The 54,301-nt window shown below is 58.6% G+C and carries 58 protein-coding genes, 1 tRNA gene and 5 pseudogenes (2 of these 64 only partly in view); 41 read left to right on the forward strand and 23 right to left on the reverse strand.

The window, feature by feature from the left end; all coding sequences use genetic code 11:
* From AKJ29_RS01235 to AKJ29_RS01245, 3 genes are all read left to right on the forward strand, one after another.
* Positions 1–636, forward strand: partial view of a 4-hydroxyproline epimerase gene (locus AKJ29_RS01235; RefSeq protein ID WP_055187361.1) — the 3' portion only. The gene continues 297 nt to the left of window position 1, outside the view; 636 of the gene's 933 nt are visible here — the last part of the coding sequence; the start codon falls outside the window, past its left edge; it ends in the stop codon at positions 634–636.
* Positions 637–719: 83 nt separating this feature from the next.
* A complete protein-coding gene (locus tag AKJ29_RS01240; protein ID WP_055187362.1) occupies positions 720–1,964 on the forward strand; it encodes an NAD(P)/FAD-dependent oxidoreductase in 1,245 nt (414 codons plus the stop codon).
* A 35-nt stretch (positions 1,965–1,999) separates the two neighbouring features.
* Entirely contained in the window at positions 2,000–3,025 is a 1,026-nt protein-coding gene (locus AKJ29_RS01245) for a trans-3-hydroxy-L-proline dehydratase (protein WP_055187363.1), read from the forward strand.
* A 36-nt stretch (positions 3,026–3,061) separates the two neighbouring features.
* Here the strand turns inward: AKJ29_RS01245 and AKJ29_RS01250 are convergent, their stop codons facing one another.
* Positions 3,062–4,066, reverse strand: coding sequence for an Ldh family oxidoreductase (locus tag AKJ29_RS01250; RefSeq protein ID WP_055187364.1), 1,005 nt, complete (start codon positions 4,064–4,066; stop codon positions 3,062–3,064).
* 170 nt (positions 4,067–4,236) lie between these two features.
* Here AKJ29_RS01250 and AKJ29_RS01255 point away from each other — a divergent pair, with 170 nt between their 5' ends.
* Together AKJ29_RS01255 and AKJ29_RS01260 are read left to right on the forward strand one after the other, a co-directional pair.
* Positions 4,237–4,917: a GntR family transcriptional regulator gene (locus AKJ29_RS01255; protein ID WP_055187365.1), complete on the forward strand. Its 681-nt coding sequence runs from the start codon at positions 4,237–4,239 to the stop codon at positions 4,915–4,917.
* Between the two features lie 129 nt (positions 4,918–5,046).
* Positions 5,047–6,564 carry an aldehyde dehydrogenase (NADP(+)) gene (locus AKJ29_RS01260; protein WP_055187366.1) on the forward strand — a complete coding sequence of 506 codons (1,518 nt, stop codon included), beginning with the start codon at positions 5,047–5,049 and terminating at the stop codon, positions 6,562–6,564.
* A gap of 219 nt (positions 6,565–6,783) precedes the next feature.
* On the opposite strand, the pseudogene AKJ29_RS01265 reads toward AKJ29_RS01260, so the two are convergent.
* Positions 6,784–7,104 (reverse strand): annotated as a pseudogene (locus AKJ29_RS01265) (integrase core domain-containing protein); the annotation flags it as partial.
* A 68-nt stretch (positions 7,105–7,172) separates the two neighbouring features.
* Positions 7,173–7,404, reverse strand: a pseudogene (locus AKJ29_RS20650) (hypothetical protein); the annotation flags it as partial.
* A gap of 178 nt (positions 7,405–7,582) precedes the next feature.
* Between AKJ29_RS20650 and AKJ29_RS01275 the strand changes: the two are divergent.
* The 3 genes and pseudogenes from AKJ29_RS01275 to AKJ29_RS18530 all read left to right on the forward strand — a co-directional run.
* On the forward strand, positions 7,583–9,538 hold the full coding sequence (locus tag AKJ29_RS01275) for a glycosyltransferase family 2 protein (RefSeq protein ID WP_055187368.1): 1,956 nt from the start codon (positions 7,583–7,585) through the stop codon (positions 9,536–9,538).
* A 24-nt stretch (positions 9,539–9,562) separates the two neighbouring features.
* A complete protein-coding gene (locus AKJ29_RS01280) occupies positions 9,563–10,240 on the forward strand; it encodes a COG3904 family protein (RefSeq protein WP_152972421.1) in 678 nt (225 codons plus the stop codon).
* 120 nt (positions 10,241–10,360) lie between these two features.
* Positions 10,361–11,256 (forward strand): annotated as a pseudogene (locus AKJ29_RS18530) (IS3 family transposase); the annotation flags it as partial.
* Here AKJ29_RS18530 and AKJ29_RS01295 read toward each other — a convergent pair.
* Entirely contained in the window at positions 11,252–12,055 is an 804-nt protein-coding gene (locus AKJ29_RS01295) for a zinc-ribbon domain-containing protein (RefSeq protein ID WP_055187370.1), read from the reverse strand. The pseudogene AKJ29_RS18530 and the gene AKJ29_RS01295 overlap by 5 nt on opposite strands.
* A gap of 157 nt (positions 12,056–12,212) precedes the next feature.
* Between AKJ29_RS01295 and AKJ29_RS01300 the strand changes: the two genes are divergently transcribed.
* The 4 genes from AKJ29_RS01300 to AKJ29_RS01315 are packed head-to-tail and all read left to right on the forward strand — an operon-like array spanning position 12,213 to position 15,180.
* The gene (locus AKJ29_RS01300; RefSeq protein ID WP_055187371.1) at positions 12,213–12,887 is read left to right on the forward strand and encodes a cell division ATP-binding protein FtsE; all 675 of its coding nucleotides are present in this window, start codon (positions 12,213–12,215) and stop codon (positions 12,885–12,887) included.
* Positions 12,884–13,789, forward strand: a complete 906-nt coding sequence (locus AKJ29_RS01305; RefSeq protein WP_055187372.1) for a cell division protein FtsX — start codon at positions 12,884–12,886, stop codon at positions 13,787–13,789. The genes AKJ29_RS01300 and AKJ29_RS01305 overlap by 4 nt, the downstream gene beginning before the upstream one ends.
* Positions 13,789–14,538 (forward strand): lysophospholipid acyltransferase family protein, encoded by a 750-nt coding sequence (locus tag AKJ29_RS01310; protein ID WP_055187373.1) that lies wholly within the window; start codon positions 13,789–13,791, stop codon positions 14,536–14,538. The genes AKJ29_RS01305 and AKJ29_RS01310 overlap by 1 nt, the downstream gene beginning before the upstream one ends.
* 30 nt (positions 14,539–14,568) lie before the next feature.
* Positions 14,569–15,180 (forward strand): pyridoxamine 5'-phosphate oxidase family protein, encoded by a 612-nt coding sequence (locus tag AKJ29_RS01315; RefSeq protein ID WP_055187374.1) that lies wholly within the window; start codon positions 14,569–14,571, stop codon positions 15,178–15,180.
* Between the two features lie 55 nt (positions 15,181–15,235).
* Here the strand turns inward: AKJ29_RS01315 and AKJ29_RS01320 are convergent, their stop codons facing one another.
* Positions 15,236–16,201 (reverse strand): acetyl-CoA carboxylase carboxyltransferase subunit alpha, encoded by a 966-nt coding sequence (locus AKJ29_RS01320; RefSeq protein ID WP_055187375.1) that lies wholly within the window; start codon positions 16,199–16,201, stop codon positions 15,236–15,238.
* Positions 16,202–16,374: 173 nt separating this feature from the next.
* Between AKJ29_RS01320 and AKJ29_RS18535 the strand changes: the two are divergent.
* Positions 16,375–16,530, forward strand: a pseudogene (locus AKJ29_RS18535) (AraC family transcriptional regulator); the annotation flags it as partial.
* An 81-nt stretch (positions 16,531–16,611) separates the two neighbouring features.
* On the opposite strand, the gene AKJ29_RS01325 reads toward AKJ29_RS18535, so the two are convergent.
* Positions 16,612–17,571, reverse strand: a complete 960-nt coding sequence (locus AKJ29_RS01325) for an L-malyl-CoA/beta-methylmalyl-CoA lyase (protein ID WP_055187376.1) — start codon at positions 17,569–17,571, stop codon at positions 16,612–16,614.
* A 47-nt stretch (positions 17,572–17,618) separates the two neighbouring features.
* On the opposite strand from AKJ29_RS01325, the gene AKJ29_RS19130 reads away from it, so the two are divergent.
* From AKJ29_RS19130 to dgcA, 3 genes are all read left to right on the forward strand, one after another.
* Entirely contained in the window at positions 17,619–17,804 is a 186-nt protein-coding gene (locus tag AKJ29_RS19130; protein ID WP_139231374.1) for a hypothetical protein, read from the forward strand.
* A 51-nt stretch (positions 17,805–17,855) separates the two neighbouring features.
* Complete coding sequence (dgcN, locus tag AKJ29_RS01330; protein WP_055187377.1) at positions 17,856–18,857, forward strand: N-acetyltransferase DgcN; 1,002 nt, start codon at positions 17,856–17,858, stop codon at positions 18,855–18,857.
* An 80-nt stretch (positions 18,858–18,937) separates the two neighbouring features.
* Positions 18,938–19,903 carry an N-acetyl-D-Glu racemase DgcA gene (dgcA, locus tag AKJ29_RS01335; RefSeq protein WP_055187378.1) on the forward strand — a complete coding sequence of 322 codons (966 nt, stop codon included), beginning with the start codon at positions 18,938–18,940 and terminating at the stop codon, positions 19,901–19,903.
* A gap of 2 nt (positions 19,904–19,905) precedes the next feature.
* On the opposite strand, the gene AKJ29_RS01340 is transcribed toward dgcA, so the two are convergent.
* The gene (locus AKJ29_RS01340; protein ID WP_055187379.1) at positions 19,906–20,352 is read right to left on the reverse strand and encodes a DMT family transporter; all 447 of its coding nucleotides are present in this window, start codon (positions 20,350–20,352) and stop codon (positions 19,906–19,908) included.
* Positions 20,353–20,486: 134 nt separating this feature from the next.
* Between AKJ29_RS01340 and AKJ29_RS01345 the strand changes: the two genes are divergently transcribed.
* The gene (locus AKJ29_RS01345; RefSeq protein WP_055187380.1) at positions 20,487–21,341 is read left to right on the forward strand and encodes a D-amino-acid transaminase; all 855 of its coding nucleotides are present in this window, start codon (positions 20,487–20,489) and stop codon (positions 21,339–21,341) included.
* Positions 21,342–21,537: 196 nt separating this feature from the next.
* Here AKJ29_RS01345 and AKJ29_RS01350 read toward each other — a convergent pair whose 3' ends face one another.
* The 5 genes from AKJ29_RS01350 to AKJ29_RS01370 all read right to left on the reverse strand — a co-directional run bounded on the left by AKJ29_RS01350 (position 21,538) and on the right by AKJ29_RS01370 (position 24,344).
* Entirely contained in the window at positions 21,538–22,329 is a 792-nt protein-coding gene (locus AKJ29_RS01350; RefSeq protein ID WP_055187381.1) for a DODA-type extradiol aromatic ring-opening family dioxygenase, read from the reverse strand.
* Between the two features lie 57 nt (positions 22,330–22,386).
* The gene (locus AKJ29_RS01355; RefSeq protein ID WP_055187382.1) at positions 22,387–22,854 is read right to left on the reverse strand and encodes a hypothetical protein; all 468 of its coding nucleotides are present in this window, start codon (positions 22,852–22,854) and stop codon (positions 22,387–22,389) included.
* Positions 22,851–23,168 (reverse strand): DUF1244 domain-containing protein, encoded by a 318-nt coding sequence (locus tag AKJ29_RS01360; protein ID WP_055187493.1) that lies wholly within the window; start codon positions 23,166–23,168, stop codon positions 22,851–22,853. Before AKJ29_RS01360 ends, AKJ29_RS01355 begins: the two co-directional genes overlap by 4 nt.
* Before the next feature lie 12 nt (positions 23,169–23,180).
* A complete protein-coding gene (locus AKJ29_RS01365; RefSeq protein ID WP_074963675.1) occupies positions 23,181–23,513 on the reverse strand; it encodes a 5-carboxymethyl-2-hydroxymuconate Delta-isomerase in 333 nt (110 codons plus the stop codon).
* Between the two features lie 78 nt (positions 23,514–23,591).
* Positions 23,592–24,344 carry an N-formylglutamate amidohydrolase gene (locus AKJ29_RS01370; protein ID WP_055187384.1) on the reverse strand — a complete coding sequence of 251 codons (753 nt, stop codon included), beginning with the start codon at positions 24,342–24,344 and terminating at the stop codon, positions 23,592–23,594.
* A 191-nt stretch (positions 24,345–24,535) separates the two neighbouring features.
* Here AKJ29_RS01370 and pyk point away from each other — a divergent pair, with 191 nt between their 5' ends.
* The 15 genes from pyk to AKJ29_RS01440 all read left to right on the forward strand — a co-directional run bounded on the left by pyk (position 24,536) and on the right by AKJ29_RS01440 (position 35,641).
* Positions 24,536–25,984 carry a pyruvate kinase gene (gene pyk, locus AKJ29_RS01375; RefSeq protein ID WP_055187385.1) on the forward strand — a complete coding sequence of 483 codons (1,449 nt, stop codon included), beginning with the start codon at positions 24,536–24,538 and terminating at the stop codon, positions 25,982–25,984.
* Between the two features lie 28 nt (positions 25,985–26,012).
* Positions 26,013–26,237: a hypothetical protein gene (locus tag AKJ29_RS01380; protein ID WP_055187386.1), complete on the forward strand. Its 225-nt coding sequence runs from the start codon at positions 26,013–26,015 to the stop codon at positions 26,235–26,237.
* Positions 26,238–26,391: 154 nt separating this feature from the next.
* Entirely contained in the window at positions 26,392–26,592 is a 201-nt protein-coding gene (gene rpmI / locus AKJ29_RS01385) for a 50S ribosomal protein L35 (protein ID WP_055187494.1), read from the forward strand.
* A 14-nt stretch (positions 26,593–26,606) separates the two neighbouring features.
* The gene (gene rplT / locus AKJ29_RS01390) at positions 26,607–26,969 is read left to right on the forward strand and encodes a 50S ribosomal protein L20 (RefSeq protein ID WP_055187387.1); all 363 of its coding nucleotides are present in this window, start codon (positions 26,607–26,609) and stop codon (positions 26,967–26,969) included.
* A 330-nt stretch (positions 26,970–27,299) separates the two neighbouring features.
* Positions 27,300–27,566, forward strand: a complete 267-nt coding sequence (locus tag AKJ29_RS01395; protein WP_055187388.1) for a hypothetical protein — start codon at positions 27,300–27,302, stop codon at positions 27,564–27,566.
* A gap of 109 nt (positions 27,567–27,675) precedes the next feature.
* A complete protein-coding gene (locus tag AKJ29_RS01400; protein WP_055187389.1) occupies positions 27,676–28,026 on the forward strand; it encodes a YciI family protein in 351 nt (116 codons plus the stop codon).
* A gap of 6 nt (positions 28,027–28,032) precedes the next feature.
* Positions 28,033–29,268 (forward strand): RNA polymerase sigma factor, encoded by a 1,236-nt coding sequence (locus tag AKJ29_RS01405; protein WP_055187390.1) that lies wholly within the window; start codon positions 28,033–28,035, stop codon positions 29,266–29,268.
* A 117-nt stretch (positions 29,269–29,385) separates the two neighbouring features.
* Entirely contained in the window at positions 29,386–30,459 is a 1,074-nt protein-coding gene (gene pheS, locus AKJ29_RS01410; protein ID WP_055187391.1) for a phenylalanine--tRNA ligase subunit alpha, read from the forward strand.
* On the forward strand, positions 30,459–30,620 hold the full coding sequence (locus AKJ29_RS19580; protein WP_161805359.1) for a hypothetical protein: 162 nt from the start codon (positions 30,459–30,461) through the stop codon (positions 30,618–30,620). Before pheS ends, AKJ29_RS19580 begins: the two co-directional genes overlap by 1 nt.
* Positions 30,617–31,039 carry an ASCH domain-containing protein gene (locus AKJ29_RS01415; RefSeq protein ID WP_055187392.1) on the forward strand — a complete coding sequence of 141 codons (423 nt, stop codon included), beginning with the start codon at positions 30,617–30,619 and terminating at the stop codon, positions 31,037–31,039. The genes AKJ29_RS19580 and AKJ29_RS01415 overlap by 4 nt, the downstream gene beginning before the upstream one ends.
* Before the next feature lie 50 nt (positions 31,040–31,089).
* Positions 31,090–33,486 (forward strand): phenylalanine--tRNA ligase subunit beta, encoded by a 2,397-nt coding sequence (gene pheT / locus AKJ29_RS01420; protein ID WP_055187393.1) that lies wholly within the window; start codon positions 31,090–31,092, stop codon positions 33,484–33,486.
* 88 nt (positions 33,487–33,574) lie between these two features.
* Positions 33,575–34,024 (forward strand): YtoQ family protein, encoded by a 450-nt coding sequence (locus AKJ29_RS01425; RefSeq protein ID WP_055187394.1) that lies wholly within the window; start codon positions 33,575–33,577, stop codon positions 34,022–34,024.
* Between the two features lie 105 nt (positions 34,025–34,129).
* Positions 34,130–34,564, forward strand: coding sequence for a large conductance mechanosensitive channel protein MscL (mscL, locus tag AKJ29_RS01430; protein WP_055187395.1), 435 nt, complete (start codon positions 34,130–34,132; stop codon positions 34,562–34,564).
* Positions 34,565–34,672: 108 nt separating this feature from the next.
* The gene (locus tag AKJ29_RS01435; protein WP_055187396.1) at positions 34,673–35,473 is read left to right on the forward strand and encodes a mechanosensitive ion channel family protein; all 801 of its coding nucleotides are present in this window, start codon (positions 34,673–34,675) and stop codon (positions 35,471–35,473) included.
* A 91-nt stretch (positions 35,474–35,564) separates the two neighbouring features.
* A tRNA-Met gene (locus AKJ29_RS01440) sits at positions 35,565–35,641 on the forward strand.
* Positions 35,642–35,792: 151 nt separating this feature from the next.
* On the opposite strand, the gene ald is transcribed toward AKJ29_RS01440, so the two are convergent.
* Entirely contained in the window at positions 35,793–36,911 is a 1,119-nt protein-coding gene (ald, locus tag AKJ29_RS01445; protein WP_055187397.1) for an alanine dehydrogenase, read from the reverse strand.
* A gap of 156 nt (positions 36,912–37,067) precedes the next feature.
* Between ald and AKJ29_RS01450 the strand changes: the two genes are divergently transcribed.
* Positions 37,068–37,526 carry an Lrp/AsnC family transcriptional regulator gene (locus AKJ29_RS01450; protein WP_055187398.1) on the forward strand — a complete coding sequence of 153 codons (459 nt, stop codon included), beginning with the start codon at positions 37,068–37,070 and terminating at the stop codon, positions 37,524–37,526.
* Positions 37,527–37,643: 117 nt separating this feature from the next.
* Here the strand turns inward: AKJ29_RS01450 and AKJ29_RS01455 are convergent.
* Positions 37,644–38,768 (reverse strand): annotated as a pseudogene (locus AKJ29_RS01455) (MFS transporter).
* Positions 38,769–38,865: 97 nt separating this feature from the next.
* Between AKJ29_RS01455 and zapE the strand changes: the two are divergent.
* Positions 38,866–39,942, forward strand: a complete 1,077-nt coding sequence (gene zapE / locus AKJ29_RS01460; RefSeq protein WP_055187495.1) for a cell division protein ZapE — start codon at positions 38,866–38,868, stop codon at positions 39,940–39,942.
* 99 nt (positions 39,943–40,041) lie between these two features.
* Here the strand turns inward: zapE and AKJ29_RS19805 are convergent, their stop codons facing one another.
* The 5 genes from AKJ29_RS19805 to AKJ29_RS01485 all read right to left on the reverse strand — a co-directional run bounded on the left by AKJ29_RS19805 (position 40,042) and on the right by AKJ29_RS01485 (position 45,107).
* The gene (locus AKJ29_RS19805) at positions 40,042–40,845 is read right to left on the reverse strand and encodes a LysM peptidoglycan-binding domain-containing protein (protein ID WP_200909134.1); all 804 of its coding nucleotides are present in this window, start codon (positions 40,843–40,845) and stop codon (positions 40,042–40,044) included.
* Between the two features lie 8 nt (positions 40,846–40,853).
* Entirely contained in the window at positions 40,854–41,483 is a 630-nt protein-coding gene (locus AKJ29_RS01470) for a rhodanese-like domain-containing protein (RefSeq protein WP_055187399.1), read from the reverse strand.
* Between the two features lie 276 nt (positions 41,484–41,759).
* Positions 41,760–43,037 carry a bifunctional folylpolyglutamate synthase/dihydrofolate synthase gene (locus AKJ29_RS01475; protein ID WP_055187400.1) on the reverse strand — a complete coding sequence of 426 codons (1,278 nt, stop codon included), beginning with the start codon at positions 43,035–43,037 and terminating at the stop codon, positions 41,760–41,762.
* A 113-nt stretch (positions 43,038–43,150) separates the two neighbouring features.
* Entirely contained in the window at positions 43,151–44,113 is a 963-nt protein-coding gene (gene accD, locus AKJ29_RS01480; RefSeq protein WP_055187497.1) for an acetyl-CoA carboxylase, carboxyltransferase subunit beta, read from the reverse strand.
* A gap of 28 nt (positions 44,114–44,141) precedes the next feature.
* A complete protein-coding gene (locus AKJ29_RS01485) occupies positions 44,142–45,107 on the reverse strand; it encodes a CPBP family intramembrane glutamic endopeptidase (protein ID WP_055187401.1) in 966 nt (321 codons plus the stop codon).
* Positions 45,108–45,236: 129 nt separating this feature from the next.
* Here AKJ29_RS01485 and AKJ29_RS01490 point away from each other — a divergent pair, with 129 nt between their 5' ends.
* The 7 genes from AKJ29_RS01490 (at position 45,237) to AKJ29_RS01520 (ending at position 51,894) form a co-directional block, all read left to right on the forward strand.
* Positions 45,237–45,893: a hypothetical protein gene (locus tag AKJ29_RS01490; RefSeq protein WP_139231375.1), complete on the forward strand. Its 657-nt coding sequence runs from the start codon at positions 45,237–45,239 to the stop codon at positions 45,891–45,893.
* 112 nt (positions 45,894–46,005) lie between these two features.
* Positions 46,006–46,797, forward strand: coding sequence for a DUF6478 family protein (locus AKJ29_RS01495; protein WP_055187403.1), 792 nt, complete (start codon positions 46,006–46,008; stop codon positions 46,795–46,797).
* A 21-nt stretch (positions 46,798–46,818) separates the two neighbouring features.
* A complete protein-coding gene (locus AKJ29_RS01500; protein WP_055187404.1) occupies positions 46,819–47,196 on the forward strand; it encodes a hypothetical protein in 378 nt (125 codons plus the stop codon).
* Between the two features lie 4 nt (positions 47,197–47,200).
* On the forward strand, positions 47,201–47,698 hold the full coding sequence (locus tag AKJ29_RS01505; protein ID WP_055187405.1) for a 2-thiouracil desulfurase family protein: 498 nt from the start codon (positions 47,201–47,203) through the stop codon (positions 47,696–47,698).
* Positions 47,699–47,790: 92 nt separating this feature from the next.
* Positions 47,791–49,818 (forward strand): FAD-dependent oxidoreductase, encoded by a 2,028-nt coding sequence (locus AKJ29_RS01510; protein ID WP_055187406.1) that lies wholly within the window; start codon positions 47,791–47,793, stop codon positions 49,816–49,818.
* Positions 49,819–49,871: 53 nt separating this feature from the next.
* Positions 49,872–50,783, forward strand: a complete 912-nt coding sequence (locus AKJ29_RS01515; RefSeq protein WP_055187407.1) for an AEC family transporter — start codon at positions 49,872–49,874, stop codon at positions 50,781–50,783.
* Positions 50,784–50,988: 205 nt separating this feature from the next.
* Complete coding sequence (locus tag AKJ29_RS01520; RefSeq protein WP_055187408.1) at positions 50,989–51,894, forward strand: LysR family transcriptional regulator; 906 nt, start codon at positions 50,989–50,991, stop codon at positions 51,892–51,894.
* 100 nt (positions 51,895–51,994) lie between these two features.
* On the opposite strand, the gene AKJ29_RS01525 is transcribed toward AKJ29_RS01520, so the two are convergent.
* The 4 genes in view from AKJ29_RS01525 to AKJ29_RS01540 are tightly spaced (at most 10 nt apart) and all read right to left on the reverse strand, a layout consistent with a single transcriptional unit that may run on beyond the window.
* Positions 51,995–52,939, reverse strand: a complete 945-nt coding sequence (locus tag AKJ29_RS01525; protein ID WP_082392473.1) for an OmpA family protein — start codon at positions 52,937–52,939, stop codon at positions 51,995–51,997.
* Positions 52,911–53,486 (reverse strand): peroxidase-related enzyme, encoded by a 576-nt coding sequence (locus tag AKJ29_RS01530; RefSeq protein WP_055187409.1) that lies wholly within the window; start codon positions 53,484–53,486, stop codon positions 52,911–52,913. Before AKJ29_RS01530 ends, AKJ29_RS01525 begins: the two co-directional genes overlap by 29 nt.
* 10 nt (positions 53,487–53,496) lie before the next feature.
* Positions 53,497–54,246, reverse strand: coding sequence for a GNAT family N-acetyltransferase (locus AKJ29_RS01535; protein ID WP_082392474.1), 750 nt, complete (start codon positions 54,244–54,246; stop codon positions 53,497–53,499).
* Positions 54,243–54,301 carry the end of a competence/damage-inducible protein A gene (locus AKJ29_RS01540; RefSeq protein ID WP_055187410.1) on the reverse strand. Its footprint extends 670 nt past the window's final position, so only the last 59 of its 729 coding nucleotides appear in the window; its start codon lies off the right edge, out of view; it ends in the stop codon at positions 54,243–54,245. Before AKJ29_RS01540 ends, AKJ29_RS01535 begins: the two co-directional genes overlap by 4 nt.

Below are 54,301 nucleotides of genomic sequence, written 5' to 3' on the forward strand. Positions count from 1 at the left end.
GGACGTATCGGCATCGGCACACATCGGATAGAGACGCCCGTCGGTGTGATTTCGATTGACGTGCTGGACCCCAATACCGTGCGCGTTACGAATGTGGAAAGTCGCCGGGTCAAGGCGGGGATCACGCTCGATGTTCCGGAATATGGGCCGGTGACAGGTGACCTTGCCTATGGCGGCAACTGGTTTTTCATCGTTGACCCCAGCCCCTTGCCGGTGGACAGCGGTCATATCCGCGCGCTCACCGACATGACGATTGCGGTGCGCGAAACCTGCATCTCGCAGGGGGTATGTGGCGAAAATGGCGAGCTGGTAGACCATGTGATTTTCCAGGGCTCCTCGCCGCGGGACGGGGTGCACAGCCGCAATTTCGTGCTGTGCCCGGATGATGAGTATGACCGGTCGCCCTGCGGCACGGGCAGCTCCGCCCGCCTTGCCTGTCTCGCAGCAGACGGTCGACTGGCGCCCGGTGATGAGATCGTGCAGGAAAGCGTGATCGGTAGCCCCTACCGGCTTTCCTATCAATCCGGGCCCAACGGGGGGGTCATCCCCACACTCACCGGTCAGGCATTTGTGATGGCCGAAGGGACACTCCTCTTTGATGGGCAGGATCCCTTTAAGGCAGGTATTTACCTGTGACCCTGCCGGGCGGTTTTGCCGCCCGGACACCCCAATTGACACAGGACCATACCGGGCCGTCCCGGATCATCTGAGAGGCAGAGATGGATAACACACGTGACATTGTGGTCATTGGCGCCGGGATCATCGGGATCAGCACCGCGTTGGAGTTGCTGAACCGCGGGCAGAACGTCACGGTGATAGATCGTGACGGCGTGGCAGAAGGGGCGTCAAAGGGCAATGCGGGTGCATTTGCCTTTACCGAGATCGTGCCGCTGGCCACGCCGGGGATCATGCGCAAGGCGCCCAAGTGGTTGCTTGACCCGCTTGGCCCGCTGTCGGTTCCTCCGTCATACGCGTTGAAAATCGCCCCGTGGATGTTGCGGTTCTGGCGGGCGAGCTGGCAGGACCGCTATCTTGCCTCGCTCTCGGCGCAATCAAAGTTGATGGATCTCAGTCGGGCCGCCCTTGAACGCCAGATCAAGGATGTTGATGGTGAGGGGTTGATGCAGCGCGAGGGGCAAATCACGCTTTACGAAACGGCGGCCGAGTTTCAGGCAAGCCTGCCTCAATGGGAGCTGCGCAAGGCCAATGGTATCCCGTTTGAGCTTTTGGAAAGCCCTGAGGCGATTGCCGAGATTCAACCCGGTCTGAGCCGCCAATTTACCCATGCGGGCTACACCCCCACCTGGATGAACACGGTGGATCCCGCCGGTTGGACCCGGCATCTGGCCGCACAATTCGTGGCGCGCGGGGGTGAGATTCGTGTGGCAGAGGTGACCGATCTGGTGTCCTCGGAAAGCGGTGTGAAACTGACCCTGCCCGACGGGCCGCTGGTTGCACAGAAACTGGTGGTGAGTGCGGGGGCCTATTCGCATCAGCTTGCCGCCCGGCTGGGGGATCGTATCCCGCTTGAAACCGAACGCGGTTACAACACGACCCTGCCCGAAGGGGCATTTGATTTGCGCACCCATGTCACCTTTGGCAGCCATGGCTTTGTGTTGTCGCGGATCAATGGAGGGGTGCGTGTTGGCGGTGCGGTGGAGCTTGGCGGGCTCAAGCTCAAACCCAATTACAAGCGGGCTGACACCCTGCTGGCCAAGGCCAAACGCTTTGCGCCGGGGCTCAACACCGAAGGGGGCACGCAATGGATGGGGTTCCGCCCGTCTTTGCCTGATAGCCTGCCTGTCATTGACCGCGCCCCCGGTGCGCCCCGCGTCATCTATGCCTTTGGGCATGGGCATCTGGGCCTGACACAATCCGCCGGCACCGCCGAACTGGTGGCGGATCTGGTCATGGATCACCCCAGTGAATTTGACTTGCGCCCATTCCGGGCTGCGCGGTTCTGATCGAAGCGCCGAACGATTTAGAAAAGGGAAATCCCATGCGCAGCAGCAAAACCATCCATGTCATTTCGGCTCATGCCGAGGGGGAGGTCGGGGACGTGATTGTCGGTGGTGTTCTGCCCCCTCCGGGAGAGACGCTCTGGGATCAGCGCCGCTTTATTGCCGAAGACCAGACCCTGCGCAATTTCGTGTTGAATGAACCGCGCGGCGGGGTGTTTCGCCATGTGAACCTGTTGGTGCCGCCCAAACACCCTGAGGCCGATGCCGCCTGGATCATCATGGAGCCGGAAGACACACCGCCCATGTCCGGGTCAAACTCGATCTGCGTGTCGACCGTGCTTCTGGACGGAGGGTTGATCCCGATGCAGGAGCCGGTGACACATATGGTGCTGGAAGCGCCGGGTGGTCTGGTGCGGGTGCGTGCGGACTGCAAAGATGGAAAGGCCGAGCGGATCTATGTGCAAAACCTGCCAAGCTTTGCTGACAAAATGGATGTGCAGCTTGAGGTTGAGGGGCTGGGCACACTGACCGTGGACACTGCCTATGGTGGCGACAGTTTTGTGGTGGTGGACGCTGCCGCACTTGGCTTTGATATTGTCGAAGAGGAAGCCAAGGAGATTGCGCAGCTCGGGGTGAAAATCACCAATGCTGCCAATGAACAGCTGGGGCTTCATCACCCGGAAAACCCCGATTGGTCACATATTTCGTTCTGTGCCTTTTGCGGGCCGCTGAGTGAGACCGAAACCGGCCTGACCGGAAAGTCTGCCGTGGCGATCCAGCCCGGCAAGGTGGATCGCTCACCCACCGGCACGGCGGTGTCTGCCCGAATGGCGCTGATGGCGGCGCGTGGTCAGATGACAAAAGGGCAAAGTTTTGAGGCCGTTTCAATCATCGGCTCGCGGTTCACCGGGCAGATCGTTGGCAGCACCACGGTTGGTGATCGCCCGGCAATTATTCCGGAAATATCGGGGCGCGGCTGGGTCACCGGCATTCACCAGCATATGCTTGATCCGTCGGATCCCTGGCCCGGAGGGTATCGACTGCGCGATACCTGGGGGGCCTAGCTCCCCCCAACTTTCGAGGATTGGCGGGGAGGCAGCTTATGCTTTCAGCGCCAGAAGGTCCTGATAAAGCGCGTCTGGAAGTTCCACATACCCCCGCTCAAGATTGCGGGTGCGGGCTGCGAACCGGCGTTGTGAGGGAAGGCGCGCGCCCTGATCAATAATATCTGCAAACAGCCGCTCAGCGCGGGAATCATTTTCAACCACGCGGCCATTGCTGAAATGGGTGGGGTCAAAAGCCAAAAGGATCTCTCCGTGATAGGGCGCGCCACCTGCCCCATTGGCAAAATCCATGCTTTCCTTGCTGGTCAGGTCGTCAATCAGCGGGCCTGCCAAGAGTTCAATCATGATTGACAGGGCGGATCCCTTGTAGCCCCCGAAGGTGAGCATCGCCCCGTCCATCGCCGCCTCCGGGTCGGTGGTGGGGGCGCCGTTCCTGTCGATGGCCACCCCGTCCGGCAGCGGTTTGCCGGCGCGTTTGTAAAGCTCGATCTCGCCGCGCGCAAAGCCGCTGGTCGCGAAGTCAAAGGTGAACGGGGTTTTGCCTATCCGCGGCCAGGAAAATGCGATCGGGTTGGTTCCAAGGCTGCCGCGGGTGCCGCCCGCAGGGGCCACCCAGGCATGGCTGGGCACCATGGCCAAAGCCGCGAGCCCTTCGGAGGAAAGCCTTTCCACCTCGGGCCAGAGGGCTGAAAAGTGAAAGCAATTGTTGATCGCCATTGCCGCCATCCCGTGCTTGCGGGTTTTTTCAATCAGCACGGGCAAGGCTTTTTCAAACGCCAAAAGGGACATGCCGCCACGCGCATTCACGCGGACAACGGCGCTTTCCGTATTGCTGAGTTCAGGTGCCACATGCCCATCAATCTGCCCTTGCGCCATGGTTTGCGCGCACATGAACAGGCGAAACAGCCCGTGGGACTGGCAATCGTCCAACTGACAGCGATAGAGCATTTCGGTGATGACGCGGGCATGGTCCGGGCCATAGCCCACATGCGCCAGAATGTCCTGACACAAGGTTTTAACGTCTGCCAGTTTCAGCTGCATGATTGCGGTTCCCTGTTTCTGAGCATATAGGCCTATATGATTTATGGATATTGGATACAAAAAGCGCATCCTTCCCACAATCCTTATTTCGGGTTTTCCGGCGTGGACTGAAGTGTTTATAGATAATTGAGTGGTTTACATCCAAAATACAAAATCCGCAGGGGGGGCATATGTCTGGGAAAAGAGCAGTGGTGAAGCAAAGCTTGCCCGAGTTGATTGCGAATGACCTACGCGAACGGATCCTCAGCGGTGAACTGAAAGAAGGCGAGGCAATCCGGCAGGAGCTGCTTGCAGATGAGTATGGCGTGTCGCGCATGCCAGTGCGGGAGGCGCTGAAACGGCTCAGTGCGGAAGGGCTGGTGATGTGGGAAAACCATCGCGGGGGGTCTGTCATCAAGCATTCCTTGCGGGAAATCGGTGAGATTTTCGATCTGCGGATGCTGATCGAGGTGGATCTGTTCCGCCATTCCATTCCCGCGATGACCGAGGGTGACTTTCTTCGGTGCGAGAAGCTGCTGGATGAAATGGCGGTCTCTTACCAGGATGATGATGTCAGCCGTTGGGGCAAGCTGAATTTCGACTATCATTGTGCGCTATATGCCGCTGCGAAGCGCCCGTTGTCAGATGAAATCCTGGCCCGTCTCAGTGTGCATTCGGATCGGTATGTGCGGATCCATCTCAGTGTGATGAAGCAACGCGAGCCGGCGAAGGAAGAGCATCGGAAACTGTTGGAGCTGGCGAAATCGGGTTCTGTGGATCAGGCTTGTGCTTTGCTTGAACGCCATATCGAGCGCACCAAATCCTCTTTGTTGGAATTGATTGCAGCGCAACGCGCGGCTGAGGAAGGGTAACTCGTGTTCCTGAGGGGGCGGAGGGAATGAGGCTTGCAGCGCTCCTAAAATTGGATACAATATCCACTAAATGCACCGCGTGCGTCCCAATCGGGCCGTTCGCCACTTAATCTGCTCACGGGAACACAAATGACGATCTTCAAACCGCATGGAAAACACCTTGTCGCCGGCAGCTGGACAGATGGGGATCAGAGCTTTGCCTCCAGCCCGGCCCATGGTCCAAGCCATGACTTTGCAGTGGGGCGCGTCGCGGATGTGAATGCCGCCGCACAAGCCGCCGAAACTGCATTCTGGAGCTTTGGCTACTCCTCTCGCGAAACCCGCGCCGCATTCCTCAATGCGATTGCGGATGAAATCGAGGCGCGGGCCGAGATGATCACCGAAATCGGCACCCAGGAGACCGGTCTGCCTGAGGCGCGCCTGCAAGGGGAGCGGGGCCGCACAACCGGCCAGTTGCGCCTGTTTGCAGACCATATCCTGCAAGGGGACTATCTGGACCGACGTCATGACCCGGCTTTGCCCAATCGCGCGCCCCTGCCGCGCCCGGATCTGAAAATGGTGCAACGCCCGATTGGTCCGGTTGCCGTGTTTGGTGCCTCCAATTTCCCTCTGGCCTTTTCGACGGCGGGAGGGGACACCGCAGCGGCCCTGGCGGCAGGCTGTCCGGTGGTGGTGAAAGGCCACTCGGCCCATCCCGGAACCGGCGAAATCATTGCGGAGGCGATCCATGCGGCGATTGCCAAATGTGACCTTGATCCCGGTGTGTTCAGCCTGATCCAGGGCGGGGATCGCGCCGTTGGCGCCGCTTTGGTGCAGCACCCGTTGATCAAGGCGGTCGGCTTTACCGGGTCGCTTGCGGGTGGGCGTGCCCTGTTTGATCTTTGTGCCGCCCGCCCGGAGCCAATCCCGTTCTTTGGTGAGTTGGGATCCGTCAACCCGATGTTCATTCTGGATCATGCTTTGGCAGGCCGCGGAGAGCAGATCGCCACGGGCTGGGCAGGGTCGCTCAGCATGGGAGCAGGGCAATTCTGCACCAACCCCGGGATCGCCATCCTGCGTGCAGGACCAGAGGCAGAGGCCTTCACCGTAACCGCCCAGACCGCGCTGGCCCAGGTCGGTGCGCAGACCATGCTGACCGACGGGATCGCCAGCGCCTATCGCGACGGTCAGCGACGTGTCGCATCCACAGCAGGGGTGCAGGAAGTGCTGACGAGCATGTGTGATCAGCGCGATGCGACCCCATATCTTTACAAGACCACGGCCAAGACATGGCTTGCAAACGAGGCTCTTGCAGAAGAGGTGTTTGGCCCGCTGGGGGTGATTGTCGAAGTCGACACCGTGGAGGAGATGCGCGAGATTGCGATGCACCTGCAAGGTCAGCTGACATGCACTTTGCATATGGATGATGCGGATATGGCCAGCGCCCAATCCCTCATGCCCATCCTTGAGCGCAAGGCAGGCCGGGTGTTGGCCAATGGGTTCCCGACAGGTGTGGAAGTGGCAGATACGATGGTGCATGGCGGACCTTACCCTGCCTCGACCAATTTCGGTGCAACTTCGGTTGGCACTTTGTCGATCCGGCGTTTCCTGCGGCCTGTGTGCTATCAGAATATGCCAGATGCGCTGGTGCCGGAGCAAGGTGCCTGATGCGGAAAGGATCACGCCCGAGGGCCGCCTGAAGCATTCCGGATTATCGGACAGACAAAGGCCCGAGAGAGTTTCTCTCGGGCCTTTACTGCGGGTTTAAGTAAAATTCCTGAAGTTTGGCATTCCAGTTGATAGGCCAACGTAACAAACGCCGTGTCTGACGCCAGGTCTTATAAGGTTTTGACTGCGCCGGGTTTGCCGGAGGCTTATTTGTTTTAGTTACGCTGCCATGTCTGATCTTTCCAGATCTGCATAGAAGTTTGCCTCTGCTTCGGCTGGCGGGATGTTCCCGACAGGCTCCAGCAGGCGGCGGTTATTGAACCAATCCACCCATTCGAGGGTGGCGTATTCGACGGCCTCAAAGCTGCGCCATGGCCCGCGTCTGTGACTGACTTCGGCTTTTAACAGGCCGTTGATCGTTTCGGCCATCGCGTTGTCATACGCGTCTCCCACACTGCCGACTGACGGAGCAATCTTCGCCTCTGCCAACCGCTCAGTGTACTTGATCGATAGATATTGCGACCCGCGATCGGAGTGATGCGCGTCTATGAACGCGTACCTCACTCACCGCCCGGCAGGGTATTGCGCAGCAATGTCCCGAGAGGGATGCATCCCTGGCGAAGGACGCGTTCGACCATTGTCCTCGGACCAATGGCGGAAAATGGTCTCACCCTTTGTTAGGACGTCGCGTTCCTCCGTGACCCGGGCTACCTCTTTCTTGAGACGGCGAACTTCGGCTTCTATGATCAGCTGCAGGACGGCTTTAGCGACGCTGCGTAGAAAGTCGCCGCCATCCTGCTTTGCGAGCAGTTCGGAAAGGTCCATGTTGGTTTTGGTCATCGGGGTCTCTGTGTGGGCAAATCTGATTCAGGCCCGCGCCCCTACTCTAAGCTCCGATAGCGGTCGTGGTTCAACTATCGCTCACAGATCTATTCCATTCCCCAACGGATTGTAGTAATTTGTGTAAGCAGTATCTGGATTAAAGATCTCCCGTTCAACAGGGGCATTAAAGAGCAATATGAAACGTTTTCTTGCAGTCTGCACCGTCAAGAATGAAGGTGCCTTTTTTCTGGAATGGCTGGCTTGGAACCGGATAGTTGGCTTCACTGACTTCCTAGTTTTCCAGAATGATTCAACGGATGGAACAAAAGACCTGCTGCAGCTCCTAGACGAGCGCGGTTTGATCCATTTCATCGATAATGACGGTGCAAGTTTTGCCTCTCCGCAACGGTATTCCTATAGGCAAGCGAGCCAGTCCAAGTTATTTAAGTCCGCAGACTGGGCCATGGCGCTTGATATCGACGAGTTTCCGGTCATCAGCGTTGGCGACGGCACTATGACCGCTCTATTGTCACATTATCCTGACGATGCCGATGAAATCCGTATGAACTGGCGGAATTTTGGGTGCAGCGGGCATGTTTCTCTTTCAACAGACCTAGTGACCGAACGTTTTCAGACCTGCCACACGTCAGACAATCAGAAGGCTTTTAAGCTCCCGACAAAAACGCTGTTTCGCCCTACATCTTTTCATCGTTTCGGGGTGCATTCACCGAAGTCGCCACAGAAATCCGACTGGAACGCTTATGATGGCTCCCGCAATGCGCTGTCCAATCCACAGGACATCAACGTGGGCTTTGCAGATGGCGAGGGCCAGAAATACGCGGCCCTTTATCATTACATCGTCAAAGATATCGCGAGTTTTACCCTGAAATGTGATCGCGGCAAGTCAGGTCACGTGAACCGCGAGATGAAGGCGCGCTATTGGCGTCATTGGGCTCCGAAAGGAGGCCACGATGACACCCTCGCAAAGCAAGCGCATAGGATTAGGGAAGAGATTGACCAAATCGACGCCGCCTGCGATGGTAAAGCGCTGCCCATTCAGGCCAGCGCACAAGCTTGGCGCGAGATGCGATTTCATGAGTTGATGAAGCAAGAAGAATATGTCGTCATGATGCGAGATATTTGCGCCCATGAACAGCTGGATGTCCCCAGTTTTGTGCCAGAACTATCCACGCTTAATACACAAAACGACCCTCAACCCAAAGTCGGACAGCCTGCTAAAGACATCCCCCAAAAATCAGCCATCAATCTCAATTTTAGCGAGATAAGGGATCTTGCATCACAGCGCGGAGGGGAGTTTCATGAGACAGAGAATTATGCGGTAGTTCATTTGCCCGGCAAAGACCGGCTTCTATGCGGGTTTGACAACCTGTCCTCAATCAAATCCGAAGGACCACGCAAGCCTTGGGCTTTTGAACTGGCCGAAAGCCACGGCTGGGGGATGTTGGGGGTGATGGTCAAGCGTAATGATTGGTATCAGTCCCCGGATCTGGTCCCCGTCATGGAAGGATTGCAGGAGCGCGGCGTGTTTTCCTCCTATCCCGCCGTGACCATGTATGGCGCTTCAATGGGAGCATTCGGTGCGGCCACGTTTGCCCGATTGGCGCCAGGCTGTACGGTGGTGGCCTTTGCTCCGCAGTCTACTTTGGCTGCTGATCTCGCTCCATTTGAAAAACGTTATAAATTTGCCAAGAAAATCACAGATTGGTCAACCGGTCCTTATCGCGATGCAGCGGAGGGGATCCGCGCTGCTGGTAAGGCCTATCTGGTACATGATCCGTTGATCGCGATGGACCGCAGCCATGTGGAGCGTCTGGCGGGTGAGAACACAGTTGATCTGCGCTGGCCCTATCTGACCCACAAGATCCCCCCCGCATTTCGGCGCATGAAAATCCTGAAACCTATGGCGCTTGAGATGATACAAGGCACGATGTGCGAAGCTCGGTTTTTCGAGCTATTGCGCGCCCGCAAAACTTGCACCGCTTATCTGGTCAGAATGCTCGATGGAGCCGCCGACCGGGGGCATGCCAAACTGGGGCTTGCTGCGATGAAAAAGGTCCGGGAACGGCAGGACAATTGGCGACTACGTCAAATCGAGCGGAAGTTGCTCCGTAGCCATGATCAGCCCACATAATTGGTCGAGTATGAACACTCGTGCATGATTGGTCTGTTTCAGTATCCACTCATTGGCCTAAATCTTCCGACCTCCAGTCGGATCCGCTTTAATGCCGTGGAAGTTTACTCAAAAGGCCGAAACGAAATGAAAAAGCTACTGATAATTCTGTCTGTTTGTATTCTTTCCGCGTGTGAGATGATCGCTGTCACTGCCCTCAACATGGTAGAAACAACCGAGTTTCAGGTTGAAGGGACCACTTTGCTTATGACTGGAGAAATCAATAGCAAAACACTTGATCAATTCGAGGATATCTACCGGCAAAACCCGCAGATCAGAACACTTGTCGAACTCGATGTTCCGGGATCGTTAGACGACGATACCATGATTGCTCTGGCCTATAGGGTTCGAGAGCTTGGATTAAACACTCACTTGAGAGCAACCAGCGAGATATACTCAGGTGGCGTTGACCTGTTTCTCGCGGGCATACAGCGCTCTATCGAAAGTGGAGCCATCATTGGTGTGCATTCCTGGTCCGATGGTCGGCGTGATGCCTATGAATATCCAAGGGACGCTCCAGAACATGAACAAAACAGAAGATACATCGAAGACATGCTCGGCTCTGATGAATTCTATTGGTTCACGATATACGCAGCTCCTGCCAATGGTATCCACGTCATGACTGAAGTGGAGATACAAAGGTTCGACCTCGAAACAAGATGAAAATTGCGTAAGCGTCCGTTGAACCCGACCTAACGAGGCCATGCTGTGTGCGCTAAGTGGACCTGTCGCGGTTTGATGCCGCTCCTTTGATAGCATTTACTGCAACAAAGGAGACCGACTATGGGACTGAAACGGACGGACGAATTCCGCCAGGATGCGATGCGGATCGTGCTGACGAGTGGGCTTGCGCGTAAACAGGTGGCTCACGATCTGGGCGTTGGCCTATCGACATTGAACAAGTGGGGCACGGCGCATCGCGACACTGAGGTGGTGTCGGACAAAGACCTCGAGCTTGCGCGGGAGAACGAACGACTTCGGCGCGAGATCCGCATCCTCAAGGAGGAGAGGGAGATCTTAAAAAAGCAACGCAGTTCTTCGCGGGCCAAAAGCCATGAGGTTTAGGTTCATCCACTGCCCGGCAGGGTCATGCGCAGCATGATCCCGAGAGGGGAAGAGCATACCGCGATTTCCCGACCAACCGTCTTTGCGAGGTCATGGATGTCAGTTCACGTGGTCTGCGGGCCTTCCGCAGTCGTCCCGCCAGCCGCAGGCAGCGGTCCGATCTGGTGACGCTGGCACATATCAAAGAGCAGTCGCGTCTCAGTTTGGGCAGCTATGGCAGAGCGCGCATGACGGAAGAGCTGAAAGAGATTGGCCTGAACGTCGGGCACCGCCGTGTAGGCCGCTTGATGCGTCAGAACGGCATATCCGTTGTGAGAACCCGCAAACACAAGGTGACAACCGACAGCACTCACACGTTCAACATTGCGCCGAACCTGTTGGATCGCAACTTTACTGCTGACCAGCCCAACCAAAAATGGGCGGGCGATATCAGCTATGTCGGGACGCGTGAGGGATGGCTGTATCTGGCCGTCGTTCTGGGCCTGCATTCTCGACGTGTGATCGGCTGGCCCCCCTCTTATGCATGTTAACATACACTGCGGGGGCAGCGGATGAGCGGCAAAGGCAATTGCTACGATAACCCGGCGCTCGAAACCTTCTTCAAAACGATCAGAGGCTGTTCGCTCCCTGCAGTTTCAAGATAACACCTTCAAAAAAAGACCTTATAGCCAAACGCCCCCAATCAACGGCTGAGACGTAGCTATCAAGTAGGGGGTCAAGTTGGGGAACTGCTTCGGCGAGGGTTGGAGCGTATGCGTACAGAAGCAGCAAGATCAGGGCGAGCCCGACGCTCAACATAAACCCTTTGCGATATCCGCTACGGGTCTTTGATGTGGCTGGATCACTGCCTTCCTGCTCTATCCCATCCCCTTGCTGGGCATCGAGAGTAGAGTTGATTTCCTCGATGTCAGGCAGCAGATCTCGTCCACGACCTTCGGTAAGTGCCTGGGTGGCTTCGAAATCATCGTCGGCACCGCGAAGTCGCGCCATACGTTCGCGTATGGATTGCCGTTGCGCCTCTTCCTCATCAAACTCTTCCAAACCCATTTCGGTTTGGGTTTCGATCTGTTCCTGATGTGATTGACGCGCTTCCAATTCGCGCTGCGCTTCCTCTTGCAGGATTGTCTGCACGTCTGGGCTCAGGGAGCGCCGTGGCGGCGTTTCCTCTGCAGCTGAATGATCGGATGTAGGGTCAGAAACCAGCTCTTGCTCCGGCTCTTCCTCCTGAAGGATCTCTTCTGCCTCGATCACGGCGGGATCCATGATCGCTTCGGCGGTGTCTTCCGGCATCTGGGCGCCGCGTTGAAACCAGGCGTGGCCACACGCAGAACACTGCACATCACGCCCAGTCTCAGGCATGACGCGATCATCAACCTCGTATTGTGCTCCGCAATTGGGGCAAACCAAACGCATTTTCTCACCCGTCCTGCCACCACAATGGGTGGCACCACCTGCCTTTTAAGATGTAATATGAGCAAGATAGACCTGAAAACCGAACCAAGGCAATCATTACATTGAAACAATTGACCTTGTGGGGCAAAACTGTCGCCACATCAGGTGGGGGTAGAAAGTGATCGAGCTGACACAAGTGTCTTACGGGTATGGCGGCGGATCGCTTTTGCGTGACATGACGCTACAGATCCCACCGGGATCGTTTCATTTCCTGACCGGCCCTTCGGGGGCGGGGAAGACCACCTTCCTCAAGCTGTGTTACGGAGAACTGGTGCCGACCCATGGGGCGGCGACCCTTTTTGGGCAGGATACCCGGCAGATGAGCCGGGACGACGTGGCTGTGGTTCGGCGCCGAATCGGGGTTGTTCACCAGGATTGCCAGTTCCTCGACCATCTATCGGTTGCTGAGAATATTGCGTTGCCTTTGGCGGTTGCGGGGCGCCCGATGAGCGACATGCAGGAACTGAATGAGCTTCTGGCCTGGGTTGGGTTAACCTCCCACGCCGATGCGCGCCCCCCGGAATTGTCCGGCGGTGAGCGGCAGAGGGCCGCACTGGCCCGGGCTGTGATCATGTCGCCGGATGTCATTTTGGCGGATGAGCCGACGGGCAATGTTGATTGGGACATGTCGTTGCGGTTGCTGACCTTGCTGGTCGAACTCAACAAACTGGGGAAAACCGTGTTGATTGCGACCCATGACATGAACCTGATCCGACAGGCAAAGGCGCTGGTGCCAACGCGGGTGCTGCGGATCTCAGGGGGTCAGTTACAGGCAGCGGGGGCAGACCTATGAGCGTTCGGGTGAGGCAGCTTTTGCATCTGGTGTCTGGCGATGCACAGGCAGACCGGGTTGTGCCCCCAACGGGTTTTACGGCGCGCCTGACGGTATTTGCTGCAGGGGCTATGGCCTTTCTGGCGGTTTTTGCGCTTGCCCTGTCACTTGCCTCTGGGCGGCTTGCGGATCGCTGGGCGCAGGCGCTGGCGAAAAGTGCCACGATTCGCATCTCGGCGCCTGCGGATCAAATTGACATCCAGGTGCTGGCCGTGATGGAGGTGCTTGCGACCACAGAGGGGGTCAAAGAGGCCCGTCCACTGGGGGATGATGAGCAGCGCAAGCTGTTGGAGCCGTGGTTCGGGCCGGACCTGCCGCTGGAGCGTTTGCCCATCCCACGTCTTATCGAGGTGATCGAAGATGACACCGGCGTGGATGTCGAGGGGCTGCGCGCGCGTTTGGCAGGGGAGGCGCCGGGCGCTGTCTTTGATGATCATAACCGCTGGAGAGAGCCTCTGGTCAAAGCGGCCGGTCGGCTGCGCCTGTTGGGATACGCGGCCATGGGGTTGATCACCGCGCTGGCAGGGGTGGTTATTACCCTGGCGGCCTCAGCTGCCCTTTCCGCAAATGAACAGGTCATTCGGGTTTTGCGCCTTGTCGGCGCCCAGGATGCCTATATCGCCCGGGCTTTTGTGCGTCGGTACACCCTCAGGGCGTTCATGGGGGCGTTAGGTGGCACGGCGATTGGGATGATTGCAATCCTGCTGTTGCCCTCAGGTGTGGATCAGGGCAGTTTCCTGACCGGGCTTGGGTTCCAGGGGGGGCACTGGCTTTTGCCGCTGGGGATACCGCCCGTGGCTGCTTTTGTCGCCTTTATTGCAACCCGACAGGCCGCTTTGGCCACCTTGCAGGAGAAACGCTAATGCGTCACGCCATTCAGTGGGTTCGCTCGCTTCTGTTCATCACCCAGATGTATCTGGTTCTTCCCATTATTGGCTTTGGTTTCATCCCTTTGATCTGGGTGAAGAAGGATTTTACCTTCGTGGCGATCCGCGCCTATTGCAATTGGGTGCGCTGGACGGCGTCCTGGATGGTGGGGCTGAAGTCCGAAATCCGGGGGGACGTGCCGCAAGATGAGGTGATCATTGCAGCCAAGCATCAGAGTTTCTTTGATATTCTGTTGATTGCAAGCGTCCTTCCCCGTCCGAAATACATCATGAAGAAGCAACTGAAATGGGCGCCTGTGATTGGGCTTTACGGCAAATACACCAATTCGGTTCCGGTGGATCGCGGCAAGCGCGGGGCAGCGATCAAGCAGATGGTGGCGGATGTGAAATCCGGTGCGGCGGCCCCGGGGCAGTTGGTGATTTTCCCGCAAGGCACACGTGTGGCGGCAGGCGCAGAGAAGCCGTATAAAGTCGGTGCTGGTGTGCTTTACAAGGAAACGGCGCAGGACGTGGTGCCGGCGGCCACCAATGTGGGTGTGTTTTGGAAACGCCACGGGATCATGCGATATCCTGGAACAGCTGTGGTGGAGTTCCTGCCACGGATTGAGGCGGGCAAGGACCTTAAGTCCTTCATGTCAGAGATGGAGGCCGCCGTGGAAACCCGGTCTAACGCACTGATGGAAGAGGCGGGGTTTGACCTAAAGACAGGGAAGCGCAACTTCTAGGAAAACTAGAAAACTAGTTTTGAGGGGAACATGGAATATCTTGAAACAATAGAAGAGCTGGAGGCGCTTTATTCCTCCCCTTCAAAAGCGTCGCTTGTCAAAGTGGCAAAGCGCATGACCCCCACCTATCGCAAATGGATCATGGCATCCAAGTTCTGCGTGCTCAGCACTGTTGGCCCCGAAGGGACCGATGGCAGCCCGCGGGGGGATGACGGGCCGGTGGTGTTGGAGCTGGATGAGCGCCATATCGCGTTGCCGGACTGGAGGGGCAACAACCGGATCGACAGTCTGCGCAATATTGTCCGCGACCCGCGCGTCTCTCTCATGTTCATGGTGCCGCATGTCGATATTGTTGTGCGCCTGAATGGGCGGGCCCGTCTGACGGTGGATGAGGCGCTGCGCCAAAGGTTTGCGCGTGCGCAGGGGGAAAAGCTCCCGGGGTTGGTGACCGTTGTGCAGATTGATGAAATCTATGCCCAATGCGCCAAATCCATCATGCGATCGGGGCTCTGGCGTGCGGATCATACTCCGCCCGATATTCCCAGCCTGGGGGAGATGTTGAAAGAACAGTCCTCGGGCGAATTTGATGGGGAGGCCTTCGATCGGGATTGGCCCAGCAAGGCGGCGCAGACACTTTGGTGATCTGACAAAAAAGGGCCCTCTCGGGGCCCTTTCTGTTTCTGACGGAGGATTGCGATCAGGCCGTAAGGCCCTGCGACCCCATCTTGAGGAATTTCTCGCGCCGCTCCTTTTTCAGGGCGTCGCCCTTCATGCGGTCCATAAGGGCCTTCAGTTCCTCTTCGATGGCTTTCCCAACGGCTTCGATTGTGCCTTTGCGGTCGCGTTGCGCACCGCCCATCGGCTCGTCGATAATCGTGTCGATCACACCCAGTTTCTTGAGGTCTTGCGCGGTCAGACGAAGAGCTTCGGCGGCCTCCCGCATCTTCTCGGAGTCTTTCCACAGGATTGAGGCGCACCCTTCGGGGGAAATGACGGAATAGATCGAATGTTCCAGCATCATCACCGTATTGGCCGTGGCCAGAGCAACCGCACCACCGGACCCGCCTTCGCCGATGATCACCGAGATCACCGGAACATTGGCGTTGAGGCAGCGTTCGGTCGAGCGGGCGATGGCTTCGGACTGGCCGCGCTCTTCGGCCCCCTTGCCCGGATAGGCGCCGGGTGTGTCGACAAGTGCCACGATGGGCAGGCCGAAACGATCCGCCAGATCCATCAGGCGGATGGCCTTGCGATACCCTTCCGGGCGGGCCATGCCGAAATTGCGTTCGATGCGGGACTTGGTATCGTGACCCTTTTCCTGCCCCATCACCACCACAGGCATATCCCCGATCCGGGCAAGCCCGCCCATGACGGCGTGGTCATCGGCAAAGTTCCGGTCACCGGCCAGCGGGGTGTATTCGGTGAACAGGGCGTCGATATAATCCTTGCAATGGGGGCGTTCCGGATGGCGCGCCACCTGGCATTTGCGCCAGGCTGTCAGGTTTTCGTAAAGCTCTTTCAGCAATGTGTCCGCCTTGGCGTCCAGCGCTGCGGCCTCACCCTCCACATCCATCTCTTCATTGGCTCGCGCCATGGCCCGCAGTTCTTCTGCCTTGCCTTCGATTTCTGCCAGTGGTTTTTCAAATTCGAGATAGTGAGTCATGGCCACGCCTGATTGATACCTGTTTCCTGCTATATGACGCTTGGGAAGCCGCATTGCAACGGCCAGCCCCCGGAAAACGCGCCTTGAGCCGGGTTGGGCGGAGGGACGTTTGGCAAGATTTATGCACGGCTCTTGCGGCAGAAACAGGGGGAAAGGTCAGAAGGGGTGCTCAAATGCGATATGAAGACCGGCTGGTCCGGGTGCTTAACCACATTCACGACAATCCGAACGGCGATCTGTCGCTGGATACTCTGGCGGATGTTGCTGCGATGTCGCGTTTTCACGGGCACCGGGTGTTTCACGCCATGGCCGGTGAAACCTGTGCCCGAGGCGGAGCTGCGTAGTTTTGCGTGGGCTGCTGGCGAAATCCCTGCCGCGTGGGCAGGGCCAGTTGGGGAAGAGAGGTCTGATCAGCTATTGGCGATCAACTCTGCCTGGGCGACGATCACTTCGGCCTGTTTGATTGATGCGATGTCGACAAGGCGGCCCTTGTAGACAGTGGCGCCTTCGCCATTGGCCTTCGCCTGTTCCATCGCGGCCAGGATCTCGCGCGCTTCGGTGACGGCTTCTTCAGACGGGGTGAAGACCTCGTTTGCGAGAGCGATCTGTTTCGGGTGGATCGCCCATTTGCCCACCATGCCCAGCGTTGCCGAGCGCTTCGCCTGCGCGATGTAGCCCTCGTCGTCCGAAAAATCGCCGAACGGGCCGTCGACCGGCAAGATGCCGTGGGTGCGGCAGGCGGCAACGATGGCAGCCTGTGCCCAGTGCCACGGGTCGGACCAGTGCTTCTCGCCTTCGCGCAGCATATAATAGTTTTCCTGCGTGCCGCCGATGCCGGTGGTCTGCATGCCCATCGAGGCTGCGAAATCAGCTGCGCCCAGCGACATGGCCTGCAGGCGGGGGCTGGATGCTGCGATGGCTTCGACATGGGCGATACCGGCAGCCGATTCGATGATCACTTCAAAGCTGACCGGCTTGGTGCGGCCCTTCGCGCGTTCGATTGCCGTGACCAGCGCGTCCACCGCATAGACGTCTTCAGCACAACCCACTTTGGGGATCATGATCTGGTCGATGCGATCACCGGCTTGCTCCAGCAGGTCCACAACGTCGCGATACCAATAGGGCGTGTCGAGGCTGTTGATCCGTGCCGACATGTATTTGTTGCCCCAGTCGATCGTGTTCAGGGCCTCAATGATATTGGCGCGGGCAACGTCCTTGTCCGACGGAGCAACCGAATCCTCGAGGTCCAGGTTGATCACGTCAGCAGCGGAAGCCGCCATTTTGGGGAACAGCTTGGTGTTTGATCCCGGGCCAAATAATTGGCAGCGGTTCGGGCGGGCCGGGGCGGTGGGTTGGATACGGAAGGACATGCATCACCTCTGAGCAATGAAGTTGCGATTTTCTTGGCGCAATCGTTATGAAATTGCGTGAGTTAAGGCAAGTTGATTTTGCGCTTGCAGCATTATGCCGCGCAGCGGCAATGTTCCTGCTACCGACAGCCTTGCAAAAGAAATTTGCGCCAAATTATCAAAAAGACGAAGAAACTTGTGCAAATTCCGCCAGCAGCCGTGCCTTCGCAAGAAAATGCGGCATTGAATCGTGAAAATGCCCATTGGGGAATATTTAACACCAAAAAGAGGAAAGGGCCTAGGCCATGATCAAAACTCCGTACCTGTTGTTCCTGGGTGATGCGCCTGATCAATTGGCCGCCAAGGTTGCCATCGGCATCCGTGACTGGCGTCCGGAAAATGCCGTGGGGCAGTTCCGCATGGAGGGCTGTGGTGCGGACCTCGGTCTGACCGATATGACCTTGCAAGAAGCCAAGGCGGCAGGTGCGAAGACGCTGGTGGTTGGCGTGGCCAACCGCGGTGGTGTGATCTCGCAAGAGTGGAAGAAAGTGCTGGTGATGGCGCTTGAGGAAGGGTTTGACCTGGCCTCGGGCCTGCACAACCTGCTGCGCGATGAGCCGGATCTTGTGGCCGTGGCCGAAGCCACCGGGCAGGAACTGCATGACGTGCGGATCCCCGAGGTGGATTACCCGATTGCCAATGGCAAAAAACGGACCGGAAAGCGCTGCCTGACCGTGGGCACTGATTGTTCGGTGGGCAAGATGTATACGGCCCTTTGCATGGACGCTGAAATGCGCAAGCGTGGCCTGAAGTCGACCTTCCGCGCCACCGGTCAGACCGGCATTCTGATCACCGGCGATGGTGTGCCGCTGGACGCTGTGATTGCCGACTTCATGGCCGGTTCGGTTGAATGGCTAACCCCGGACAATGACGAAGATCACTGGGACCACATCGAGGGTCAGGGGTCGCTGTTCCACGTATCCTATTCGGGTGTGACCATGGCGCTGATCCATGGTGGCCAGCCGGACGCGCTGGTTCTGGCGCACGAGCCGACCCGCGCGCATATGCGTGGCCTGCCGGAATATACCCAGCCCTCGCTGGAAGCGCTGCGCGACACCGCGCTGAATCTGGCGAAGGTGGCAAACCCGGACTGCAAGGTCATCGGGATCTCGGTCAACACGCAGCATATGTCGGATGACGACGCCAAGGCTTATCTGGCCAAGGTCGAAGCTGACATGGGCCTGCCGGCGACCGATCCGTTCCGCTATGGCGCGGGCAAGCTGGTGGATGCGCTGGCAGCGATCTGATAGGCCGTTGATGTGATCAGAAGGCTGGGGGCTTTGCCCCCAGACCCCCAAGGTATTTCAGGCAAGAAAAAGGCGGGCGCATGGAAATCTCAGTTACTCCTGACGTGTTCAAACTGGCGCAGGTGTTCACTATCTCGCGTGGATCACGGACCGAAGCGAAAGTGCTGACGGTGCGGGTGAAGGATGGGGACCATCAGGGCTGGGGCGAATGTGTGCCTTATGCGCGTTATGGCGAAACGCTGGAGAGTGTGACGGATGAGATCATGGGGCTGTCAGGCGATATCACGCGTGAGGCGCTTTATGATCTTCTGCCAGCGGGGGCCGCGCGCAATGCCGTTGACTGCGCGTTGTGGGATCTGGGAGCCAAGCGCGCGGGAAAACGGGTTTGGGAACTGGCGGGGCTAGCTCGCCCGGGGCCGGAGATTACGGCCTATACGCTGTCATTGGCGGAGCCTGCCGAGATGCAGGCGCAGGCCGCAAAAAACGCTCACCGTCCCTTGCTCAAGATCAAGCTGGGCACGCCCGATGATATGCCACGACTGGAAGCGGTGCGGGCAGGGGCGCCAAAGTCGCGTATCATTGTTGACGCAAATGAGGGCTGGACCGCCGAGGTTTACGCCGATCTTGCCCCGCATTTGGTGCGGCTTGGGGTGCAGCTGGTGGAGCAGCCCTTACCGGCCGGAGAGGATGATGCGCTGATCGGGATGGAGCGTCCTGTGCCGGTCTGTGCTGATGAAAGTTGCCACGACCGCTCCAGCCTGCCGGGGCTTAAAGGCAAATATGATGTGGTGAATATCAAGCTGGACAAGACCGGTGGTCTGACCGAGGCGTTGCGTCTGCGTGAGGCTGCCCTTGCCGAGGGCTACAAGGTGATGACCGGCTGTATGGTCGGCTCGTCCCTGGCGATGGCGCCGGCGGTGCTGGTTGCGCAGGGGTCGGTTGTGACCGATCTGGACGGGCCGCTTTTGCTGGCGGAAGATCGCGAGGCCCCTTTGTTGTTTGACGACAAGGGGGTGCACCCGCCAGAGGCCGCCCTTTGGGGATAAGCTTAACCGCGCCCGGCGATCTGGGTCAGAAAAACTCCAGCCCCCATCACCGCAATGCCACCTGCACGGGCAAGGGTCAGCGGATGCTGCGTCGCGCCGAACAGGCCCCAGTGGTCGATGATCGCAGCTGAGATCAATTGTCCGATCAGGACGAAAAAGACCGCGTTGCCCACTCCGAATGTGGGGGCCACCCAGGTGATGGTCAGCACGTAAAACGCCACCAAGTACCCGGCGAGGAACAGGTGAGGAGGGGCGCCGATGGCACCTTTGAGGGAACTGCCGGTAAATAGAAAAACCGCGCTGGCCGTGATCAGCGCCACCAGGAAAAGGATCACCCCTGCCGCTACGGGCGACCCCATCCGCTGGCCCAGTGCCGCATTCAGTGCCGCCAATACCGGGATCCCGATTCCGGCCACGAGCATGATCAAAGCAGATTGTGTGGCGGGCATTGAGGCTTCCCCTTTGCAAATTCATCCGTTAGGCCAGTCCTGACGACTTCAATGTCAACAGCCAAGACAGCAACCCACTGCCCCGTCAATCTTTCTTGCATCCCGTGACGCGGCGTTCCAACGAGGAGACACAAATGACCCGTACCGTTTATGTGAATGGCGACTATCTGCCGGAAACCGACGCAAAGGTTTCGATCTTTGATCGCGGATTTCTGTTCGCGGATGCGGTTTATGAGGTGACGTCGGTTCTGGGCGGCAAGCTGATTGATTTTGAAGGCCACGCGGTGCGTCTGGAACGTTCGCTGAAGGAGCTGGGGATCGAGAACCCGATTTCGAAAGAGGACTTGCTTGAGGTGCACCGTGAGTTGGTGCGGGCCAATGAAATTGACGAAGGTCTGGTCTATCTGCAAATCTCGCGCGGGGCGGATAGTGACCGGGATTTCGTGTTCCCGGATGCGGACAAGGTCAAGCCGACGGTGGTGCTGTTTACCCAAAACAAGCCCGGCCTGGCTGAGACGGTAAAGCCGGTCAAGGTGATCTCGATTGAAGATATCCGCTGGGGCCGTCGTGACATCAAAACGGTGCAGCTGCTCTACCCGTCGATGGGCAAGATGATGGCCAAGGCGGCAGGCTGTGATGATGCCTGGCTGGTGGAAGACGGCTATGTGACCGAAGGCACCTCGAATAATGCCTATATCGTCAAAGGGGGCAAAATTATCACCCGTGCCCTGTCCAACGACATCCTGCATGGCATCACCCGTGCCGCCGTTCTTCGCTTTGCCCGCGAGGCGCAGATGGAAGTGGAGGAACGTAGCTTTACAATTGCTGAGGCACAGGAGGCAGATGAGGCTTTCTTTACCTCGGCCTCGGCCTTTGTGATGCCGGTGGTCGAAATTGACGGGGTGGCATTGGGGGATGGTCAGCCCGGCCCGGTCATGGCGCGCCTGCGTGAAATTTACCTGGAAGAAAGCCTGAAAAAGGCTGAGTGATTGGGCATCACAGCTAAGAAATGATGCCCCGCACCGTAAGGTGCGGGGTTTTTTGTCTGTGATTTGATCTGAAAAGAGGGTGGCTGTCATCTGATTGGGGGCGGAGGGCCCGCCACGAAAGCGTTTCAACTTTGACCTGAGACGGGAAAACCGAAACGCCCGGTGAAAACGCCCTCTTGTGTCGCCCTCTCACGCATTACCCAAACCGGAAGCTGGTGGCGGTGACGCCTCCGAAAATCCCCTTTTCGTGGTAGCACACACTGGCGGGGTCTTCTTCGGCCGCGCCAAGGGCAGCAAAGAGCGGCACAAGGTGGTCTTCCTCCTTGTGCGCAATCCGGGCCGAGGGGGCCGTCTCCCAGTTCAGGATTGCTGCTCGGCGCTTGTCCGGTGACAACATCATGGCCGTGTTCAGCCAGGCGTCAAACTCCGTTGAAGGAATGCGCGCCTCGGGGCCCATCAGGCGCAGATTGTGATAAGACAGGCCGGATCCGACAATCAGCACCCCTTCATCGCGCAAGGGGGCCAGGGCCCGGCCAAGTGCCATGTGCTGGGCAGGATCGTAAGCCCTGTCAAGGGACACCTGGTAGGTGGGCATATCGGCTTTCGGATACATCACTGCCATTGGCGCAAACACCCCGTGGTCAAATCCCTGCGCTGCATTCAACGCGCTGGGCAGTCCCGCAGCGCGGATCAGATCCTGTGTCCTTTGCGCAAGATCAGGATCGCCGGGGGCAGGGTAGGTGATTTCATATGTCTCCGGCGGGAAGCCGGAATAGTCATAGACCATGGGTGGCGCAGCGGATGACATCACGTCAAACCCGTTGCTCTCCCAATGGCCTGAAATCATCAGAACTGCTTTGGGGCGTTCGGGCAATTTCGACGGCATTGCGGCAAGGGACCTTTCCAACGTGGCAAACATCTGGCGCATGCGGGGTATCCAGGGCCAGGGGCCGCCACCATGGGAGATGAAATAGGTGGGTTGTCTCATGTCTTGCTCCTTTTGAAGCAGATATAAGGGGTGAATTTATGTGCGAAATATCAAAGTTTAAACAGAAGGTGTTCGAAATTGCACAGAACCCTGCAGGTGCTTTGCAATCCCGCCAACCGTCAGATCCGTAAGCCCTTCTGGTGACCCTTGCCCTACGCAGGTGATGATCCGGGGCAGAACCTCGGAAAACAGCTCTTCCAAATCCAGCATCAGATCGTCGATTACGTGATCCGAGGGACGCAGGGGTAGCGGATTTTTGGCCGAGGAGCAGGTGTGCTGGATTGCGTCATAGACTGCACGTGCGATGGCCGGATCCACATCCGGCAGCGCGGTCAGGAAAGTGTCAAACCCCTCGCCTTCGCGCGCGCGGTAAAGCGCCAGCATTTTCTGTCCGCCATTCCAGATCGACAGGCCGATCAGCACCATGCCACCGAGCATGAAGAGACCAAGGGCAGGGTGGTAATAAAACCCGGCCACGGTCAGCGCGGCGGATACGGCCGTCAGGATCAAAAGCGTGCGGGTCACGCCTTTTCTTCACCCACATTTTCAGCGAAAGCCACTTTGAAGGCCGCCTGTTTCTCCGGGCTGGCGTCGGTCTGATACTTGGCCTTCCACGCGTCCATGCTCATGCCATAGAAGATCTCGCGCGCTTGGGTCTTGTCCATCTCGATGCCGCGCTCATTTGCCGCTTCCTGATACCAGCGCGACAGGCAGTTGCGGCAAAACCCGGCCAGGTTCATCATGTCGATGTTCTGCACGTCGGTGCGCTTTTCCATCAGATGCGTACGCAGCGCGCGAAACGCGGCGGCTTCAAGCTCGATACGGGTCTGGTCGTCCATCCTGGGCTCCATTTATAAAACGTCTTTCGCATAAGACGGGCTGAGATCCGCCACGTCAACGGACAGGCTGCCGACATTTGGCAGTTGGCGCCGCAGCACCGTAAGGATCAGCTGCGCCAACTCCCTCTTTGCCGTCTCGCTGCGTCCCGGCAGCAAAGCCAGAACCGCATGGCAGAAACTGGAGGGGGCGGTGCCGATACGGTAGGCATCGCAGGGAATGGCGCGCACTTTCAGGCTTTCGGGGTGAGGGATCGCGTCATGGGCTGCCAACGCCTCGAAAACGGCCTCACATGCCGCCTGCATTCCCGATGTCACACCGGCATATTCTATCCTTACATGTGGCACCGTGCTCTCCTTTTTTCTTGCCTGAAATACCTTGGGGTGAGGCCTCCCTCCAAGAGGGGGGCCGAGGGGCAAAGCCCCTTACAGCCCGCTCTCCACCAGCACTTCCGTCAGGATCGGTGCAAGCCGCTCTGCCCACCAGGCCTGTTGGGCCTCGGTTTCAATCAGGTCATTGCGGATCTCAATCAGCACATTAGGAAGCCCCAGCTTCAACGCTTGCCGATCAATGCTGTCACCATCCAGATGGCCGCCATAAGGTTCATTTTCACCGACACACCATTCGCCCTCGGCCTCAAGGCGGGCCAATAGCGGCGTTGCCACCCGGCTGTCCTTGTCGTGCAGCACCGCAATATGCCAGGGGCGGGGTTCGCGCCCCTTGAGCTGAGGGGTATAACTGTGCATTGCCAGAAGAACCGGGTTCGGGTGCGCGGCCAGAACCCCGGCCAATGCCTCGTGATAGGGGCGATGAAACGCCGCAAGGCGCCGCTCGCGCTCGGTGGCATCGGCGTGGCGGTTGGCGGGGATGATAGACCCGTCATAAAGCTTCATCAGAACAGTCGGGTCGTCCTCGCCCCGGTTCGGATCCACCACAAGCCGCGAAAACCGCGACAGGATGGCGGGGCTGTTAAGCAGCCGGGACAGGTGGCGGGTAACCCCGGCAGCGCCCACATCATAGGCAATATGGCGGTTCATATCGGCTTCGGGCAGCCCGAGGTCTCCGCCATTGACGCAGGGCGGCACCCGGTTTGAGGCGTGGTCGCAGGAAATCACCCAGCGGCCGGTCAGGGTCTCGCCAATGATTTCAAAAGCATCATGCAAAATCGCGTCTTTCATCGGAGCACTGTCATGGTTTTGTAACGGTCATCTCTTACCGCCATTTACGTCAGTGCAGGGAAAAGCACCAGTTCCCTCACGCATAAAGTGACGCGAAACAAATTGATGAGAGCGCTAACATATCGTTTCACCGCCCCGCAATATTGGCTATAGAGCGGGTGAGGGATGATGTCGCCCAAAAGGAAATGCCGATGAGACGCCAGAGAAATGTAAAAATTGTCGCCACGCTTGGCCCTGCTTCCAGCGATTATGACACTATTCGGGCCTTGTTCGAAGCGGGCGCTGATGTGTTTCGCATGAACATGTCCCATGGCACTCATGACGAGCAACGCGAACGCCACGCGCTGGTGCGCAAGGTGGAAAAGGACCTGGAACGCCCGATCGCTATTCTGGCGGATCTGCAAGGCCCCAAATTGCGTTGCGGTGTTTTTGCCGCCGGTGCAACCGAGATCGAAGAGGGGCAGGTCTTCCGCTTTGATCTTGATGCTACGCCGGGGGAAAGCCACCGTGTCTGCCTGCCCCATCCCGAAATTTTTGCAGCTCTTGAGCCCGGGGCTACCCTGCTGGTCAATGATGGTAAGCTGCGCCTGCGGGTCAAGGATTGCAGCGCTGATCACGCCAATTGCATCGTCGAAGTGGGCGGCACGATTTCGGACCGCAAAGGTGTGAACGTGCCCGATGTGGTGCTGCCCCTTGCAGCGCTTTCCGAAAAAGACCGTGCTGATCTGGAATTTGCCTGCCAGCTGGGGGTCGATTGGCTTGCGCTCAGCTTTGTGCAGCGGGCCGAGGATGTGGAAGAGGCCCGCACGCTGGCGCAGGGCCGTGCCGCGGTTCTGTCAAAGATTGAAAAACCGGCTGCAGTGGATGCGTTTGACGAGATCCTGAAAGTCTCGGATGGGATCATGGTTGCGCGTGGTGACCTTGGTGTCGAGCTGCCGGTTCAGGCCGTGCCGCCGATCCAGAAACGTCTGATCCATGCCTGCCACCGTGCCGGCAAACCGGTGATTGTCGCGACTCAGATGCTGGAAAGCATGATCGAAAGCCCGATGCCCACCCGCGCGGAAGTGTCCGACGTGGCCAATGCGATTTATGACGGGACCGATGCGGTCATGCTGTCGGCCGAAAGTGCGGCAGGGGCTTATCCGGTTGAAGCCGTGGCAACGATGAATGCCGTGGCCATCGAGGTCGAAAATGATCCCACCTACCGCGAACAGGTGGATGCACAGCGCGTGGCCGCGCGACGGGGCGTGAATGACGCCATCGTTGCAGCCGCGCGTGAGATTGCCGAAACCACCGACATCAAGGCGATCTGCTGTTTTACCCAGTCTGGCACCACGGCGCTGCTCACCTCGCGGGAACGGCCACGGGTGCCGATCATCGCGCTGACCCCGCTGCGGGGGACGGCGCGGCGTCTCTGCCTGTCCTGGGGCACCAATTGTTTTGTCACCCCGGGGGAGGTCAAACGCTTCAAGGCCGCAGTGGTTTCGGCGGCCCGGGCCGCCCGCGCCTCTGGGCTGGCGCAAGAGCATGATCAGATCGTCGTGACGGCGGGTGTGCCCTTCAACGTGCCCGGCACAACCAACATCCTGCGGGTGGCCCCCTGTGACGAAAGGTTGATTTTCGCCACGGATGCGGAGTAATAATACCTTATTTATATAGGGTATTCAGATGACACATGATCTTTTCCTGGTGATCGGGATCTGCGTTCTTGTCCTGTCGATCCCGGCCATCCTCAACGCGATGCTGGATGGTCATGCCCCCCGGGTGGCCGCCATTACGGTTCTGATCGGAGGGGGGCTGATTTTCATGGCGGTTCGGGGAAAGCCCGGCGGATATGCGATTGCGGATATCCCGGATCTGTTTGTCACCGTATTGGGGCGGATCCTCAACTGAGAAGGCGTTGCGCCCGCGCAGGTTTTTTGTGCTGAATGGGGGCTGATACCCCTTGTCAGACTGGCGAATCCCTTCTATACGCCACACTTCATGCGCGCCCGGCTCAAGTGGCATGCCGAGTCGCGTCCGAACCGAACCCATGAAGGAGACGGAAATGCCCAAGATGAAGACCAAATCGAGCGCCAAGAAGCGCTTTAAGGTGACTGCAACTGGCAAGGTCCTCGCTGGCCAAGCCGGTAAGCGTCACGGTATGATCAAGCGGACCAAGAAATTCATCCGCGATGCCCGTGGCACCACCACCCTGTCCGCCCCCGACGCAAAGATCGTCAAGGGCTACATGCCCTACGACCGCTAAGAGGAGTATAGAATATGTCCCGCGTTAAAGGTGGAACCACAACTCACGCCCGTCACAAAAAAGTCGTCAAGGCCGCAAAAGGCTATTACGGCCGCCGCAAGAATACCTTCAAGGTAGCGCGTCAGGCCGTCGACAAGGCGAACCAATACGCAACCCGCGACCGCAAGAACCGCAAGCGCAATTTCCGCGCCCTGTGGATCCAGCGTATCAACGCAGCCGTGCGTTCGCATGACGAGGCCCTGACCTATTCGCGCTTCATCAACGGCCTGAACCTGGCTGGTGTTGAAGTCGACCGCAAAGTGCTGGCCGACCTGGCCGTGCACGAGCCGGAAGCTTTCGGCGCGATCGTCGAGAAAGCAAAGGCTGCTCTGGCCTAAGCCGGACGCATTGCACCAAGATCAAAGCCGCAGGGGAAACCTTGCGGCTTTTTCTATTTTGGGCGGTGTGATTTCCTGTTGTTGCTATTTATAGCGTGTTCAGTTTGACCGGATTCATGCATTCATCCGACAGGCCGAGGCAGCGTTTGCATGTCATAACGCGTTCGGCCTGTCAGATGAATTCAATTGAACTGAACACGCTCTAGAGCGTTTCGCGTTAATGTTGAATCATCTAACGCTGCCTGAAATCAAAGATTTCAACGCGTTAAGTGATTCCTTGTGGATCAGGTTAAACGCGAAACGCTTTAACGAAGTCGCTGGAGGGGTAAGATGGAGCTGACAAAAGAGGACTTGCCGGAAATCGGCGACCGCAATTCGATCTTGGAGTTTGCGGCAGGTTTCAACGGATACACGCATTTTGGTTCATTTGGGGCCTGTTCCGATGCGGCCTGGGCAAAGAAAAGGGAGACCCTCATCGACCTGCGCAACGAACTTTTCTTTTCCTACCGTGCCTCCAATCACCTCGGTACAGATGATTTCGTAAAGACATATGCCGATTTGCATCCGTATTTTCTCAGGCTTCTTGACGGCGAATGACCTCAGACCGTTTTTGGAAAAATGCTGATCACATGTCGATTTGGTCGTTTCCCAAACGTCTGGTATCCAGAAAGGCACTGACCTTTCCCCATTTCAGGAAGGAAACTCAATGCAATACATGCTTCTGATTTACAATGCCGAAGACAATGGCCCGCAACCCGGAACTGAGGAGTTTGGGCCCTATATGCAGGGCTATGTGGACTTCACCAAAGAGGTTCAGGATGCGGGCAAAATGCTCTCGGGGGATGCGCTGCAACCCGTGGCAACCGCTTCCACAGTGTCTGTTCGTGCGGGCAAAACCGAAATCGTGGATGGCCCCTTTGCCGAAACCAAAGAGCAGTTGGGCGGCTTCTATATCCTCGACTGTGAGGATCTGGATGAGGCCCTGCACTATGCCGCCAAGATCCCCGACGCCGCCTACGGTCGGGTTGAAGTGCGCCCCGTGATGATCTTCGACTGATCCCTTATGGTGCCCCCGGTTGACCTCAGCATAGACCGTCTGATCCGCGAAAACTGGGGGCGCCTCCTTGCTGTGCTAACCGCCCGGCTGGGGGATTATGCGCTAGCGGAAGACAGTCTGCAGGATGCGGTGGTCGAGGCGCTCTCCCATTGGCCCAAATCCCTGCCGCTCCACCCGGATGCCTGGCTGTTGACCGTGGCTCGACGCAAGGCGTTGGATCGGTTGCGCCGCGCGCAGACCGCCAGCCGCAAAGAAGGTGAGCTTGCATTATGGCTGGATCAGACCCGGTCCGAGGAAGGGGGCAACATGGGCGTGATCCCCGATCATCGTCTGGAGCTGATCTTCACCTGCTGTCACCCGGCACTTGAGGAAAAGACCCGCACCGCATTGACCCTGCGGGCCATCGGTGGGCTGACCACCGCGGAAATTGCCGCCGCCTATCTGGACAAACCCGAAACAATAGCCGCCCGCCTGACCCGTGCCAAACAGAAGATCCAGCAGGCGGGCATTCCGTTCAGATTGCCGGACGCGGAGGATTTGCCAGAGCGCCTTGATGCGGTGCTGCGGGCCATATATCTCATTTTCAACGAAGGTTTCCGGTCCAGCGGGGCGGAACTGACCCGTGCAGATCTTGTGGGTGAGGCGATCCGGTTGGGGCGCATTCTGGCGGGTCTCCTGCCAGCCGATCCTGAGGTGAAGGCGCTGCTCGCCCTGATGTTGCTGGGGGATAGTCGCCGTTTGACCCGAATGGATGAAGACGGGGCCTATGTCCCGCTTGAACTGCAGAACCGTGCCCGCTGGGACAAGCCGCGTATTCGTGAAGGCATAACGCTGGTAAAGCAGGCGCTGGGCGCGGGGCCGCCCGGCCCCTATGCATTACAGGCCGCCATTAGCGCGCTGCATGCAGAGGCACCGGATTTTGACAGCACCGACTGGGCGCAGATCGTGGCGCTTTATGATCTGTTGCTTGCCCGGCACCCGAACCCGGTGGTCCATATCAACAGGGCCGTGGCGCTGTCCTATCTTCACGGGCCTGACGTGGCATTGGCGCAGTTGGATTGCCTGCCCACCCATGCGGGTCTTGGCCGATATCAACCTTACCATGCCTGTCGGGCTGACCTTCTGGCGCGACTTGGCCGGGCGAAAGAAGCCGCGGATCACTACCGGCAAGCCATCGACCTGACCACATCCGTGGCGGAAAAGACCTTCCTGTCTGGGCGAATGGCGGCTTTGCCCCTGTGATCGCCCACGCATGCTTGCGTTTTCGTGCCTCAATAGGTAGCACGGCAGGGTGCAAACCGGGGCATCCCCCGGGGGTGATCCGATGGTAATCCATCGGCAGTAAACCAAGGGACGAAGATGGACGATCTGAGGCAGAAATATATCGACGCCGTGGCAGGGGCCGCGGATGAGGCCGCACTGGAAGATATCCGCGTGCAGGCCGTGGGCAAGAAGGGCGAAGTGGCGCTGAAAATGCGTGAGCTGGGCAAGATGACGCCTGAGGAACGCCAGATCATGGGCCCGAAGCTGAATGCGCTGAAGGACGAGATCAACTCGGCCATTTCCGCCAAGAAATCCGCGCTGGCCGACGCAGCCCTTGATGAGCGTCTGCGCACCGAATGGCTGGACGTCACCCTGCCGGGCCGCCCCGCACGTCAGGGTACGATCCACCCGATCAGCCAGGTGACCGAGGAGATCTCGGCCATCTTTGGCGACATGGGCTTCTCGGTTGCCGAAGGGCCGCAGATCGAAAGCGACTGGTACAATTTCGACGCGCTCAACATCCCGCCGCACCACCCTGCGCGGCAGGAGTTTGATACGTTCTACATGCACCGCGATGAAGGTGACAACCGCCCGCCGCATGTGCTGCGCACCCACACCTCGCCGGTGCAGATCCGTGCGATGGAAAAGACCGGTGCGCCGATCCGCGTGATTGCACCCGGCCGTGTCTACCGCTCGGATTACGACCAGACCCACACGCCGATGTTCCATCAGGTTGAAGGGCTGGCGATCGACAAAGACATCTCGATGGCAAACCTGAAATGGGTGCTGGAGGAATTCTGCCGCGCGTTTTTTGAAATCGACGGCATCGAGCTGCGCTTCCGCGCCTCGCATTTCCCGTTCACCGAACCCTCGGCCGAGGTCGACATTCGCTGTTCCTGGGAAGGTGGCACTTTGAAGCTGGGCGAAGGCGACGACTGGATGGAAATTCTGGGCAGCGGCATGGTGCACCCGAAAGTGCTGTCGGCGGCGGGTGTGAACCCCGACGACTGGCAGGGCTTTGCCTTTGGCCTCGGCATCGACCGTCTGGCGATGCTGAAATACGGCATCCCCGACCTGCGCGCCTTCTTCGATTCAGACCTGCGCTGGCTGCGCCACTACGGGTTCGCCTCGCTCGACGTGCCGACCATGCGTGGGGGGCTGTCGCGCTGATGCCGATCTGGATCAATGTCATTGTGGTTCTGGCGATGGGTCTGCTTGTCCTCTGGGGCATGCGCGGGCTTGTGCGATCCATTGATCACTCGATGGAGAACCAAGGGGATGATGACACATCCAAATCGGCAGACCCAGCAGAGGATGAGGACAAGACATGAGCGATGAGATGGAAGACCTGCAGGTCACCTATCCCGGTGCGGGCACGTTCAAGTTTGGCGACAGCGCCGAACTGTCCAAACGCCTGATCGACCTTGTCCGCGCGGGCAAGAAACGCGCCACCTGCGGCGCGCTGGCCGATTTCAAGGACGAACCCGAAGCAATGCCCGTCGTGGGCCGCACCGATATTGCCGCCAATTGGGATGGCACCCCCGCTCTGGTGATCAAAACCGTGAAGGTCGAGGAAATCCGCTTTTGCGACGTGACCGAAGAGATGGCGCTGGCGGAAGGCGAAGATGATGACCTGGCCGGGTGGCGCAAAGGGCACGAGGCCTATTTCGCCCGCAATGGCGGGTTTGACCCGAACATGATGCTTGTGTTTGAGCATTTCGAACTGATTGAGGATTTGGCCGACCGCTAAGCCGGGGCCACGAAGGAACGCCGTCAGGGCAGACGACTGAGGATACGAACATGAAATTCACACTCTCCTGGTTGAAAGACCACCTCGACACCGAAGCCTCGGTTGACGAAATCGCTGAGGCCTGCACCGATCTGGGGCTGGAGGTCGAAGAGATTTTCAACCCTGTGGATCGTCTGGGGGCGTTCACCATTGCCAAGGTCACGTCGGCCGAGAAACACCCGGATGCGGATCGTCTGCGGGTCTGCAAGGTTGAGACCAACGAAGGCGAAAAGCAGATCGTCTGCGGCGCGCCGAATGCGCGCGAAGGCATCACCGTGGTGCTGGCCAAGCCCGGCGATTACGTGCCCGGCATCGACGTGACGCTGTCTGTGGGCAAAATCCGCGGCGTGGAAAGCCATGGCATGATGGCCTCCGAGCGCGAGCTGGAGTTGTCGGAAGAACATGACGGCATTATCGAGTTGCCCTCGGGGGAAGTGGGCGAGAAATTCGTCGACTGGCTGGCCGCCAATGACCCGACCAAAGTGGACCCGGTGATCGAGATTGCGATCACGCCGAACCGCCCCGATGCGCTGGGCGTGCGCGGCATTGCGCGCGACTTGGCCGCCCGTGGTCTGGGTGCGCTGAAGCCGCTCAAGGATCACAAGGTCGAAGGCAGCTTTGACAGCCCAATCAATGTCACCATTGACGACGATACCCGTGATGACGCGCCAGTTTTCATGGGGCGTCTGATCAAAGGCGTGAAGAACGGGCCCAGCCCCGCATGGTTGCAGGCGCGTCTAAAGGCGGTTGGCCTGCGCCCGATCTCGGCCCTGGTCGATATCACCAACTTTTTCACCTACGACATGAACCGCCCGCTGCACGTGTTTGACGCAGACAAGGTCAAGGGCGACCTGCGGGTGCACCGCGCGAAGGGTGGTGAGACCTTGGTGGGGCTGGACGAGAAGGAATACACTTTCCCCGAAGGTGCCGTTGTGATTTCGGATGCCGAGGGTGTGGAAAGCATCGGTGGCATCATGGGCGGCCTGCCCACGGGTGCGACCTTCGAGACCACCAATGTCTTCCTTGAAGCCGCTGTCTGGGACACGATCCAGATCGCGAAAACCGGCCGTGCGCTGAAGATCAACACGGATGCGCGTTACCGCAACGAACGTGGCATCGACCCGGAATATAACGCCCCTGCGATTGAAGCCGCGACCCAGATGATCCTTGATCTCTGCGGGGGGGAAGCCTCGAATGTGGTTGTTGCCGGTGAGGTGCCGGATGTGGCACGTGCCTATAAGCTCGACACAGACCGTGTGCAGTCGCTGGTGGGGATGGACATTCCGGCCGATGAGCAGCGTGCGACCCTGACCGCGCTGGGCTTCACGCTGGAAGGTGACATGGCGCATGTACCATCGTGGCGCCCCGACGTTCTGGGCGAGGCGGATCTGGTCGAGGAAGTCGCCCGCGTGGCCTCGCTGACCAAGCTGGTTGGCAAGCCGCTTGCGCGTGCCCATGTAGGTGTGCCGAAAGCGATCCTGACTCCGATGCAGAAACGCGAAGGCGTCGCGCGGCGCACCGTGGCGGCGCTGGGCTACAATGAATGTGTGACCTACAGCTTTATTGATCAGGAGGCTGCTGCGCGTTTCGGGGGTGGAACCGATGCGGTGGCGCTGGCCAACCCGATCTCCAGCGAGATGAGCCATATGCGCCCCTCGCTGCTGCCGGGCCTTCTGGCGGCGGCGGCCCGCAACCAAGCGCGCGGCTTCATGGATCTGGCGCTGTTTGAAGTTGGCCCTGTTTTCCATGGCGGCGAGCCGGATGAGTATGAGCAGATGGTCACCGGTATCCTTGTTGGTCACACCGGCCCGCGTGACCGTTTTGGCGCCCGCCGCCCGGTTGATACCTATGACGCCAAGGCGGATGTCGAGGCCGTTCTGAACGCCATTGGTGCGCCTGCCAAGCTGACCTTCGTGCGTGATATGAACGCATGGTGGCACCCGGGTCGCTCGGCCAAGCTGGGTCTGGGACCGAAGAACATCCTTGGCGCCTTTGGTGAACTGCACCCGAAAACCATTGAGCAATCGGGCGTAAAAGGCCCGGTTGTGGCCTTTGCCGTGCATCTGGCGAAAGTGCCGTTCCCGAAAGCCAAAGGCACCGGACGGGCAGCGCTTGGCGCGTCTGACCTGCAACCGGTTGAGCGCGATTTCGCCTTTGTGGTGGATGCGGATGTGGAAGCGATCAATCTGGTGAACGCCGCAGCAGGGGCCGACAAGGCGCTGATCACGGATGTGAATGTCTTTGACGAATTCATCGGCGGTAGCTTGGGTGAGGGCAAGAAATCCCTCGCCATCACCGTGCGCCTGCAACCGCGTGACGCGACCCTGACCGATAAGGATATCGAGGCGGTTAGCCAGAAGATTGTCCAGAAGGTCGAGAAGGCCACGGGCGGCAGCCTGCGGGGTTAATTCCTTCGCCGGGGCGCCTTGCGGCCCGGCACACGCCCGCCCGCCCGTGCGGGCGCGTGCCTAACGTCTGGGGATGAAAGGGCTTCCTATGACGCTTTCCGTTTATCTTTCCGGCGAAATCCACACCGATTGGCGTGATCAGATCATCGCGGCATGTGACGGGCTGGATGTAAGCTTTTCTTCCCCGGTGACCGATCATGACGCGTCAGATGATTGCGGCGTGGCGATCCTGGGCGAAGAGCCCAATAAATACTGGCACGACCATAAAGGGGCGATGATCAACGCGATCCGCACCCGCAAGGGCATTGAAGAGGCCGACGTGGTGGTGGTGCGCTTCGGCGAAAAATACCGTCAGTGGAACGCAGCTTTTGATGCCGGTTATGCGGCTGCCAAGGGCAAATCTTTGATCATTTTGCAGCAATCAGACCATGATCACGCGTTGAAAGAGGTGGATGCCGCTGCCCTTGCCGTGGCCCGCAACCCCGGTCAGGTGGCGGAAATCCTGCGCTATGTGCAAACAGGCGTCCTGCCCGCCTGAGGGGAGTGCTTGACGCCATTTCCCCTGTTTTCACGCGGCAGGTGATTGCATTAGGGTATGCACACAACTGGTCAACCGGTGCGCGAACAAGGGAAAGGGGCTGTTATGCTGCAAGAGTTCAAAGATTTCATTGCCAAGAGCAATGTGATGGATATGGCTGTCGGGATCATCGTCGGGGCCGCCTTCACGGCAATTGTCAAATCCATGGTGGGGGATCTGATCAACCCATTTGTCGGATTGTTCACCGGCGGGGTGGATTTCACCAACCTTTATGTGGTGCTTTCCGGCTCGGTCCCGCAAGGGGCATCGCTTGAGGCCGCGCGCGAAGCCGGGGCTGCGGTTTTCGCCTACGGGGCCTTCGTGATGGCCGTGATCAATTTCCTGATCATCGCATTCGTAGTCTTCATGCTGGTGCGCTATGTCAACAAGGTGAAAGAGGCCGCCGCTGAAAAAGAGCAAGAGGTGGCTGAAGAGGTCCCTGCAGGCCCCACCGAACTGGAACTCTTGACCGAGATCCGTGACGCGCTGAAAAAGACCTGAGACCAACACCTGCTGCCCTTTGGGGTGGCGTCAATTCGGGGCGGCCTTCTGGCCGTCCCTTTTCATGTGCAATACGCTCCGAAGCGGAGCATGAAATGAGGCAAAGATATGAGCGAACTTTTCTCTGGGGCCTGGGGCCCGATGATTTTGAATGTGGGGCAGGCCCTTTTGGTGCTTGTTGTTGGCTGGATTGTGGCGGGCCGCCTTGGTGCATTTGCCCGCAAACGTGTGAACCAGACCAAGGGCATTGACCCCACCCTGGGCAATTTTCTGGCCAGCATTGTGAAATGGGTTGTGCTGGCGATGGTGCTGGTGGCGGTTCTGGGGATCTTTGGGATCGAGGCTACATCGGTTGTTGCCATCCTTGGCGCGGCCTCTCTGGCCATTGGTCTGGCGCTGCAAGGCACCCTGTCGGATCTGGCGGCAGGTGTGATGTTGATTGTGTTCCGCCCTTACAAGCTGGGGGATTTCGTGGATATCAACGGCACCTCCGGCACGGTAAAGGATCTCAACCTTTTCGTGACGGAACTGGCCACTGCGGACAATGTGCAGATCATCGTGCCGAATGGTCAGGCCTGGGGGGCGATCATCACCAACTATTCGGCCCATGATACCCGCCGCGTCGATATGGTGTTCGGGATCGACTATGGCGATGATGCCAATGTGGCGAAAGACGTGATCCTTGAGGCCGTGTCTGGTGATGTGCGGGTGTTGGCGGACCCTGAGCCCTGGGTGCGGGTGACCAATCTGGGCGACAGTTCGGTCGACCTGACCTGCCGCGTCTGGGTTGAAGCTGCGGATTATTGGGAGGTGAAGTTCCACCTGACCCAGTCCGTCAAGGAAGCTTTTGATGCCAAGGGCATTTCGATCCCCTATCCCCATACGGTTGAGATTCAGAAGAAGGGATGAGGCAAAAAAATGCGCGGGCTGGTGGAGAATAATACACTTTCCATTTGACACCATGCGTGGCTTGGAATACTCACCGCCCACGATATGAGATGGCGTGGTAGCTCAGCTGGTTAGAGCACAGCACTCATAATGCTGGGGTCGGCGGTTCAAGTCCGCCCCACGCTACCATATCGAACAAAACCCCCGCCTCTGGCGGGGTTTTTTGTTGGGGAGAGGCCTGCCTCTGCGGGACGTTTTCATCTGATTCTGCACCTCCGTTCCCGCAAAAGACAAGCCCCACCGGATGGCGGGGCTTGTCCTGTGTTCTCAAAGGCGGCGATCAGATAGTAAGCGCCTCTTCCGGGGTGATGCAATCCAGACCAAGGGCTTCGCCCACGGCGGCATAGGTCAGCTTGCCAGCATGCACGTTCAGACCGTTTAGCAGGTGCTTGTCGGCCTTGCAGGCCTCTTTCCAGCCCTTGTCAGCCAGCGACAGCATGAAGGGCAGGGTGGCGTTGCCAAGGGCGATGGTCGAGGTGCGGGCGACGGCGCCCGGCATGTTGGCCACGCAGTAATGCATGACGCCATCCACTTCGTAGATCGGGTCTGCATGGGTGGTGGCGCGGGAGGTTTCAAAGCAGCCGCCCTGGTCAATGGCCACATCCACCAGCACAGCGCCGGGTTTCATGGTGGACAGCTGTTCACGCGAAATCAGTTTCGGAGCGGCGGCGCCGGGGATCAGAACGGCCCCGATCACCATATCGGCGGTCTGGATCAGTTCGGCGGTGGCGGCGGCAGTGGAATACTGGTTCTTGAAGACCCCGCCATAGACGTCATCAAGGTAACGCAGACGCGGCAGCGAGCGGTCCAGAACGGTCACATCCGCGCCCATTCCGGCAGCGATCTTGGCGGCATGGGTGCCGACGACACCGCCGCCGATGACCACAACCTTGGCCGGGCCAACACCGGGCACGCCGCCCATCAGAACGCCACGGCCGCCATTGGCCTTTTGCAGGGTCCAGGAGCCGACCTGCGGTGCCAGACGACCGGCAACCTCGGACATCGGTGCCAGCAGCGGCAGGCCGCCGCGATCATCGGTCACGGTTTCATAGGCAATTGCGGTGCAGCCGCTTTCCAGAAGATCTTTGGTCTGTTCGGGATCCGGAGCCAGGTGCAGGTAGGTAAAGAGGAGCTGACCTTCACGCAGCATTTTGCGCTCGATGGCCTGGGGTTCTTTCACTTTCACGATCATGTCTGCCTTGGCAAATACCTCTTCGGCAGTGTCCAGAATGGTGGCCCCTACGGCCACATAATCGTCGTCAATAAAACCGGCGCCCATGCCGGCATTGGTTTCAACGATCACCGAGTGACCCCGCCCAATGGCTTCGCCGGCGGCGGCGGGGGTCAGACCCACGCGGAATTCTTGTGGTTTGATTTCTTTCGGGCATCCGATCAGCATGGGTGTCTCCTCTTTCCCTGCACCGTTGTTCTTAAACTGCCCTAATTTTGTGCAGAAATCCGGCGCAATTGTTTTGAAAGTTTTGCGGTGCTTGCTATGTTATCCTCGAATAAAATTCTGACGATAGCGCAATCAGCGCGAGGAAGTTGTGTGATAATGGAGCTTGACAGTATAGATCGCCGTATCCTGGGGGTGTTGCAAAAGACGGGCAGAATCTCAAATGCGGATCTGTCTGATCGCGTGAACCTGTCCCCTTCTGCCTGCCATCGGCGGGTCCAGCGCCTTGAGGCGGAGGGGTATATCAAGGATTATGTTGCCCTTTTGAATGCCCGAAAAATGAAGTGCCCCAGCACGGTGTTTGTCGAGATCACTCTTTCCGGTCAGGCGGATGAGGTGCTGGATGCATTTGAGCGTCAGGTGGCGCTGGTTCCAAATGTGCTTGAATGCCACCTGATGGCGGGGAAATCCGATTACCTGTTGAAAGTGGTAGCAGAAGATACCGAGGACTTCGCGCGCATTCATCGGCAGTATCTGGCCAGCCTGCCGGGGGTGCAGGGCATGCAGTCGAGTTTCGCGCTCCGGACTGTGTTTAAAACCACCGCGTTGCCAGTGTAAGAGCGGCTGCCGCGCCCTGTCGACCTGGTGGTCGAAGGGCTTGGCGGTGGCCTCGCTTTGCTCGGGAATGTCTTGCCTCCGGCGGGGATATTTTGAGCAAGAGGAAGGGGGGGGCGGCTATGCTGTGCGGGCTGCGAGTGGCGTTTCTTTTACGGGCAAATGGACAATTGCCGAGAAGGTGCCGATGCCCACTCCAAACCACCAGACCATGGTGTAATCCCCAAAGGCGTCATACATCCGCCCCCCGAGCCACACCCCAAGAAAGCTGCCCAACTGGTGTGAGACAAAGATGATCCCGTAAAGTGTCCCCATGTAACGTCGCCCATAGATATGGACGACCAGCCCTGATGTGAGCGGAACGGCCGCCAACCACAGGGACCCCATGGCAATGGAAAAACACGATCACCGAGGTTGGTGTGATTGGCATCATGATGAACAGGGCTGCGACAATGGTGCGCCCGACATAGATTGCGGCGAGCAGGTATTTCTTCGGCAGGCTTTTGCCCAGATACCCGGCCAGCAGGGTTCCGGCAATATTTGCAAGCCCGACCAGGGAAATCGAAATTGCCCCAAGCGCAGACGTGGTGGATACGCCGATTGAGGCCAATGTGCCGGATGGGTCGATTGCGCCGCACATTTCGGTTACGAAGGCCGGGAAATGTGCGGTGATGAAGGCCAGCTGATAGCCGCAGGAGAAGAACCCCAGAAAGATCAGCGTGTAGCTGGGGTCGCGAAAAGCTTTGCGCAGTATCTGGCCGAGGCTCTCTTCCAGCTCTGCCCGGGTTGCGGTGCTGCCTGTTTGTATCAGGGGCAGAAGCGCGAGGGTGGAGAGGATGGCAGCGGCGAAAACCAGGAACACGTCCTGCCAGGTCATCATGCTCAGAAGGAATTCCGCGACAGGGGCGCTGATTACCTGCCCGGCTGAGCCAGCAGCTGATGGGCGCCGGGTGTGACGGCGAAAGATGAGGCGACAAGCCCGAAGGCGTAGACAAGCGCCCCCATGATGATCGCCTTGCGGTCGCTCAGTTTCTCGGCAATGGCACCGAAGATCGGCTGGCCGAAGCCCCATGCAAGGTTCTGGATGGCAATGGCCAGCGAGAACTCCGCCCGTGGCCAGTTGAACTCCTGAGCGATTGGGATCTGGAACGCGCCAAAAGAGGCGCGGATCGCAAATCCGACCAGGATAATGAGGCAACCGGCCACAAGAACCGGTGAAATGAGGGGCGCGCGTGTTTTTGTCATGTCACAAACATCTCAAATTCGGCCGGACGGTCAATTCTTGGTTTCTGATGTATCGGTTCACCTTTCCTTATCTGACATCACGTTTTATGGATCGGACATGACCAGTCTGATCGAAATTTACTCTGAACTGGCCCGTAAGGGCGACATAACCCCGGATCCTGCACAAGAGGCCGTTTTGCCTGCGTTGGAGGATGTTCGTACGCATCTTGAGGCTGCCCCGGCCCGAAAGCGCGGTATTCTTGGCGGACTTTTCCATAAGCCTGTTGAAGTGCCGCAGGGGCTTTATCTTTGGGGTGGGGTTGGGCGTGGGAAATCCATGCTGATGGACCTTTTTGTCGAGAACCTGAATATTCCGGCCAAGCGTCGCGTGCATTTTCATGCCTTCATGCAGGAGGTGCACGAGGGTTTGAATGCCGCGCGCAAGACCGGGGTGGATGATCCGCTTGGTCCGGTAGCGGACAAGATCGCTGCTGATGTGCGCCTGTTTGCCTTTGATGAGATGCAGATTACCGACATCACGGATGCCATGATTGTCGGGCGGCTGTTTGAAAAGCTGTTTGACGCGGGTGTGGTGGTGGTGACCACATCAAACCGCCACCCGGATGAGCTTTACAAGGACGGTCTCAATCGACAGCTGTTCCTGCCCTTTATCCAACTGATCAAAGATCAGATGGTTGTGCATGAGCTGGTCAGCCCAAATGATTATCGGCAGGACCGGCTTGCGGGGGGGCAGGTCTATTTCTCACCGGCCAATGCCGAAGCGCGGGCTGAAATGAATGCGATCTGGCAGGACATGACCGGGGGGCATTCGGAGCCTCTGACCCTGTCGGTGAAGGGGCGGGACGTTGTCATTCCCGCGTATCGCAATGGTGCGGGGCGGGCAGGATTTCATGACCTGTGCGGGGCGATGCTTGGTCCGGGGGATTATCTTGTCATCGCGGATGCGCTGAAAGTGCTGGTGCTGGACAATATCCCCCGCCTGTCGCGCTCCAACTTCAATGAGGCAAAGCGGTTCGTCACGCTGATTGACGCGCTTTATGAGGCGAAGGTTCGCCTGATCGCCTCAGCAGCGGCCCTGCCGGAGATGCTCTATGTCGAGGGGGAGGGGTCGTTCGAATTCGAACGCACCGCCAGCCGCTTGCGCGAAATGCAGGACAAGGATTGGGGAAGCTGAGCTTGTCCCCGCGTTTTTCTGAATAGAGAGCCGCGCAGCCCTGCAGGGGGGGTGCGGCGCTTGCAGCATTTTTCCTGCCATGGCTGAGGTTGAAATGCCTTATGCTCCGGTGCTCAGCGAGGGGATGGTCAGGCGCTGACCGGCCCGAATTTGATCCGGGGTCGGCAACAGCCGGCGGTTGGCGTCAAAAATGCGCGTGTATTCACCGGCATCCCCGTAGAATTTCTGGGCAATGGCCCCCAGGCTGTCGCCGCGCTGCACCGTGTAGAACCGATATTGAAATGTCTTGTCTGCCTGCTGGACCACGCGAACTTCGACGCCTTTGCCGCCGGCAATCAGTTCATCACTTGGCGGGTGGACTGTTTCGCCGGTGGCTGCGCGGGCCAGCTGGTTGATCAGCGTGTCTTTGTCGATCTCACCTTCTGCCGTGCGCATCGCTGCGGGCACGGATATCATTCCGCGATCAATCGCTTCGCTCAGCAGGGCGCGGATCTGGTCATCGGAAGCCTGGGATATAGGCGTGCCTTCAGGTGCCTCGCTGTCCGTGATTGGGGGGACGCCCAGTCCGGCCAGAACGGATGAGGTCATCACCCGTAGCGGATCGATTTCGGTTTCGGGTGGGGTTTTTTCCACGCCCAACCCCGCCAGCACCGAGTTTGTAAGGTCCAGAAGGTCGTCCCTGGCGGGGTCTTGTGTCGCCTGTGACGTCGGGGTGTCGGCGCTGGCCGAGACGGTGGTGACCCGGGTGATCGGTTCAGCCATTTCCTGGGGGGTGGCCTGCGGCACGGAAGGCAGGGCGGTCTCCATGTCGGACGTGTTGGGCTGCAACAGGATCAGGATCAGAACGGCGGAGAAAAACCCGCCCCCGATAAGGGCATATTTATAGATTTCGTTTCTCGTCATCTGAAGTCTCAGTTCATGTTGGGGGTAATGGTCAACCCCAATGAGGACCACACCAGCATTCCACCCCGGTAATAGCGGATTTTATGTGCCGGATAGCCAGTGTTGATCAGGGCGCGGATGGCGCGGGGGCTTTGGTCACATCTGGGTCCGCTGCAGAAAATCATCAGGGGGGGTGCGTTTATGAAGTCCCACGTGGCACCAGTCTTGACGCCCCCAAGTGCTCGAAGAATTTCGTCCCGATAGGGGTTTTTGTCCGTGAGGGTTTCGGCCGGAACATTCAGGGCGCCGGGGATAGATCCTCTAGCAAACCAGTCGGGTGAGCGGCTGTCCAGCAGCAATCCCTGGCCGGATGCCACTTCATGTTCGAGGAATGCAATCACCTCCAGCTCCCCTACGGTGCTCACGCCGGGGGCGGCTTCCATTGCGGTCACGCAAGAAGGGGGGCACAGGGCTGAGGATTGGGAGAAGTCGGGGGGAAGTGGTGCGTCAGGGGTCTGGTTGCGGGTAATTGTGATCGGCTTGCCCTTGATCACGAAGCTGGCATTCGCCTTATCTTTCGTGATGTTGAGTTGCTGCGCGAAACTGGGCGCAGCCGCAACCACAAGCGCCAACATGGCGCCTACCGCGAAACGAACCATGAGACCCCCCCCAAGTCTATATGTACTGCTCGACAGGCCTGTCCGCTAAATCGAACTTATTGCCCGTAGAATGCCCTATATATAGAGCATGGAGGTGTAATTCGTCAATATTCTGGGGTGTGCCATAGGCTGTTGAGGCTCAACCCCGAAAAACCGAATCGTTTCAGTGGGATGAATCGCAAAGCTCACTTCTCCTTGAAACAAAACGAAAATTTTTTTTCACCTGTTTAGGGGAGGAACTGCTGGTTTGGTGGGTGATTTGGTCGTTCAGGCACATCACCCATTGGTCTTCAGAATGTCGCCCGCAAGGTAAAGTGAGCCGCAAATCAAGACACGACAGTCGGGATCTTTGGCCACGAGTGCCCTAAGGGCCGCTTCGGCGCTGTCGGCGGTTTTTGCCTGCATTCCCACGGCCTTGGCTTCAGCCGCGGTTGTTTCGGCGGGCAGGGTATTGATTTCGTTGGGGATCGAAATGGCGGTCAGGCTGTCGGAAACAGCGGCCAGCGGGCGCAGATAACCCGCGATATCCTTGGTGTTGAGCATGCCGCAGATCAGATGGGTTGCACGTTCGGGCAGATCCGCCAGAACCTTGGCCAGGGTTTCGCCAGCTGCGGGGTTGTGCCCACCATCCAGCCACAGTTCGGCCTTTCCTGCGGCGTCGACCAGCGGCCCGGTTTTCAGCCGTTGCATCCGGGCGGGCCAGGTCACGTCGCGCATGGCGGCTTCGCAGGCGGTTTCGTCAAACCCCAACACGCGCAGCGCGGCAATGGCGGCACCGGCATTTTCGATTTGGTGCGGGCCAATCAGGGCAGGCAGGGGCAGGTCCAAGAGTCCGTTCTCATCCTGAAAGATCAGTCGCCCGCGCTCTTCCCACATATGCCAATGCTGCCCGTGCACATAGAGCGGGCACCCCAGTTTGGCTGCGCGCGCTTCGATCACTTCCAGCGCTTCCTCGGGCTGCGGCCCAACCACGCAGGGCACCCCGCGCTTCAGGATACCCGCCTTTTCACCGGCAATTGCGGTGAGGGTTTCGCCAAGGAATTGGGTGTGGTCGATCGAGATCGGGGTGAGGATGGTTAATGCAGGCCTGTCCACCACATTTGTGGCATCCAGCCGCCCACCCAGCCCCGTTTCCAAAAGCGTGTAATCCCCGGGCGTTTCGGCAAAGGCCATGAGGCCGGCCACAGTGGTGATCTCGAAATAGGTGATGTTCTCGCCATTATTGCGGGCATAACAGCGATCCAGCACTTCGCTCAGGGCGTCTTCGGTGATCAGTTCGCCCGCCAACCGGATGCGCTCGTGAAAGCGGGCCAGATGGGGCGAGGTATAGGCGTGCACTTTTTTACCCACCCCTTCCAGCCCCGCGCGCAGCATGGCCTGGGTTGACCCTTTGCCATTGGTGCCAGCCAGATGGATCACCGGCGGTAATTTGTCCTGCGGGTTGCCCACCTGCTCCAGCAGGCGCCAGACACGATCCAGGGTCAGATCAATGATCTTCGGATGCAGGGCCATCATGCGGTCAAGGATAATGTCGGAAGAAGGCGCGTTGGTCATGGGGGCATGTCTCGGATGCTGTGGTCACGATTTGCGATCTCCTACCCGATTCCATGCGGGCAGGAGGGACAGTTTACGACGTATTGCGGGCAAAGAACGGGTCTGTGCCAGGCTCAGCTTTTGTCGGAGCTTTCCTCGGAAGTCGCGGTGTCGGGCGCAGCGGGGGCCTCTTCCTTCGGGGTGTCTTCCGCAGGGCTTGGGGCAGGCAGATCTCCGGCGACGGCAGGCCCGAGGCCCATCAACATCCGCAGGATCGTCACCAGTTCCGATTTCATCTCTTTGCGGTGGGTGACGCGATCGAGCATGCCGTGATCCAGCAGGTATTCCGCGCGCTGGAACCCTTCGGGCAGCTTTTCGCGGATGGTCTGTTCAATCACGCGCGGACCTGCAAAGCAGATCAGGGCGTTGGGTTCGGCAATATGCACATCCCCCAGCATGGCGTAAGAGGCGGTCACGCCACCTGTGGTCGGGTGGGTCAGCACGACGATATAGGGCAGGTTCGCTTCCTTGAGCATTTGGACCGCCACCGTGGTGCGCGGCATCTGCATCAGGCTCAGGATCCCTTCCTGCATCCGGGCGCCACCTGCGGCGGAGAACAGGACCAGCGGGCGTTTCAGGGCCACGGCCCGTTCGGCAGCGGCGATGATCGCATTGCCCACATACATGCCCATGGAACCACCCATGAAGCTGAAATCCTGCGCTGCCGCCACGATGGGCGTGCGACCGATTTCGCCTTCGGCCACCAGCATAGCTTCGCGCTCGCCAGTGGATTTACGGGCCCCTTTCATACGCTCAGGGTATTTCTTTTGATCCTTGAACTGGAGCGGATCGTCAATCGGCGCCGGCACCTCGACCTCGGCGAAGACACCGCCATCAAACAGGCCGATGAACCGGTCACGCGGAGTGATCGCCATGTGGTGATCGCAATTGGTACAGACATTCAGGTTTTCGGCCAGCTCCCGGTGAAAGAGCATCGTGCCGCATTCTTTGCATTTGGTCCAAAGGTTCTCGGGCACTTCGCGGCGCGAGAACAGGGAATTGATGCGTGGGCGGACGTAGTTCGAGATCCAGTTCATCGCCATATCCTTCGTCGTTTGGGCCTAGTTAATCTTCCCCGACGGCATTTGCAATTGCCTGAGGGGTTTTTGGCGTTCGGGGGGCCAGCCGCCACCAGAGTGCAAAGGCCAGCGCGCTGGCCGTGGTCTGCATCAGGATCGACGCGCCGACATAGGGGCTGGTCAGGTCCGGGGCGGACAGGAATAATGACAAGCCATCGAGGCTGCCTTCATTGCCCAGAACCAGCAATGTGCTGTTATTGGCCATATGCAGCCCGGCAGCGGCGCCGATATTGCCGGTGCGCAATGTGATCAGGGACAGGATGACGCCGACCACCGTCGTGTGCAGCACGTAGAAATAGGCGTTTATGCCATAGGTCGTGGGGTCAAAATGCAGCAGCCCGAAGATGAGCGATGGCAGCAGACCCCAAATCCAGAAACTCTGAAACCGTGCCCGCAGCTGTTGCAGCAGATAACCGCGAAACACCAGCTCTTCCGCCATGATCTGTAGGAAAATCAACCCAAGCGCAAAGGGCAGGAGGGTGATCCAGTGGGCAAAGCCCATATGCTGGAATATGTCCGGCGGGGTGATGCTTGTCCCCGGCAGATGGCCGCTTGTTTCAATCAGCGCGGTTGCCAAGGCAATGGTTAGGGCCGCAATCACCCCATAGGCAAAATGGCGCCAGCGGACTTTCCGTGTCGGCCCGAACAGACTGCGATAGGGGCGTTTATGCAAAAACCGCACCACCACCCACAGGCCGATATGATAGCCGATAAAGGTGGCGAAAAAGACCATGGCCTTGGTGGGTGTACCCGCATCAAGCACCGATTGCGGGTTGAAGCCAAGAAGGGCACCACCTGCCAGGATGATACCAAAGGTGGCCGCGAAAAAAGTGACATGAATCAGGAACAGCCCCAGAAGGCTGCGCCACAGCTGGGGGGAACTCTGTGCAGGGGTCCAAAACGCGTCCGCGCCGGAGGATGGGCCGGAGGATGGGAGGGAGACATCAGTCATAATGGGGTCCTTATAGATATCTCTCAAGTTTAGCCCGCGTGGGTCTGGTCGCAACGGGGAAAAGTGAAAGATCGACGGCTTGTCCGATCGAATTTGCTCTTGTATGTCGGAAAGAGTGGAGGGCGTTCCTTGCGTAATTTATTGGTATTGATGTGGTTTCTGGGCCTGTCGGCATGCGTCGCCGGAGGCGGGCAGGTGTTGTCCGGGGCGGCGGCGCCCAAGAAACAGGCTGTGCTTCAGGGGGGAATGCAAGTGGCTGGTCCATCGGGGTTTTGCGTGATCCGCTCTGGCATTCGCGAAGATGAGACCAGCGCCTTTGTCCCTCTTGGCCCCTGTGCGTCCCTTTCTGGTCGGAAACAGGCGCGGGACCCGCAGTTTCTGTTGTCAGCATCGATCCAGCGGGTAGAGGCTTTGGCAACCCGTTCTCAAAGGGAAATTACAAGTGAACTAAAGGTCGACATGATGCAGGTGGCCCTTGGGGAGGGCGCTGAAATCCTGTCGTCGCGCCAGCAGGGAGCGGCACTGATTGCCAAGACACGGGGGCCCCAACCGGTGGGCGAACTGACCAAAACGCAATGGCGCGCTCTGTTTTTGCATGGGTCCTTTGTGGTGGCGCTTAATGTTTCGGAATTTGCCGGGGCCACCGGCTCTGAAGGAGATGGTGAGGCGATCCTGTTGGCGTTTCTGGCGCAGATGCAGGCGGGAAACCCCAAGACGGAAATGGCCGCAGCTCCAGCTGAGGCACAAACCGGACCGGCGAAGCTTTTTCGGCGTTTGCTGAATTGAAACTATTCGGTTTGAATATGGAAACAATCGCCATAAATATGGCAGTGTCAAAGAGTTAACCGAATCCCATCCTCACGGATCTAATTGAACGGACCGCAGCAGAACTGATCTCATGGCCAAATACGCAACTGGACTTAGACATCGCCTTATTCAATGGAGGGCCACCCGGCACTGGACGAAATTGGCGCGTCTTGCGAAAGGGGCAGACCTTGCATCCCTGCGTGTCATGCGATCCGGGGCGCGGCATTTGCAGGCCAGGCTGGACCAGGTGATCCGGATTGCCGACAGTCGCCTTGCGCTGCCTTTGATTGGGTCCAATGCCTTTGCCAAACCGCTTTATAGTGACTGGTCCTATCGCCCCGAGCTGTGGCGCGAGCCGATTGCCCCGATCGGGATTGCAGCCGCGCCCAGCAAAACGAGCTTTGGCGACGAGGTGATGCTGTTTCATGATTGCCGATATTCGGAATTAACCATGCGCCAAGTGCGCAATACGCGCGAAAGTGACCTGGCCCCATTTGGCTTGCGCATGGATGTGTTCCGCTTTGATGGCTCGTTTCTGTCCCTCGTGATCGAGATGCCGCAAAGCGCCGTAGAAGGATTGAAACGGCGCCATCTGGTGCGCATGAATGCCGTGGTTGAGATGGAAAAACCTTTGGAAGTCTTTGCCCGCCTCAATATCAAACATGGCCCCAATACCGAGCAAATGGTGCGTGAGCTGCCCTTTGGGGATCTGGATGAAACCGACCGCGCGGAGGTTGAGATCGAATTTGATCTTGCCTACACAAATATGAACGAAAAACGCGTCGAGCGGATGTGGATCGACCTGGTGATCGAAAACCCGGAGATGAGCCAAATTGTGCTGCGCGATCTCACATTCAGCCGCCGCCCGCGTGCCGAAGTCTAATCGCTGCCGAAAGGAACCAACATGGCCGAAATGACCCTGACAAAAGCGCGCATTCTGGCAGGGGTCTGGGAAGGCGAGCTGACGGTGACTGGCGGCTCCTCCCTGCCTGAAATCGAAGTGTCCCATCTGGCAAAGCCCTTGCTGGGGGCATCGGTGGAACCGCTCCCCGATCAGACCAGCCGCTATCTTGTGCGCGTACCGATTCCGTCTGAATTGTTGAGCGAGGGGGTGCAGACCTTCGTGATTGCCGACAAGGCCAGTGGTGAAAAGCTTTCGCATTTCTCTGTCGTGGTTGGTCAGCCACTTGATGACGATGTTCGGGCCGAGATGGACCTGCTGCGCGCTGAGCTTGATATGCTGAAACGTGCATTTCGCAAACATTGCCTGGAAACTGCGTGACCGGATGTCAAAGCGGACCCGCGTCTTGATCAGTGCCTGCCTGCTGGGGCAGAAAGTGCGCTATGACGGACAGGCCAAAATGCTGCCGGGCGATCCGCTGTCACATCTTGAGGGGCTGGCTGAACTGATCCCGTTCTGTCCGGAACTGGCGGGGGGGCTTCCGGTGCCGCGCAGCCCCGCCGAAATCGAACCCGGATTTTGCGGAGATGATGTTCTTGCAGGTCGCGCGCGTGTGCTTGATCTCAGCGGTGAAGATGTGACCGCCGCGTTTATCGAAGGGGCCCAAAAGGCCGTGACCTTCGCCCTTGCGCAGAATTGCACCCATGCGCTGTTGACCGAGGCCAGCCCCTCCTGCGGGTCGCGGGTTCTTTATAGTGGGCACCATGATGGGCAAAAGCGGGCGGGGCATGGGGTCACAACATCTGTGCTGCGGTTGGCTGGGATTGCGGTCTTCTCTCCCGACGAGCTAGAAGTACTCTGCCTTGAGCTGGGTCGGTCCTGAGGTAATTTTACAGATTTACGCTGCGTTTCAGGTGACAGTGCTTTACGTGCACGTCAATGTGTTGGGACGAATGCCAATCACAGGATCCCACCATGACCAGCTATCCCCACCTTCTTGCGCCACTTGACCTCGGCTTCACCACGCTGAAGAACCGCGTTCTGATGGGGTCGATGCATACCGGGCTGGAAGAGCGCGGTGACTGGGAGCGGGTGGCTGCGTTTTACGGTGCGCGGGCGCGTGGCGGGGCCGGGCTGATTGTCACCGGGGGGATGGCCCCAAATGCCGAAGGGGGTGTGTACCCCGGGGCGGCGGGGCTTTACACAGATGCCGATATTGCCAACCATAAGTCGGTCACTGACCGGGTGCATGAAGAGGGTGGCAAGATCGCCATGCAAATCCTTCATGCGGGGCGCTATGCCTATGGGCCGGACTGCGTGTCGGCCAGTGCGGTGAAGTCACCGATCTCTCCTTTCCCGCCAAAGGCCTTGGATGAGGAGGGGATCCAGAAACAGATTGCCGACTTTGCCACCGCCGCGGCCCGTGCCAAACAGGCGGGCTATGACGGGGTTGAGGTGATGGGGTCCGAGGGATATTTCCTCAACCAGTTTCTGGTCACCCATACAAATAAGCGTGAGGATCGCTGGGGTGGTTCATATGAAAACCGGATGCGTCTGCCGATCGAAGTGGTCAAGGCTGTGCGCGCGGCGGTGGGCCCGGACTTCATCGTGATCTATCGGCTGTCGATGATCGACCTTGTTCCAAACGGGTCTTCCTTTGACGAGGTGGTCCAGCTTGCGAAAGAGATCGAGAAGGCGGGCGCCACGATCATCAATACCGGTATCGGCTGGCATGAGGCGCGCATCCCGACCATTGCTACCTCGGTGCCGCGCGCGGCGTTCACATGGGTGACGAAGAAACTGATGGGGCAGGTGTCGATCCCGGTCATCACCTCCAACCGCATCAACACGCCGGCTGTGGGGGAAGAGGTTCTGTCCAGCGGCGCCGCGGATATGGTGTCGATGGCGCGGCCTTTCCTTGCGGACCCGGATTTTGTCGCCAAGGCGGCCGCGGGTGAGGCGGATCGAATTGCGCCCTGTATTGCGTGCAATCAGGCCTGTCTGGACCACACGTTCAACGGCAAGATCTCGACCTGCCTGGTGAACCCGCGCGCCTGTTACGAGACCGAACTGCGCTATGACATGACCGATACACCGAAATCCATTGCCATTGTTGGGGCGGGCCCCGCGGGGTTGTCCACAGCGCTGGTTGCGGATGAGCGGGGGCATGATGTCACCCTGTTTGATCGTGCGGATCAGGTGGGGGGGCAACTCAACATGGCGAAGAAAATTCCGGGTAAGGAAGAGTTCATCGGGCTGGTGGACTGGTATGCGCGGATGGTGGAGGCCTCTGACATCGACTTGCAGCTGGGCAAGGACGTGCAGGCTGAGGATCTGGTGGGCTTTGATGAGGTGATCATCGCCACCGGCGTCACTCCGCGCGACCCGGCCATCGAAGGACAGGACAGCGACAAGGTGTTGTCCTATATCGACGTGCTGCGCGACGGGGCGCAAGTTGGCGATCGTGTGGTCATCATTGGCGCGGGTGGTATCGGCTTTGACATGGCCGAGTTCCTGACCCAGGCCGGGGAAAGCCCCAGCGAGAACCTGAACGAATGGCTTGCCGAATGGGGGGTGGCCGATCCGGGTGAGGTGCGCGGGGGGCTGTCACCAGAGGGACCTAGGCCCGAAGCTCCCGCCCGTCAGGTGACGTTGCTGCAACGCAAGGCGCAGGCGCTGGGCAAGGGATTGGGGAAAACCACCGGCTGGATCCACCGCGCGACCCTCAAGATGAAGGGTGTCGAGATGGTGGGCGGTGTGAATTATGAGCGCATTACCGAAGACGGGTTGATGGTGTCGTCGGGTGAAGCGCGGGAAAACCCGCGTGTGATCGAGGTCGACAACGTGATTCTCTGCGCCGGGCAGATCCCCAATCGCACACTTGCTGATCAACTTGCTGAAAAAGGCATCACTGCTCATGTGATTGGCGGGGCTGATGTCGCGGCAGAGCTTGACGCCAAACGTGCCATTGACCAAGGATCGCGACTGGCGGCATCGCTTTGATCTGAACCATCAGGCAGGCAAGACACCGGGTGCCATCTGGAAATGAGGTCCCCATGCTGTTTCTTGCGATCTTCCTTGGATTGATGCCCTCCTTCCTGCTGGTCGGGCTGGGGGGGCTGCTGCGGCGTCGGCTGTCGGACAATGCCTGGCAGGGGCTGGATCGGCTGAATTTCGAAATCCTCTTTCCTGCGCTTTTGTTCGTCGCGGCCTCCTCTCGGCCGATTGAAATGTCAAAAGTGGCGGTCATCGGGCCTGCGGTCTGGGTCATTCTGCTGGCAGGGCTTTTGCTGGGCTGGTTTGCGCGGGCTTTCGGACCCGACCTGTTCCTTGATTTTGCTGGAGCGTGGCAGGTGGGATGGCGCTTCAACACAGCAGTCGGGTTGGTGGCGGTTGGGTTATTGCAGCGTGGCAGCATGGCGGAGATGGCCGTGGCGGTTGGTATGGCCGTGCCTGTGGCCAATCTTTTTGCGGTGTCTGCGCTGTCGCGCGGGGGATCCATGGGGTTGGGGGCGACCTTTCGAAAAGTGGCCCTGAACCCGTTTCTGCTTGCCTCTCTTGGGGGGGTGATTTTCGGTCTTATGGGGTGGCGTTTACCGGGCCCGATCCTAGCGCCGCTGGACATGCTTGCGCGTGCTGCGATTCCTATCGCGCTTTTGTCCATCGGGGCCACGATGAACTGGGGGGCGTTGGCGCGGCTTGACCGGTTCAACGGCGCAATCTGTGCAATCAAGCTGGTGATCCTGCCTGCGCTGACCCTTCTGGGGGGGCTTTTGGTTGGGGTGTCGCCTGAAATCGGATCGGTGCTGGTGTTGTTTGCGGCGCTGCCTACCGCGTCAGCCTCCCATGTTCTGGCCTCGGCCTTTGGGGCAAACCGTGAGCTGGTCGCCACGCTGATTGCACAAACAACGTTGTTGTCAGCGGTGACATTGCCAATTTGGATCACGTTTGCGGCATATTTTTTCTAAGGGTTTTCGATCATCTTTCGTCTGAAAAGGGCCTGATCCCAACAGGTTACGGGTGCGCGCCCAGAGGAATGGCGCGACCGGATTGGAGCTGTGCCCTAAACGGTGCGCCTAATTTCCCCCTTATTGTCCGTTACTGTTCACAGTCTTGCCCCAATTGGCTGCGATACAATCCAGTGCTGGGGATAGTATTGTAGAAAGATAAAAAATGGATCGACTGACCGAAATGGAAGCCTTTGCCACTGTTGTGGACCAAGGTGGATTTACGGATGCTGCCAAGAAAATGGGGATCTCCAAGTCTGCTGTTTCCAAACATGTATCCAGCCTCGAAGCCCGTCTTGGTGCGCGTCTGCTCAATCGCACCACACGCCGGGTAAGCCCCACGGAAATTGGTCTGGCCTATTATGATCGTGCCCGCCGCGTTTTGAATGATGCGGGTGAGGCGGACAGTCTGGTCACATCCATGCAATCGGCCCCCTCCGGCATTTTGCGGATTTCAGTCGCAACCGATTTTGGTGTGAACCACCTCAGCCCCATTTTGGGCAACTTTCTGCAGGAATTCCCGGATATCAACGTAAACATGGTGCTGAACAACCGGTATGTTGAGTTGATCAGCGAAGGGTTTGACATGGCCATCCGTGTGGGGGAGCTGGAAGACAGCTCTCTGCGCGCCCGCAAAATTGCCGAAACCACTCGCCGCATGGTCGGCAGCCCCGCCTATTTCGAGAAATATGGCCGTCCCGAGCGGATTGACGATCTGAACAACCACAAGCTTCTGCATTATTCCAGCCAAAGCTCAGGCAATGTGTGGAAACTTCCCGCACCGTCCGGGGAAATCCGTCAGGTGCGCTCCGCCGGGTGGCTGTCGGTGAATGACGGGCAGTCGCTTCTGAATGCGGCCATTTCCGGGCTTGGCATCGCCTATCTTCCCAGCTTCCTTTATGCCGATGCGCTGGAGCAGGGTCTGGTCGAGGACGCCATTCCAGATCTGCCAATGGACAGTCAGGGGATCTATGCGATCTACCCTCCGGGGCGCTTTACCCAACCGAAAGTGCGCGCTTTCATTGATTTCCTGGTCCATGCCTTTGCTGAAAAAGGCCCGGACAACTGGTAACACCAGATTGTTCTGCATATCGCCTGTCCTGACATTTACCGTCTTTGGGACAACTGAGCAGCCGGGCTTCCCCGTGCTGCTCTTTTTTTGCAGTCAGGCGTTACTCGGTGTTCAGCAAGACCGCTTCGACGCGACGATTCAGCTCGCGCCCTTCCGCAGTCAGGTTGCTGGCGATGGGGGAAAGATAGCCAACCCCGTCTGCCTGCAGGCGTGTGGAAGAGATGCCATACTCCTCGATCAGTCGGGCGCGCACGCTGGCTGCGCGTTTGTGCGACAGGGCGATGTTGCCCTCAAGGCTGCCTTCGGCATCGGTGTGGCCAACCAGCGCAAGGCGGGCATCTGGAGCATCGGTCAGAAACTGGGCCAGGTCTGCCAGCTGCGCATTTGATCCAGCGGCAAGGGTTGAGGACCCCGTGTCGAAACTGACCTCGGTCAAGACGACATGTCCATTTGTGTTCAGCTCTGTCCCAAGGTCCCCAAAGGTCTGGTTTCGGGCCGGGGTGGTGCTGACACTGGTTGGGGGGCTGCCCGTCTGAGAGCGAGATATCTGAACAAACCCATCGGTGCCCCCGTGGCTGACCAGCAGCCCCACAAAGTCATCGCCCTTGCGCAAGGTGGCATATTGAAAGGCGCTCAGATCAATGAACAGATCCGGTGCGCCAAACTTCCCGACCTCAAAACGGAAATCATAGCCCCCGCAGGACACCGCCTGACAGCGAAACACCTGCTGGTATCCCTGTTCCGAGAGTTGATCGAGCAACGGGGTCAGCAATTGAAAATTGGTCTGTTCATTACCGATGATCTGCCACGCCTCTATCCGCATCTCGCCGGGCGGCGTGAACAGGGGAACCTTTGTTCCGTCAAACCTCGCGCGGGCAAATTCCGCGGGGCTGAGCGTGATTTCATTGGTTCTGACCGCGCCCGCCGGCAACTCCAATGCCGCCGCAGGCAGGGCCATGGAAAGGGTCAGAACCAGACTGAGCACAGGACGTATCATCGTGGCAGAAATGGTCGTGTTACCGGGCGCTTGCGTGATAGGCGTCATTCGGTTTCATCCCAACGGCAGAGGCCATTCGGTTGGACATTGAGAAAAAGCCCACGGTTGCGGCGATGTCCCAGATGTCCCGGTCGGAAAAGCCCAGTATGCGCAGGGCCTGGCGGTCATGTTCTTCGATTTCCGCAGAGGATTTCGTGACTTTTTCGGCAAAGGCCAGCATGCCGCGCTGGCGATCATCCAGATCGGCAACGCGCCAGTTCATCACCATCGCCTCCCCCAGCTTTTGGTCCCCGGACAGCTCGCGCACCGCCGCCCCATGGGCCACCTGGCAATACCAACAGCGATTGACCGAGCTGACCACCACAGCGATCATCTCGCGTTCCAGCTTGGTCAGTCCGCTTTCCCCCAGCATCAGCTCATTATACATCGCCATGAAGGGGCGCAGTTTTTCCATGTCGAAAGCATAGGCTTTGAGAACATTTGGCACGAGGCCAAGCTTCTCGTCGCAGATGTCGAAATATTTCTGAATATCCTCAGGCAGCGGATCGACCATTGGCAGATCCAGCGCCGTTACCCGTTCTGTTTTCTGCCCCATCTTCTGCTCCTCAGGCTTGTTTTGCGCGATAATGGTAATGGCCCACCAGATGCATGCCAAGGTCGGCGTAAAGCGGGTTGGCGGCGTGGTTGCCCTGCGTGACGATCAGAGACAGGTATTTGGCACCATGTTCCTCGGCCCAGATCGCTGCCTGGCGCAGCAGGTTGCGCGCGGTGCCCATCCGGCGCAACTCCTCATCGACATGCAGCGCATGAACCATGGCGATGTCGTCATGAATGCCCACAAACCCGACACCTGACGGGGTGTCATCCGTGCGTGCCAGCAGGCCGGTCTTGACGCAGTTTGCACGCTCCATCACGGCCTGGCGCCCTTCGCCAATCCCACCGCGTTCCCACAGCTCCTGCATCACGGCAAGCTTTGGCCAGATCGCAAAAGCCGACACCGGAGGAGGGGTTTCGCGGGACAGGTCCCCAATCGGAGAGACCCATATATTTACCTCGTCCACCCGATCATACCCATGGGTTTCCAGCATCTCATCCAGATGTTCGTCACCTGCGCGGATCTGAAACAGGGGGGCTTGGCCCATATCCCGCATCGCTTTTTCGGCCGCAGGCAGGTCGGCTTCGGTGGTCGGCCAGTTTTCGGTTGCGGCGGAAACACGTTTTCCACCCCCTTGCCCGTCGCGCACGATCCAGGCGCCGATACGATCGGTGCTCGCGGCAGGCCAGGTCGCTTCGCAGACCTCGATCAGCGTTTCGGCGCTGGGCAATTCCAGATGCAGCTTGGCGTTGGCGGTCATTTGTCCTCCGGGAATAATTGTTTAAGGGTGGTCATGGCATCAGACAGGCGCGCGG

This window comes from Aliiroseovarius crassostreae, assembly GCF_001307765.1.
GTDB lineage: Bacteria > Pseudomonadota > Alphaproteobacteria > Rhodobacterales > Rhodobacteraceae > Aliiroseovarius > Aliiroseovarius crassostreae.

Coding starts and splice junctions, on each gene's coding strand:
- AKJ29_RS01400 (WP_055187389.1), top strand. CDS start 27,676: ATGCAATACATGCTTCTGATTTACAATGCCGAAGACAATGGCCCGCAA.
- AKJ29_RS01280 (WP_152972421.1), top strand. CDS start 9,563: ATGATTGGTCTGTTTCAGTATCCACTCATTGGCCTAAATCTTCCGACC.
- AKJ29_RS01310 (WP_055187373.1), top strand. CDS start 13,789: ATGCGTCACGCCATTCAGTGGGTTCGCTCGCTTCTGTTCATCACCCAG.
- AKJ29_RS01525 (WP_082392473.1), bottom strand. CDS start 52,939: ATGACGCCTATCACGCAAGCGCCCGGTAACACGACCATTTCTGCCACG.
- AKJ29_RS01255 (WP_055187365.1), top strand. CDS start 4,237: ATGTCTGGGAAAAGAGCAGTGGTGAAGCAAAGCTTGCCCGAGTTGATT.
- AKJ29_RS01245 (WP_055187363.1), top strand. CDS start 2,000: ATGCGCAGCAGCAAAACCATCCATGTCATTTCGGCTCATGCCGAGGGG.
- AKJ29_RS01505 (WP_055187405.1), top strand. CDS start 47,201: ATGTCAAAGCGGACCCGCGTCTTGATCAGTGCCTGCCTGCTGGGGCAG.
- AKJ29_RS19130 (WP_139231374.1), top strand. CDS start 17,619: ATGAAATTGCGTGAGTTAAGGCAAGTTGATTTTGCGCTTGCAGCATTA.
- AKJ29_RS01450 (WP_055187398.1), top strand. CDS start 37,068: ATGGAGCTTGACAGTATAGATCGCCGTATCCTGGGGGTGTTGCAAAAG.
- AKJ29_RS19580 (WP_161805359.1), top strand. CDS start 30,459: ATGCCGATCTGGATCAATGTCATTGTGGTTCTGGCGATGGGTCTGCTT.
- AKJ29_RS01520 (WP_055187408.1), top strand. CDS start 50,989: ATGGATCGACTGACCGAAATGGAAGCCTTTGCCACTGTTGTGGACCAA.
- AKJ29_RS01495 (WP_055187403.1), top strand. CDS start 46,006: ATGGCCAAATACGCAACTGGACTTAGACATCGCCTTATTCAATGGAGG.
- AKJ29_RS01325 (WP_055187376.1), bottom strand. CDS start 17,571: ATGTCCTTCCGTATCCAACCCACCGCCCCGGCCCGCCCGAACCGCTGC.
- dgcN (WP_055187377.1), top strand. CDS start 17,856: ATGATCAAAACTCCGTACCTGTTGTTCCTGGGTGATGCGCCTGATCAA.
- rpmI (WP_055187494.1), top strand. CDS start 26,392: ATGCCCAAGATGAAGACCAAATCGAGCGCCAAGAAGCGCTTTAAGGTG.
- AKJ29_RS19805 (WP_200909134.1), bottom strand. CDS start 40,845: ATGACGAGAAACGAAATCTATAAATATGCCCTTATCGGGGGCGGGTTT.
- AKJ29_RS01250 (WP_055187364.1), bottom strand. CDS start 4,066: ATGCAGCTGAAACTGGCAGACGTTAAAACCTTGTGTCAGGACATTCTG.
- AKJ29_RS01500 (WP_055187404.1), top strand. CDS start 46,819: ATGGCCGAAATGACCCTGACAAAAGCGCGCATTCTGGCAGGGGTCTGG.
- AKJ29_RS01425 (WP_055187394.1), top strand. CDS start 33,575: ATGACGCTTTCCGTTTATCTTTCCGGCGAAATCCACACCGATTGGCGT.
- AKJ29_RS01530 (WP_055187409.1), bottom strand. CDS start 53,486: ATGGGGCAGAAAACAGAACGGGTAACGGCGCTGGATCTGCCAATGGTC.
- mscL (WP_055187395.1), top strand. CDS start 34,130: ATGCTGCAAGAGTTCAAAGATTTCATTGCCAAGAGCAATGTGATGGAT.
- dgcA (WP_055187378.1), top strand. CDS start 18,938: ATGGAAATCTCAGTTACTCCTGACGTGTTCAAACTGGCGCAGGTGTTC.
- pyk (WP_055187385.1), top strand. CDS start 24,536: ATGAGACGCCAGAGAAATGTAAAAATTGTCGCCACGCTTGGCCCTGCT.
- pheT (WP_055187393.1), top strand. CDS start 31,090: ATGAAATTCACACTCTCCTGGTTGAAAGACCACCTCGACACCGAAGCC.
- AKJ29_RS01395 (WP_055187388.1), top strand. CDS start 27,300: ATGGAGCTGACAAAAGAGGACTTGCCGGAAATCGGCGACCGCAATTCG.
- AKJ29_RS01510 (WP_055187406.1), top strand. CDS start 47,791: ATGACCAGCTATCCCCACCTTCTTGCGCCACTTGACCTCGGCTTCACC.
- AKJ29_RS01305 (WP_055187372.1), top strand. CDS start 12,884: ATGAGCGTTCGGGTGAGGCAGCTTTTGCATCTGGTGTCTGGCGATGCA.
- AKJ29_RS01485 (WP_055187401.1), bottom strand. CDS start 45,107: ATGACTGATGTCTCCCTCCCATCCTCCGGCCCATCCTCCGGCGCGGAC.
- AKJ29_RS01380 (WP_055187386.1), top strand. CDS start 26,013: ATGACACATGATCTTTTCCTGGTGATCGGGATCTGCGTTCTTGTCCTG.
- pheS (WP_055187391.1), top strand. CDS start 29,386: ATGGACGATCTGAGGCAGAAATATATCGACGCCGTGGCAGGGGCCGCG.
- AKJ29_RS01340 (WP_055187379.1), bottom strand. CDS start 20,352: ATGCCCGCCACACAATCTGCTTTGATCATGCTCGTGGCCGGAATCGGG.
- AKJ29_RS01360 (WP_055187493.1), bottom strand. CDS start 23,168: ATGGACGACCAGACCCGTATCGAGCTTGAAGCCGCCGCGTTTCGCGCG.
- AKJ29_RS01320 (WP_055187375.1), bottom strand. CDS start 16,201: ATGACTCACTATCTCGAATTTGAAAAACCACTGGCAGAAATCGAAGGC.
- AKJ29_RS01370 (WP_055187384.1), bottom strand. CDS start 24,344: ATGAAAGACGCGATTTTGCATGATGCTTTTGAAATCATTGGCGAGACC.
- AKJ29_RS01535 (WP_082392474.1), bottom strand. CDS start 54,246: ATGACCGCCAACGCCAAGCTGCATCTGGAATTGCCCAGCGCCGAAACG.
- AKJ29_RS01260 (WP_055187366.1), top strand. CDS start 5,047: ATGACGATCTTCAAACCGCATGGAAAACACCTTGTCGCCGGCAGCTGG.
- AKJ29_RS01415 (WP_055187392.1), top strand. CDS start 30,617: ATGAGCGATGAGATGGAAGACCTGCAGGTCACCTATCCCGGTGCGGGC.
- zapE (WP_055187495.1), top strand. CDS start 38,866: ATGACCAGTCTGATCGAAATTTACTCTGAACTGGCCCGTAAGGGCGAC.
- AKJ29_RS01295 (WP_055187370.1), bottom strand. CDS start 12,055: ATGCGTTTGGTTTGCCCCAATTGCGGAGCACAATACGAGGTTGATGAT.
- AKJ29_RS01345 (WP_055187380.1), top strand. CDS start 20,487: ATGACCCGTACCGTTTATGTGAATGGCGACTATCTGCCGGAAACCGAC.
- AKJ29_RS01240 (WP_055187362.1), top strand. CDS start 720: ATGGATAACACACGTGACATTGTGGTCATTGGCGCCGGGATCATCGGG.
- AKJ29_RS01275 (WP_055187368.1), top strand. CDS start 7,583: ATGAAACGTTTTCTTGCAGTCTGCACCGTCAAGAATGAAGGTGCCTTT.
- AKJ29_RS01515 (WP_055187407.1), top strand. CDS start 49,872: ATGCTGTTTCTTGCGATCTTCCTTGGATTGATGCCCTCCTTCCTGCTG.
- AKJ29_RS01435 (WP_055187396.1), top strand. CDS start 34,673: ATGAGCGAACTTTTCTCTGGGGCCTGGGGCCCGATGATTTTGAATGTG.
- AKJ29_RS01475 (WP_055187400.1), bottom strand. CDS start 43,037: ATGACCAACGCGCCTTCTTCCGACATTATCCTTGACCGCATGATGGCC.
- ald (WP_055187397.1), bottom strand. CDS start 36,911: ATGCTGATCGGATGCCCGAAAGAAATCAAACCACAAGAATTCCGCGTG.
- rplT (WP_055187387.1), top strand. CDS start 26,607: ATGTCCCGCGTTAAAGGTGGAACCACAACTCACGCCCGTCACAAAAAA.
- AKJ29_RS01350 (WP_055187381.1), bottom strand. CDS start 22,329: ATGAGACAACCCACCTATTTCATCTCCCATGGTGGCGGCCCCTGGCCC.
- accD (WP_055187497.1), bottom strand. CDS start 44,113: ATGAACTGGATCTCGAACTACGTCCGCCCACGCATCAATTCCCTGTTC.
- AKJ29_RS01405 (WP_055187390.1), top strand. CDS start 28,033: ATGGTGCCCCCGGTTGACCTCAGCATAGACCGTCTGATCCGCGAAAAC.
- AKJ29_RS01470 (WP_055187399.1), bottom strand. CDS start 41,483: ATGGTTCGTTTCGCGGTAGGCGCCATGTTGGCGCTTGTGGTTGCGGCT.
- AKJ29_RS01315 (WP_055187374.1), top strand. CDS start 14,569: ATGGAATATCTTGAAACAATAGAAGAGCTGGAGGCGCTTTATTCCTCC.